This window comes from Photobacterium sp. WH24 (assembly GCF_019204055.1).
GTDB classification, from domain to species: domain Bacteria; phylum Pseudomonadota; class Gammaproteobacteria; order Enterobacterales; family Vibrionaceae; genus Photobacterium; species Photobacterium arenosum.
The window spans coordinates 57,672-115,342 of sequence record NZ_JAGSOZ010000013.1; the positions used below are offsets into that span (position 1 = coordinate 57,672).

Sequence of the window (57,671 nt, forward strand, 5' to 3'; positions counted from 1 at the left end):
TACCGGCGGGCAATCAGGTAGCGAAAGCCCTACCATCAATGCATATCAGAATAAAAGACCACAAGTTTTACAGAGCCAAATTGTACGTTAGTACACATGCTCTGGCCTCATTTATAGAAATGATATTCACGTAAATGAAATCACATACTTATATCTCTGCATCACACATCAAAGTCAAAAAATAGTCGTATTAATAAGTCAACAAACATCACAACGAACATATTATTAATTCTTAAAATGCGATGAGCAACTCAATTTAAGTCAGATGAGTAGTGAATTTTGCAAGAAAAGTTCACAGAAAGGAAGCTAAGTCCATTGTTTTCAATATGCATCTATGAGAATAATTATTTCTCGAAATCGTTCGAGATCAGCCAAAGGAATCATTATGAAAAAGTTAGATGCAAAGAAAGTTTTTTCACTAAAAAAGAAAAGTACACCATGCTTAAAAAACGTAAGTAACTGAATCAATTATGCCGCACTGTGTACGGCTTTTGGCTCATGACATTCAATTATAGAAATCAGTATCTAAATGAATATAGTCAATTTTTTATTATCAAGTGCAATGAGCTTGCTTGCCTTCAGGAGTTTTAGCATTATATTTGTCTGGTCAATCGCTACGATGGAAGGTGAAAACAACAGCATTGCTTTAGGTAGTATAATTGCATTAATGTGGATAATAAATTTAGTTACCCTCCCACTATCCGGAGATCTCCTTGACAGAAACAAAAAGAAGAAGATACTCATTATAAGCGCCATGTTCTCTGTTATTTTCATTAATGTTTACTATATATTTTTCTACCACTTACAAGTGTCTTATCTCTATCTAGCCCTCACGGCATCTATCCTCGCCACAACAAATTCAATTGTTACAAGCAGTATCAATAGCACAATCCCATTCTTAACTAACAAAGAACACTACACAAAGTATATAGGGATTGCGACTTCATTAAATTCAGTGCAAGCGATTGTAGGTGCAATCCTGGGTGGCGGTGGTGTTGCTTTCTTAGGCTCACAGTTGTCTATCATCGTTGTGTCTGTTTTTTATACCATATCACTGACTCTTCTGCTATTTGTGAGAATAAGAGATGAAAAACCAGACAGCTCTCTTCATCAAAACTTTGTTAAACGGGCAAGCGTTGGATTTAAAATACTATTTCAATTGAAAAATGAAAAAATAACTTGTTATATTGCCATGGTCACTAACCTTATATTAACCCCTATGATGGTAGTCATTCTACCTCTATATGTGGCTAATAATTATAATAACATTGCTCCTTTAGCTTATTTTGAAGTTTCATTTGCTATCGGCATGGGACTTGGCGCCCTCATTCTTTCAAAAATTGATTTTAATACTTATACCAGACTTAAACCTGCGATAGCAGGGAATATGATGATTGGTCTTGGAATAATATTATTCTCAATCTTTGAGATCATTCACTTAAAGTTATTATCAATGATGCTATCAGGCTTTGGTCTATCGTTAATTGTTATCGCAACCAATAGTGTAAGGTCATTTGCCGTACCTGACCACTTTAGAGCACGATTAGAAAGTGCTATTTTCTTCCTGTGCGTCATTACCATTCCAATAGGAAGTCAAACTTTTGGATATTTGATACAAACATTCGGTAATGACATTATTAATCCACTACTACTAATTATGGGTATAATAGTATCTTTCAGTTCGTTAGCATTTTTCCTATCTAGCCACACTAAAAAGATGCTTCTTAAATCTAATACTCAACTAGACCAAATTTACATAAAAGAATACCCGAAAGCATTTGAAGGATAGAGCATGAACATTTCCGATTTAAACTGGGCAATACCAAATTCAAACCAAAGCAATACACTTAAGTTTATAAACCTTAAAGAGTTACTAGAAAGCTTTAACCATATTATTGACATCTGTGATTATGAATAAAATATAGGAAGCCATCCAAAAAAACACAAAACTTGGCCAGAAGTTATTAAGTGACTGTGTCCAGCTTGTCGATAATTGTAAATCAACAATTTAATCGCCCATAAATCGCTAATTGCACTCGCTTTCGTTAAAATCCCGATCCCATGTTGAAGTAAAAAGCGCTTTCTTCGTCGCTGAAGGCAATGTCAATGCCGGTATGCAGACCGTACCGGCGGGCAATCAGGTAGCGAAAGCCTGTGCCATAAGCGGTTTCACTGTGTTCATATAAATCGTGGCTTTCGCTGGCAGCTGAGCCAGTGCCGATAAAGCCTGAAAGCGTCCAGCGGGGATCGATACGCCACATCAGCTGTGTCTGAACCGCACTGACATAATCATCCTGATATCGATAGGCCGAAATACCACGCAATTTTACATATGGTTTCACCAATGGCGGCAGACTTTGATCATCAGAACGCATTGACTGGTAATCACCGGCAAAAGCCAAAATCAATTGTTTGGATAGTGGGAAGAAAACCTGGCCATCTAAAGCAAACGTATCGTAATCGTAATCACTGCCAATGCCATCACGAAAGAACATATACTCGGCAGTCACCTGATAGCCATCTGTCGGGAAGAAAAAGTTGTCTCGGGTGTCATACTCAGCAACGAATCCCACACCGGATGAGGTCGTACTCTTTCCTAATGCACGCTGAAAAATCTTATCCACCACCTGATTGGACGCACTCACCTCCGTACGCGTCCAGAACTGAGAAAACCCCAGCAATAGTGGTGTATCCTGAACACGGAACTGGAGTTTCTGAATCACCCCGTAACCTTCCGTCTGCGTTTCAAAACCCAGCGCCTGACTGGCGGGAAGCCGGCCACCGAAATCGTCGTAAATATCCATCACGACATCCCCATAGCCAATCCCGCCCAGATAACGAATATGGTCTTTATTCCAGGTTCTGCGATGCCCTAAGGCAGCAAACCAGGTGCCATTTTCCGTCGCTGCGCCACCTGCTACAGTGATCGCAGGAGGGATAAGCCTTGCGCCACCATCGAGTGATTCCAGAGCCAGCTTACGGCGTGCTTCTTTTTCAGCGTCAGTTTCATGCAGAAACAAGCCAAATATACCACCGCCACCACCTAATGCCGGCTCGGTAATAATCACAGGAACCGGAAGAAAGCCGTAAGCGTTTTCAGCCAGATATTCCCCCATGTCAAACATGCCGTCGATAGGATCTGTCATGGATATCCCATAAGACGCTGAAGAAAATATTGCCATTGAACCCAGAACGCTAGCTCTTAGAATGCGATGCATTGAGGTCATCTTCCTTAATTAATGCTCTGACATATTCTTATTACCCGCTGAAATTAAATCACACTAATTTGTGTGACCAAATCTCACGGCGGTAGATATCTGTCCCGCGCAAGCTGCCATCCTTACCAACACGCTGCCAGCCCCAGCGGCGGTAGTACCGTAACGCCCTTTCGTTAGTGCGACTGACGGTTAAAAGCATAGCCTGACAGCCTGCCTGATGTAGCATGTCTGCCATGAACTGCTGTGCGGCATCAGCCACCCCGGAGCCACGGTATTCAGGAATAACATAAATCAGGTGGATATAGCCTGTTTCGGCTTGATCGGAAAAACACTTAAATTCTAACTGACCAATAATCTGGTTATTATGCCAGATATGAATGTAATACCATCTGGGATCCACCAGCCGGGCACGCATTCTTTCTTCATAACCGTGAATAAACGGCCCAAAGCCGCTGTCTGACTGAAACGTACACACAAAAGCATCGCGCCGGAAGGCCATGCAAACGGCAAAGTGTTCATCAACATTGACAGGACGAAATTCAGGTTTCACGTGACCTCTCAGGCGGTGCAATTGCGTCAGTTCAGGAGCCGGCTAGCCACACTATAGCGAATAATCCGCGCAAACGGTGATTCAGAAGACTTAAAACCGGCAATTTATGCCTGACCTGACAAGCCGAATACGTTACTTGTTCATACTCTTTAAGATGCTCAGTCAAATAATATCTGAAGCGATCGACTGTCAAAATGATCATTCGCATTTTTACTCATACACCGAAGTGGCACTAGCCAGTCAAGGTCATATAACCGGGCATGTTCAAACATCATGCAAGCCTGATAATTCACGAAATAATCTTCAATATTTGCTTCAGACAGAGTCCCATAACGTTTGATGGAATCTGAAGCACAATAATTCGAAGCAGGTGATATCTCAACGGTGCACACACCTTCAGAAATATTCATACATTTCTGATATATCGGATTAGCACAGATGACTTTTCCACCATTCTTTTCTATTTTCCCTGCGACCAGTTCCAGCCAAGCATCATGGATTACAGGCTCCTCTTGCGGTTCACCCGCACAGCTTGTCAAAATACTCGCCATCAGGCTCACTCGGATGATTTTATTCATTATCTTTAGGCTGTTTTCGCCATTACCTTCACGGCTTTCTTGACTTTCTTCATCGCCATTTGTCGTTTGAGAGGTGACAGATAATCAATGAACAGATTTCCGCGCAGATGGTCAATTTCGTGCTGCATCACAATTGCCAGAAAATCATCACGCTCAATCGTTACTGAATTGCCCTGACGATCAAGCGCTGTAACAACCACAGACTGATAACGTTCAACATCAGCGTAATACTCCGGCACCGACAGGCAGCCTTCCTGCCCCATGGCTTTATCTTCACCGCTCACCACGACCGGATTAATCAGCACTAAGGGTTGATCTCGGGTTTCTGAGATATCAATCACCACCACAGCTTCACGACGACCAACCTGAGTCGCCGCCAGGCCAATGCCATTAGAGGTGGCGTACAGAGTCTCCAGCATGTCATCCACCAGTGTCTGAACAGAAGCAACATCAGTCACAGCAATGGCCTGCTCTTTTAAGCGGGGATCCGGGGCGGTGAGAATGTCTAATCGTGCCATAGTGTTTCAATTACCTTAACGTTAACTTCAATCAGATTCAGCATACTCTGATACTTTGCTGTTCATCCGCGTTATCTTACTGGTTTTATTTAATTTTCATAGGTCACTGGCGCGGTAAAAATATAACCGTTACCCCGCATGGTTTTGATGTATTTAGGATGTTTACCGCTGTCGCCCAGCCGCTGTCTTAACCGACTGAGCTGAACATCTATCCCCCGTTCAAACGGCAGCGCTTCGCGGCCCCGGGTAGCATTGGAAATGGTGTCCCGGTCCAGCACTTCATTAGGACGGGATAAAAATAACATCAGCAAACTGAAATCGCCGCCCGTCAGTTCATAGTCCTGCTCTGTCTGAAGGTCATATAGTCGGTGAGACAACGTCTCCAGACGCCAGTGTCCAAACCGGATAGCGCGCGGTAATGCCGTTGGCTGTACCAACTCCTCCGCGGCCACAGGGCGGGTTCGACGCAGCAGCGCCTTAATGCGTGCCAGCAACTGACGCGGACTGAATGGCTTAGCGATATAGTCATCAGCGCCGATCTCCAGCCCCAGAATCTGATCCATTTCATCGGAAGCGGCTGTCAGCATCATAATCGGTACTTCCGATGATTTCCGTACAAACTGACACAATGTAAAGCCGTCGTCCCCCGGCATCATCACATCCAGCAAGATGACATCGGGCGTATGCGCTTCAAGCTGTTGCTTCATGGCAACGCCATCTTCTGCGGTTATCACCTCATAGCCGGATTTAACCAGATACTCCTGCAATAACTCGCGGATTTCGACATCGTCATCCACAACCAGAATGGTCTTTGTCGACATGGTGGTGTTCTCTTTCTGTTCGTACACGTCATTATCGTTATCATTTATTACTGATAGCTTTCATAAAGCGCTTTGATCATCGCTTCATTTATCCCTGAAAGTACTTCAGCCGCCAGCAGTGTTATTCATTACCGGGATGAAATCACGGTGCAGGCAACAAAAATTTGAGGCAGATAAGGTTTTATCGCCCTGTTACAGGTGAAATTTTGCTGCCAGCTTCCCCTGATACGCCATTCATGCATAATACTTTTAAAGCAGTATGTTAAGAGAAAAAGTTCCTTATGCTAACCATTGATTACGCCACGCTTGATGATCATTCCGCAATTACCGAACTGCATGTTCGCAACTGGCAGGCTGTGTATTGCAACGACTTGTCAGAACAATATCTGATGCACGATATCCATCAAGACAGATATCAGACCTGGTACTCGCGATTGACTCAGCCCATGAGCCAGCGGCACATTCTTGTTGCGAAACAAAACGGGCAAATGTGTGGCTTTATCTGCATAGAGCTGGATGCCCATCCTGAGTTAGGCACGCTGGTCGATAACCTGCACGTTAACCCTGAAATAAAAGGACAGGGCATTGGCAAGCAGCTTCTCGCGACGGCAAAAAAGATTATGGCCGAGCACGCTCAGTCAGACAGCCTGTATCTGGAAGTGCTGGCGTCCAATCTGCCGGCCATAGGTTTTTATCAGCGGATGGGGGGAACAGAGTATTGTGCGCAAACCTGGCAGGCACCGGACGGTACAGTGGTTGATGAATATGTCTACCATTGGCCCGGAAACGATCAAATGAAATTCTGATTGCAGACACTGCCATACAGCACGGCCGTATCCATCGATACAGCCGTGAAAGCGTTTAAAGCTCGACAATCAATTTACCTTTATTCTCACCGGAGAACAGCAGGTTAATCCCTTCAATGGCACTATCCAGACCCTGCAGGGTATGAGCACGATACTGCAGCTTGCCGGCCATCATCAACTCTGCCAGTTTTTGACCGTATTCCGCAAACCGATGGAAATGATCCGGCATAGTAAACCCCTGTATCATCAGTCGTTTACGCACAATATTCATCCAGTTCGGACCCGGCTGTGGTGTCGCGGTGTTGTAATCGGCGATCATGCCGCAGACAGCCACACGACCATGGGCGTTCATGCGTTGATAAATGTGCTGCTGTGCAACGCCGCCGGTATTTTCAAAGAATAAGTCAATGCCGTTGGGGGCGGCGGTTGCCAGCTTGGCAGCAAAATCCTCATCGTGATAGTTGATTGCGGCATCAAAACCCAGTGTCTCTGTCAGCCAGTGGCATTTCTCGTCGCTGCCAGCCACACCGATGACAGTCACGCCTTCCAGCTTCGCTAACTGGCCAACCATAGAGCCCACAGAGCCTGCTGCGCCTGTCACTACCAGTGTCTGTCCCGCCTGCGGTTTCAACACTTCATACAGGCCGTGATAGGCCGTCACGCCCGGCAAGGCCACCACAGAGAGCAAGGCTTCCTGCGGCACACTGGTCGGCACTGGCGACAAACCGCCTTTGGCAACAAAATATTCCGTCCAGCCCATCATACCCATCACACGGGTTCCCACCGGAAAATCCGGGTGGCGGGATTCCACCACATCACCGATGCCGCTTGAGCGCATCACTTCTCCCAGCTCCACAGGCGGAATATAACTTTCACGATCGGCACTCATCCAGCCGCGCATGGCCGGGTCCAGTGACATGTGGGTTTGCTTGACCAGAAACTCACCCTCGGCAATTTCCGGCACTGTCTTCGACACTTTTTCAAAAATATCTGACGTGATGGTGATGTCTGGGCGTTTTTTCAGAAGAATGGCACTGTAATTCATGATCTTGTTCCTGTCGTTGTCTTGAGGCACACTCTAACTCTTGCTGAAAATGAAAATAAGACCGCAAATTAAAGAAACACTTTTGCGTGAAATGGGAAAATAAACATGGATAAACTCAAAGCCATGGAAGTGTTCGTCACCACATTACAGTGTGGCAGCATTTCCAGCGCCGCAAAGCAATTACGTCTTCCCGTTTCCAGCGCCTCGCGGCAGCTGAGCTGGCTTGAAGCGCAGCTCGGCACTGAGCTAATCAAACGCAGTACGCGGACCATCAACCTGACTGAAGTAGGCAAAGCCTACCTGACACAATGTCAGCAGGTCCTTGAGCAAATTCGTCAGGCGGAGGAACTGGTAAACACCTATCAGCAAACCCCGTCAGGTATTTTGACGATCAGTTGTATGAGCCATTACTTTGACAGTCAGGTACTGCCGCATCTGAGTGAATTCGAGACGCTGTATCCTGATATCAAACTTGATATCGATGTGTCAGACCGCCTGACCGATCTGTCGAAAGCCGAAATTGATATCGCTATTCGTGGCGGATATCTGCCGGATGAACGTATTCACGCACGCTGGTTATGCGATAACACGCCACATCTGTGCGCGACACCTCAGTACATTGAGCGATATGGCCTGCCAACTGATCATACTGAACTGCACGCTCACCATCTGGCTTACTACCGGAGTCCAAAGCACATTTTAAAGTGGGGTATCGTCAGAGAAGGGCGATGGCTGCCTCTGGATCTGGAGCCGTATATCGTAACCAATTCCGGTCGCTATATTCGTGAGCTGATGATGGCAGGAAAAGTGATGGCGCTGCTGCCAGACTGGTCAACCTTCGAAGACCGGGGCGAAGGCAAACTCATCAAGGTCGACCTTCCTGCACCGGTCTGCCTGTCTGCCGAGCGCCTGGGGCTATATCTGCTGTATTACACGCCCCGCTATCAGGTGCCGAAAATCAGGGCAGCGGTCGATTTTTTCAGCCAGAAACTGGCGCGCGTCCTGTAACCTTAACCACTAAGCCACAATGTTTCAGCGCGGATGTTCAAGCAGCACCGCGCCATGACCCTCATCTGCCAGCGTATCATCGGGGTTACGAAGCTGACACCGGTTCAGTGACAGACAGCCACAACCGATACAATCGCCCAGCGAATCCCTGAGTTTTTGTAATTTGATTATTCGTTCATCAAGCTGATGCCGCCATAAGTTCGCCATTGCCTGCCATTCTTTCTGTGTCGGTGCGTGATCCAACGGCAGATGAGACAGCGCTTCGCCGATTTCCTCCAGCGACATTCCCAGCTGCTGCGCGGTTTTAATCACCGCAATCCGGCGCAGCACACTGCGATCATATCGGCGCTGATTACCTGCGTTGCGCCAGCTCTGAATCAGTCCTTTCTGCTCGTAAAAATGTAACGCAGACACTTTTACATTGGAGCGTTCAGCGACCTGTCCGACTGTCATTTCCATCGCCAATCCTTACATGCTGATATTTTGTATTTTATTCTTGACCTCAAGCTTACTTGAGGTTTTAAGCTCTGCCCATCACTAACAATAACCAATAACCAATAACCAATAACCAATAACCAAGAAGGAAACACGGATGTCACGCACTGCAACTTATCTCACCGGGCGCTTTTTTGACGGTATTTCATCCGGGATGTTCATGCTGGCACTGCCTTGGATCATGCTGAATCAGGGCGACATGGGGGTCTTCGTGGCGGCTGTCTCGCTCACTTGCACTGCCTTGTCGTTTATCGCCACCCCTTTCACCGCCACGCTGATTGACAGACATTCTCGCAAAGCCATTCTGATAGTCATCCAGGTTATTCAGTCGCTGACCGCACTGTCTGTACTGATCGCCTTCCGGTTTCAGGCCGATTCCATCTGGTTGCTGGCACTGGCGCAACTGATTTTCTGGCTGACCAACGATGTCGCCTGGAGCACCAATAATGCCTTCACTCAGGAAAACTATGACAAGGCAGACTACGCCAGAGTGACGGGTCAGCAGGAAGTCGTCATACAACTGACCACACTGAGTGCCGGGGCGGCGGGCATAGTGCTGCTGACATCCTGGTCGATGAGCGAGTTCGCCTTGCTGGCAACGCTGGCCTCTGGCATTGCCGCGCTGAGCTACTGGCTGACACCGTATCGCCGCCGGCTGTCATCCAGTCAACCTCAGGCGTTTTTCAGACAGTTGGCAGAGAGCAGAACCATCTTTACCCGCCAGCCCGCTTTCTACCTGTTTCTGGCGTTATCCTGCCTGACCTACCCTATGCTCACCTATCTGGCGAAACTGGTACCTGTGTATTTCTCTGAGCACAACATCAGTGGCAGTTGGTTTGCGTCCTGGTCGCTGAGCTATGGCATCGGCGCCTTGCTTACCGGCCTGCTGGTAACGCGTTTGCTGGCACGCATCAGCCATGAAAAAGCCATGATGTACTCCGTGATAATCATGGGGAGCCTGCTGATTATCATGGCCGTCTGGTTAACGCCGGTTGTACTGGTCTCTCTCACCGTGATCCTGGGCTTTTTCAACGCCTTAAACCGTATCGCCCGCACCAATAAGCTCAACCACGAAGTTAATGTGCATGAGCGCGGGCGGATAGAAGGCGGTCTGAAATTATTCTCGACCCTGAGCCAGAGCCTGAGTTATGTCTTGATTGCGGCATTAAGCTACCTGCAGATCACCGAAATGGGTTTTGTCATTATGGGCGTTATAGTGCTGGCCGCAGGCCTGCTGATGCAGATGCTCTACCGGCAAGGTTGCCATGTGCAGGTTTCTGTTGCCTGAGGACAAGACAATCACTGTGGCGACTTCCCTGAAGCGTACGCTAGGGAAGTCTTTTCATTTTTCCATCCAGTCCATCAGAAACTGCGAAAAGGCGTTAACTTGCCTTGGCTGAAATTTCCGACCGGGATAAACAAGCTGTAACGCCACTGAATCGGTATCACTGAGACTCAATCCTCTGACCTGATCATCAAACAGCACCTGTAGCCGGCCGTCCAGCACATCCTGCCGAACATCCCACCAGGACTTCATCGTGATACCATAGCCTTCCACAGCCCATTGACGTACCAAGGCTCCATCGGTACAAATCATCGCCGGTTCAACTTCCACCGTTATGGGGCCATTATCAGTGACAAAGTGCCACTCATTCATAATCTGTCCGGCCCACTCCATCACTAAACATCTGTGATGAAGCAGATCATTGGGGTGCTCCGGGTGCCCCGCTTTCGCCAGGTAAGCCGGCGATGCACACACCACACGGCGATTTTGTACTAACGACTTTGCAATCAGGTTGCTGTCAGGCAAGTTGCCCAGCCGGATGGCAATATCTATGCCTTCATCCACCAGTTTTACCATGCCATCGGTCAGATACAGATGCGGCGCAACCTTAGGATGGGCCTCTGAAAACGCCGCCAATGCCGGCGCCACATATTGCCTGCCAAAATCGGATGGCGCAGTAATACGCAAGGAACCTGACAGTTCCGCCTCACATTGCGTTAATACCGCTTCAGCGGCTTCCACTTCTTCCACGACTCTCAGACAAGCCTCGTAAAATCGATAGCCCGCTTCAGTCATTGAAATATGCCGGGTATTTCTGTTCAGCAAACGGGTTTGATATCTGTGTTCCAGCTGATTCATCCTGGCGGTCATACTGGCAGGCGACAACCCCAGCTTACGCCCTGCAGCCGCCAGTCCACCTGATTTCACCACCTGAACAAACAAGGCCATGTCGTCTGTTTTTGCCATATTATTCAGCTTTTATGAAGTATGTTTTCGTATTTACGCTAATTATAAATATTTTCCGAATCAATACACTGTAAATGTCTTATGACTGAACCCAATACTCGTACATCATTCTGATGAATGTACGATGACCCACGGAGATTCATGATGTCAGATTCACTACTGTTCACACCACATCAACTTGGTGCTGCTGTGCTTCCCAACCGGATTGCAATGGCCCCAATGACACGATCCCGCACTACCCAACCCGGTGATATTCCCAATCGTCTGATGGCTGAATACTATGCCCAGCGTGCCAGTGCGGGTTTGATTATCACTGAAGCCACACAAATTTCACCGCAGGGTAAAGGTTATTCTTTCACACCCGGTATCTTTTCCTTTGAACAAATACAGGGCTGGCGCCTTATCACGCAGGCCGTCCATGCTAAAGGCGGTAAAATTTATTCACAGCTCTGGCATGTCGGCCGGATGTCACATCCGTCATTTCACGACGACGGCCAACCTGTTGCACCTTCAGCCATTGCACCTGACGCACAAGTCTGGGTGGTTGATGAAGACGGCGTAGGCAGCATGCAGGACTGCCCTGTTCCCCGAGCGCTGGAGCATCATGAGATCCAGGCTATCATTGAAGACTATCGTCAGGCAGCAATCAATGCCATCGAAGCCGGCTTCGACGGGGTGGAAATTCATGCTGCAAATGGCTATTTAATCGACCAGTTCCTGCGCAGTACATCCAACCATCGAACCGATGAGTATGGCGGTTCAATTGAAAATCGCATCCGTTTTGCTATTGAGATTGTTGAAGCGGTCTGCAAGGCGGTTGGTGCCGAAAATGTCGGGATCCGGCTTGCGCCTTTCATTACTCAGCGGGGCATGAATGATCCTTCAGTAACAGAAGCCATTTTAGAAGCGACCAAACACTTCCAGCGGCTCGGCATTGCCTATATTCACCTGGCCGAAGCAGACTGGGATGACGCGCCTCAGGTGTCACCTCAGTTCCGGACAGCGTTGAGAGAGATGTTTACAGGCAGCATCATGGTGGCAGGTAACTATACTCATGCAACGGCTCACCAGTTACTGCAGGCTGGCCTGGTCGATATGGTTGCTTTCGGCCGCCCGTTCCTGGCCAACCCCGATCTGCCCTACCGCTTGCAGCATCAATTACCGCTGAATGTCATTTCCGATCCCACCACCCTGTTTGGCGGAAATGAAACCGGCTACACCGATTATCCTTATTACAACCAACACGCTTGAGGAACCACCAATGAAAGCTGTCGCACTGACCCATTATTTACCTGTATCAAACCCGGACAGCCTGATGGATGTCGAACTCTCAGCACCGGCTGTATCAGGCAAGGATATTCTGGTGAGGGTGGAAGCCGTCTCGGTCAATCCGGTTGATACCAAAGTAAGAGCCCCCAAAGACAAAATTGAACCACAGCCTCGTGTTCTGGGCTGGGACGCTGCAGGGACGGTCGTCGCTGTCGGTGAAGACGTCACCCTGTTTTCCGTTGGTGACGAGGTATTCTATGCTGGCGATATCACTCGCCCCGGCACCAACAGCGAATACCAGCTTGTTGATGAACGCATTGTCGGAAAAAAACCGCAATCACTGTCGATGGCGGAAGCGGCCGCACTCCCTCTGACCAGTATCACCGCTTGGGAAGGATTATTTGACCGGCTCAATATCAACCCCAAAGGCACACAGGATCAGCAAAGCCTGCTGATCATTGGTGGTGCTGGCGGTGTCGGTTCTGTAGCAATTCAACTGGCCAGCCAGATTTCAGGGCTGACGGTAATCGCAACGGCATCACGGGAAAACACCCAGCACTGGTGCCATAAGATGGGCGCCGATCACACCATCAATCACAGGCAGGATATGGCGGCACAACTGGCTGAACTCGGCTTCCCGGCAGTGGACTACATCTTCTGCCTCAATGACACAGCCGGCCACTGGGCAACCATGACGCAAGTCATCAAACCCCAGGGCATGATTTGCAGTATTGTCGAAAGTGATATGCCATTGGATATGGAACCGTTAAAAAGCAAAAGTGCCGGTTTCGTCTGGGAATTCATGTTTACCCGCTCCATGTATCAAACCCATGATATGGCCGAGCAGGGTAATTTGCTCAATCAGATCAGCAAGCAGATTGATGCCGATACCCTGCAATCCACCATGAAGGAGCACCTGACACCGATCAACGCTGAGAACCTGCGCCAAGCCCATGCCATAGTAGAGCAAGGAACAATGATAGGAAAAATTGTCCTGTCCGGATGGGCATAATTCCCTAGTCCCCGATCATCCCTGCCCCGCATAATGATGACTGTGCGGGGCAGGGAATCACATGACTTTATGCCTCTCTCCGGCTCATTCACTATGCCTGATTTTGACTGGTTGCAGGACGATGATCGCTATCCCAAACAGCGCAATTGCCAGCAACGCCATACTGTATTGCCCGGTGCTATACGCAGCACCAGCAATACCAGACCAGATCGCCACGCCCAAATGCATCATCGTCATAGCCAGTGACATCAGAACGCCGCGATGTACCACTGACAGCTCCGAGATATAGCTTTGCAACGCCGGAGAGCCAACGCCACCAGCCAAAGCCCAAAGCAACAACAACGGAATAAGCGCGATCAGATTTTCCGTTGGCGAAAGATAAAACCAGACACTGACAACCACACAGACACCCAGCGCTATGCGCATTGTCTGACGTCCACTTTCCAGCCGTCCGGTCACATGAGGCATAAGCACATTGCCTATGACACTGATCACACCAAGCACAGCATACACAATGCCGACGCTCCACATGGATAGACCCTGCGTATCGCGCAAATGCTGACCCACCAGATTAAACAATCCAATTCCGCCCCCCAAACCAAAGCACATCGCTAACAAGGCACCTGCGGCGCCGGGGATCGACCAGACATTAACAGAAACGTCTTCGTTCCCCGTCGCCGGTTGCTCAGCCCGGTGTGGCTGTCTGACTGATACAAACGCCAGCGAAACAGCCACAAGCCAGGCACAGACTCCCAACACGACAAACGCGGCCCGCCAAGTCAATGTTTCAGCCAGTACCGCGCCAAGTGCCGGACTGGCAATCATTCCCAGAGTCAGGCCCGACTGTACCCAGGCAATCTTCTTCATGGCATCTTCCCCTCCTGAGTCTGCTGCAAGCGCAAAGGCAATAGGCAACATCCCGGCGCTGGCCAGTCCCGTGACAACACGCGTCACAACTCCAGCTTCAAACGTCTCCACCAGCCCAGTCGCAACAGAAGCCAGACCAAACAGGACAGACGCCGGAATCATCACAGCTAAGCGTCCGCGACGGTCAGAGTATGCACCGAGTAAAGGCGCTATTACGGCTAACGCCACACTATAAGCGGTAATAAATAAAGTGATGCGTTCTGGCGGAACCCCCAGATCATTACCGATAGGGGCCAGTATTGGCCCCAACATCAATTCATCGGCGCCAACCAGAAATGCAATAAAAAACAAAACAAACTTCATCTTACTGTTCTCACCTTAAGCCAGTGCTGCTTTTTCAATTTTACCGGCAGGTTGAATATCAACCACCCGGTCCGGCCATCCAGCGACAAAATCCCGCTCGTGCGACACCATGATGACAGTCCCGCTAAAGTCGATCAGCGCTTGCTTCAGCGCCGCTTTCACCGTGGCATCCAGATGGGTGGTCGGCTCATCCAGCACCAGCAGATTTACCGGCTGCAATGCTAAACGACACAGCTTCACTTTGGTCTGCTCTCCTCCGCTGAGCGAGCCGACAGGCTGCAAGGCCAGCTTGCCGGACAGGCCGAAGCGCGCCAAATGTTGCCTGGCCGCTTTGTCATCCAGTCCGGGACAAACTGACTTCACCAGATTCACGGGCGTGGCATCCTGAAACGGCCAGTGCAATTCCTGCTCAAAGTAGCCCAGCCTGAGCCCTTGTGATAATTCCAACTGACCAGACATCGCTGCCAGGTCGCCCACCAGGGTTTTCAGCAGGGTGGACTTTCCGATGCCATTAAACCCGGCAATCACGACTTTTTCACCGCGCTGCAGGCTCAGATTCATCGGAGGCAGCAAAGAACGGGTATAGCCGATTTCCAGCCCGGTAGCCGCCAGCACAGTCTGGGCACTCAGTGCCGCAGCCCGGAACGAAAACGACACCGCTTTTTCTGACTCCGGCGCTGCCATGCGCTCAATCCGCGCCAGCTGTTTCTTGCGGCCATTGGCAATGCTCGCATTCACCCCAGCGCCGTTTTTGGCAATGAACTGCTCCAGCTTATCAATATGCTTTTTCTGGGCCTGATACTGCTTGGCATGAGCCGCATCGTCGCTGGCTTTCTGCGCCATCGCTTTCTCAACATTACCCTTGTATTTGCGGATTTGTTGTCTGTCGATATCGCAGATGCCGGTCGCAATCCGGTTCAGAAAAGCCTTATCGTGCGACACCACCATGAAGGCGCCTGTAAAGCCAGTCAGATAATCGGCCAGCCAGTCGACATGCACGGTATCAAGGTAGTTGGTCGGTTCATCCAGCAACAGCACATCCGGCGATACCAGCAGCAGGGTTGCCAGCATCACTTTGTGGCGCTGACCACCACTCAAAGCGCCGAGCGGCGTTGTCATGCCGAACAGGGTAATCCCCAGTCCTTCAGCCACCGCCTCTATTTTGTGATCTGTGACATAAAAGGACTGGCTTTCCAGCATCGCCTGAATCGTTGCGGCACGGGTCAGGAAACTGTCGCGGGCACTTTTCTCCGGGCAGGCGTAAATGGCCATCATCTCGGCTTCCAGTGTGTATAAATCGGCAAACGCCGATTGCAGATAACCACGTACCGTCAACTGATGATCCAATTCTGCGTGCTGATCCAGATAGCCGATTTGCACGGTAGGCTGCCAGAGAATGTCACCACTGTCTGGCAGCAACTCGGATTGCAGCAATTTCAGTAAGGTACTTTTCCCCACCCCATTCTTGCCGGTCACCCCGATATGCTCGCCGGGAAACAAAGTGAAATCGGCCTGCTGATACAGGGTTTTATCGCCGATGTGGTAAGTCAGATTTTGAATTGTGAGTAAACTCATTGTATTACATCCATAAAAAACGAGGGGCGGTATAAGGCATACCGGCCCCTCGCTTCAAGCAATCTTGAAACTAGCTGCTGACTGATTCTCGGTCAGAAACTAAAAGGCCGACGATGAAGGTCATCGTCGGCCTGTACTCTGCATTCATCAGATACAGACAACTCCCCTGAAGGATCAGGGAATGACGGCTATATCTGATGAAGATTCAGAAGACATTCAGCTCCGAGCAACACTTCATCGTGTTAATGCGCGGAGCACAGTCGCCTGACAAAATTCTTGAATAGGATGTAAAACATTGCAGAGTGGTCCAAAAACATAATTAGGTCGCAAAATACGCAATTTTCAATCATGAGTCAACCGCATCGACTATCGTATGCAGTCATATCGCACATCGGCAGCAAGGCATCAGTTGACACCCCTCAGCCAAAAATCGCGGCCAATAGCGCAATCACGACAGCCATAACCAGTACGGTTTTCACCAGCAAACCGATATTACCACTGCCGCCATCAGGCGGCTGATTACAACATCCCACTGTTACCTCCAAAGTCACAATCATTGCAGTACACAACAGGCAGACTAAAGCTTCCCCCCAGTGGAAGGTAAAGCGAAACTGTTACCCGCTGCACATTTCCCTTCGCCCGAACCCTAATTGGCGGGAATACTCAACCAATAGCATTTATGTTATGCATATACGTTTTTATATTGTCATTGGAATTTCATATGCCCGTCCGAGCTAGCGCTGCAAGAGTGAGTATCATCACTGCTGGCCTGCTTTTTCTTTCTGCCTGCAGCCAGAATACCAGTAATGATGTTGGTTTGTATGCGCAAGCCAGTAATCTGCTCACCAGCCAGCTGGGCGACATGATGCAGGAAACCAAAACCTTACAGACAAAACGGGCCACCAACACACTGGCGCTGGAACTGGAACGCCCCAGCACTCTGCTGACCTCCGACCGGATGACGCAACAGGCAAAAACCTATGCCGATATTACTCAACAACAGTTCGCGCTATACGCCCTGAACCGTTCCCTGCAAGACTACAGTCAGGCCCTCAGCGAACTGGCAGACGCCAAATACCGCAGCGACATTGACTATGCCGCAGCCAAACTAAGCGGTTCGCTGATCTCAGCAAACAAACAGTATCTTGCCCTGACCAATACCCCCCTGCTGGATGCCAACGATGACACCTTCCACATACTGTCATCTGCCATCGCAGGGATAGGCGCCACGGTAGCAGAATCTCAGCGGCGCAAAGCCCTGAAAGACATCATTATCAAGGCCGACCCGACCATCAGCACTATCTGCGATACCATCAGCCAGCGCCTGTCCTCCGGCAGACTGTACGCCGCCCTGCTGTCGGAACGCCGGGATATGCTCAGTACCGATATCCGTCGCTTCAACATCATGAAAACGCAGGGAAAGCTCAGCCATGAGGCAGTGATCGCGCAAATTGAAAGCCTGACTCAGCGCTCAGTGGATATCGCCTCCACAGCGCTGATCTTCAAGCAACTAGCCAAAGCTACGCAGACACTGAAAGAGAAGCACCACGCGATTGCCGAACTGGTCGCTAACAACGAGTTCAGCGGTAAAGCCTTCATCCGTATTGCAGGCGAGCTCAGCGAAACCGGCCGACATTATTCATCACTGAACACTCTGCTGGGTAGCTGCGAAACCGGCTTTGCGCTCAGAGATGATCAACTTGTTTGCGAGGAGGGATGAGATGATCGACAAGCCATTGGGCAACTACCTGGCTGAAGCTATCAATGAGCTGCGCAAGGTGAAAGAAATCACGCTGGATTATGATCAGGCGCTGCAATTACAGCAAGACATCAACCTGCTGTTGACCCAACTCAGCGAAGCACTGGCATTACCCGATCTGGGCGTTGCGCGTACCCAAAGTGCGGTGACGAACCTTATCACCCTGACGTCGCTGGCCAAAAAGGCCAAACACGATCCCAGCAAGATTGCCGATGTTATTTACACCACCTCTAAAGTGGTGCGTGTGGTTGAAAAAGTGCTGAAAGGCACTGGTGAAGCGCTGCTGTAAAAACGAGTGGCGGAGACAGCTTGTTGCGAGTTGGCACTGGAAAAGGTTTGCTCCTTCCTTGCTATTAATAGCGATAATAATAGGGAAGCAAGGCCGAGTCTGCTAGAATCCCGTGCCCTCAACCTTCATGGCACAGCTTACTCATTCGTGCCGCTCTGGTATTAAATTGAAGCGTTGAGCGAATACCACCCAATCCAACCAGCCCCGGTACGTGAGAAACTCAGGAACGCGTTATGATGACAGATGAAGAAAGAATTGAACTACAAAAAAATAATCCATTGCACGGTCTTAAGTTAGAAACCTTACTGCAAGAGCTGGTCGATTTTTACGGATGGGACATTCTGGATACAGCAATGCGGTTTAACTGTTTTCACGTCAACCCCTCGATTGCCAGCAGTGTGAAATATCTAAATAAAACAGACTGGGCAAGAGAGAAACTGGAAAACTTTTACCTGTACCGCTTTAAGCGTATGCCTCGCGCAACGAGCGAAGAGTATGAATTACCGCCACGCGCCCGCCCTTTCCCACATGGCCTGAAGCCTAAAGAACCAATGGTACTGACGGTTGAATCCATTTTGAAGTCGCAAGCCAAAGCCGCATCAGCCCATAAAGAGCGCTCTTCACGGGGTCGTCACTTCCGCCGTTAACGCACGGCATCTCGGTCAATCAAATAGCAACGTATCAGGCATGGATGCCTGAGTTTGCTTGATGGCATTATTGATGTTATTCGGGCGATGGTTAAGCGCTTATTCTTATTACATGCTTAATTGCCCTGACAAAAACGTCTTGGCACTCAAAGCTCAATGCATCGTTAAACTTATGCCAGAAAAACGCAAAATCATGGCCGCCGTCATCTTGGGTACGGAAAGTCCATGTATCGGGCAAATCACCACATTTACACTGTAAAAGATGCCAAATCTGATGTTGATAACCACTATCCCAAGAGCCTAAATAACGAACACTTTCGACTTTCTCAATACCGGATTCTTCAACTAACTCTCTTAAAGCCGCTGTCCCAAATGAAACATCAAAATCTTCGACAGTTCCTTTAACTAGTTGCACGCCAGCGATGGGATGCTTAAAAAGCAGTAACTCTTTATCTTGGCCACTTCCCCTTGTAATCACGGGACAAACTTTGATATTTCTCATTAATACAGTAAACCTCACTAAATCAGTGATATACCTATATAACTGACAGTCATTCTGATGTGTTTGTCGCGCTTAAAACCCGCTTCCCCTCAACATTTTTCGCTGCGCGCCTGCTTACTCTTCTGCCTGTGGCGCACTGAACGCTTTGCTGTAGAAACCTGACGGGTCAAAGCAACACACTCTCTTCTTCCCCGAAGCAAGCATGTCGCATGCGTCATTAATGCGTTTCACGCGGGTCTTGGCCTGCTTGGCCGAAACTATCCAGTGAATCCAGTCTACACGGGCAATGGTCGTCGTCGCATCCCATGTGGCTCGCGCCTCAGGTGCCGCCTCCAGCAGCGCTTGAGCCAGATCCTCCGGCACATCCGGTTCAGGTTCCTCCCCGGCGAAAATCTCGAAATGTGCCGTGTCACCAATACTGGCACCTGAAGCCGCCAGAAGAGCCCGGTCGATACGCAGCCAATGGCTTTTCTTGCCATCCGGTTCAAGCAAAACAGTGAAACTGTTACCGTTTAAGGTGCCTGAAACAGTGATACGACCACGCCTTGGCAACGTTGCGCTTACCTCCTGAGGCAACACAACAAAAGCCCACTCACTGTCCCCGCCCAAGTCCCTGGGGCGAAGCAATCGCGCGTCGAATTCAACACAGCTGTTTTCTGTTTCCATGATTTGATGACCTCCCTATGAAACTTTCCCTGAACGAACGACATAGTATTTTAGCAGACAGTTATGCTGGGGGGAGTGAGTTTAGCCTCCAGCCCCATTGAATCACTTTGTATGTCGCGCTTAAAACCAGCGCCTTGTCCAACATTCTACGTTGCGCGCCAGACACTCTTTGCTGGCTCAAAGAGTGCCCAGAAAAGCCTTTGATTTTGCTGATGTTGTCCGGGCCGGTTGTAGGCGCTCCTTGCGCCGACAACCTAAAAATACATCCATGTATTTTTCCCTGGGATTGTGGCTGACTATCCTGTTGATGACACTCAGCCTGTCGATACGGCAATTGCATGTGCCAACCAAGCTCAGCATCGTCGGAAAACAAAAGCGATGCATGATAAATACATCAATGCTTGAGGCTGTATTAAGTGCTGGTTTTAGTCAGGTGATGAAAAACTAAGCACTCATGCGGTCGCCCTGGACATGAACCCTCATCAGGCTCTGCCACACTGGGTAAGCCTGATTACGAAATCCCTGTCGCAATCTGTCTATAGCATTGATTAAACAAACATAGCAGCAGTATCCACGGCAAGGATCACCAAGACAGGGGGCTGGCCCACAAAATAGTACACTCAACAGTCTTCGGTCATTTTGCATACAAGTCAACGTTGTCATCCAGATGAAAACGGGTTGTGTCGCGGATCGTAAAGTTCTTGGGCAGACACTTAACGAAAAACAACGTCATCAATTTGTCTTGAACGTGACTGTCCTTGTCATTCCCGACCTTCGCCTGTTTAGCTGAAACTATCCAGCAAATCCAGTTAGTCGCATCCCATGTGGCTCGCGCCTCTGATGCAGCCTCCAGCGCTTGAGCCAGATCACTCGGCACTGCTATTTTCTTTCTCCATGATTCGGTGATCGCCCAGTGAAAACCTCCACTAAATCAGTGGCATATTGTTGTAGCGGGCAATTATTCGGGTTGTTTATTTGTTGTAATTAAATCAGGTGCTTCTGATCGTTTACAGGCGCTCCCGGCGTCAACAACCTAAGCTTACATCCATCTCTACCCCCGATATTTAGTCGCCACCACCGCCACCGCTATCTCCACCAGAAAAACCTCCAGCATCAATACCCCCACCAGAATCTGATGAGGCCGAAGTTATGTCACTGACGCTGAAATCTGAGCTGCCATTAAAGTAGATATCTCCTATCTCACAACGCATCGCATCATAGTCGCAATTTTCGCCGATTTCTTGATGAAACTGATCGAAGTCTTTCCTGTTTGAAAACATAGCAATACCGTAACATGCATACACCACAGATAGGCCGCCTCTCTCGATCGTACTTTTAACCTGTTTTGGGGTATATCTTTTTGATTTCCTGTAATCCCTTTTAAGCATGCTTGGAAGTTTCTTTATATATGATTTGATTGCTCTTCTTTTTTTAAATTTTCGAATTAATTCCATTCTCGATATCCTTAATGGCATTTAACACCGACACGACAAGGATGTCAGTGATGTAATAAAATTCCATTAGTAAAGCCACATACGAACAGTTTTCTGAAGCATGATCACCTAAAGATGCGCCATGAATGCTTGCATCAGAAGTTAAGTTATCGTGCTTAATTACCATTTCATCTGATTTTTCAATAGCCGAAAGCCTACCGATATCTTTGGGAGAAAAGCATTTCCCCATTCTTCAAAAGCGTGATTCCGCCTGATTTTCTGTCATTGTTCTTGTTCGTCATAAAGTCCGTATTTATTAATAACAGTAATAACAATTTACGATCCTGATGTGTAATTCTTCTCCGCACTAAATGTGTTGCTTCATCTCTGAGTTTTCACGCTCAACCCGGCGATTTTATTAATATATCGGCACAGTCTTGTTCAACATCCAGATAACATGTCGGCTACGCAACATATAGCCTTATTTGTCAATTCGAGACTTCTCTTAGCACAGTTGTTAGACGATCAATATTTTGCTCATTTGCTAAACCTGCCCTTTTTTTTACAGCGTGCGCTGTTTCAGCGTTGTCAAAAACTTGCTCCCAAGTTAAGCGCGTACCATCACCTTCTGGAGTCAGGCTAACAGTAAGCTTGAAATTTGGAGGGCAATCATGATGAATCACAATTTTAGTATCAGGCACAAGTTCTTTGAAGAAGCTGTCATTGAGATAATCTGCTCCATCAGGGCTATGCATTACGAATTTCCAGCGCCCCCCTGCAGTAAACTCAAAAACCTCGAATGTATTGGTGAAGCCATCAGGCCCCCACCACAACGCTAATAACTCTGCCGATGCAAATGCGCTATATACTTCCTTGGGTGTGAAAGGCAAGTTTCTTGAGGTTCGCAGCATTCTGTCATCAGTCATGATCATGGCTCCAAAACAAGTGAGATTAGTAATGCAGAATGAATAATATAGACTCCCCTCTTCAGGTTTGCCACACCTTGAAAGTCTGATTACATAATGGATGGAGACTACCAAGGCAAGGTACTAATCCACAAAAAATAGCACTCTCAACAATCCTCGGTCCTTCTGCAGATGTGCCAACGTTATTATCTGGATTGAAGCTGGTTGTCGCTCGCTAAGTAAAGCTCTTGAACAGATACTTGACGAAAAAACAACGTCATCAATTTCGCTTTTAAAGTGATAGTTCTTACGCCAACTGCAACCGGTTAAACACAAGCTTCCTCAGGAATCAGCGCCAAGAGGTCTGTCACACCAATATCTTCAGCGGCCTGAGAAAGCAAAGCAGATACTTGCCCCCGATGATGGGTTTGATGATTAAAGAAGTGAAGAACCAGGCTTGAAAACCGTTTGTTAGCAGAAATGCCTTTGGTATTGTGATAACTAAGTAAGAGATCCAAATCTGTCTCAGTGAGTTCATCTACCCAACAGATAATCTGACAATCCAACCAAGATCTTTGTTCGGATAAAGCAGTGAAATCTTCAAAAAGTATCTGATCCAAGCTACTCGGGTTGGGAAGATTGACGACCTCACGTAAAGAGGACATGCAGGACGGATGCGAGGAAAATCGCTTGAGCCAAATAATATCGCCCACAAGAATGTGATTCAAAGTACCGAAAACAGAGCCAAAAAATGCGCCACGATCCTTGGTCAGCTCTTTTTTATCTAAACGACTCGCAGCCTCGTAAACCTTTGTGTTCATGCTTTGGTTGTAGGCGGCCAGCAATGTAAAGTGTTCTTTAAGGCTCATCTGTATTTCTCCTTGTACATTATGAATCGCATGAACTCCTCTTATCAGGCTTTGCCACACTGTGTCAGCCTGATGACGACATCGCCGAAGGCCACCATGTCAAAATCTGTCTATGGCATTGATTTAGCCAAACACAGTTTCAGTATCCACAGAGAAGATCATCAAGGCAAGGTGTTGATGCACAAAACCATTTTACGACAGTCAGTCGCCGGGTAATCGGGGGCTGCTTTTATGTCGCGCTTAAAGTCAGCGCTTTCTCAGCATTCTGCGTTGCGCGCCAGACTTTTTCCTTAATAATGCCGCTTCGGGCTTGTCCAACACATCGATAAAGTGTCGGCTATGCGCCAGTTATCCTTATGTGTTATACGTAATTTTTCGTACATAGTGTCATAGTAGTTTCTGACACAGCCTCCGCTTCTATGCGGTAGCAATCTGACATTTCCCCAACGGCTTCGAAACCACATTTCAAATACAAATTTTTCGCAGGAAAATTGTTAGAAAGAACATTGAGATCTAACCAATCGATACTTGAACTTTTATTACAAAACTGAATTACGCATTCAATCAGTTTTACACCTAAACCCTGTTTTCTTAAACTTGAATCAACACCCATGCCCAAAAGCACACGATGAAATTTATACTCTTCACTGTAATGACGTAAGTCAATATGACCAACGACTTGTTCATTAGAATCTTTGATTACCCAGAGCTTTCTCCAGCCATGTTCACCAAGACGGTACTCAAAACCATCTCGAAACTTGGCCTTAAATTGCTCTGAAACTAAACAATTTTCTTTAGAAATTGGTTGAAAAAGTGGAGAATCATCATCCGCATTTTCAAGAAGCTGCGCCCCTATATACTCGAAAAAAGTTTCTAGATCTGACCGCTTTGCTTCAACTATTCTCATGTATTCTCCTTCTTACGCATAACCAATGACATGGACTCCCCTCATCAGGCTCTGCCACACTCGGTAAGTCTGACTACGGAATTACCGGAGACCACCATGTCAAAACCTGTCTATGGCATTGATTTGATTTAGCCAAACACAGTTTCAGTATCCACAGAGAAGATCATCAAGGCAAGGTGTTGATGCACAAAACCATTTTACGACAGTCAGTGCCAGGAAGCGGGGCAGTTTGTATATAGCGCTTAAAGCCAGCGCCTTCTCAGCATTATGCTTTGTGCGCCAGACACTCTATGCTGACTCAGAGAGTGCCCAGAAATGCCTGTTAAATTCTTTGGTGCTGTCCGGCCGGTTGTAGGCGCTCCTTGCACCGACACCCTAAAAATACATCCCTGTATTTTTCCCCTAGGATTGTGACTGACTATCCTGTTGATGACGCTCAGCCTGTCGATATGGCAGTTACCTGTGCCAACCAAACCACAGAAAGCAACCGAGCGCTCAACCAGGCTATTTCCTTAATAATGCCACTGCGGGCTTGTCCAACATCCGGATAAGTGTCGCTGCGCGACACTTATCCTTATTTGTTACATACTTAAACTAAAGGAGCAAATATTGAACCTTGTTCTGGAGTAAAGAGTCTTTGGTACAATTTACATGCTTCTGTATCCGTCATAGATGAAATATAGTCAGCAATAACACGGTCAATGTTTGCATCTTCTACTATTTTTTCTTGAACAATTGTTGGTAAAAGTGCATACGGCTTCGATTTGAGAGCAACAAATAAATCGGAAATGACTTTTTGCCCTTTAAACTCGAGTGTTTGAACACTAGGCTGAGATATAACCTGTTCATAAACAAAGTCTTTAAATGAACCAAGAATTTCCTTACGTTCATTATCCATTATGCATTGAAAATCTAATAATGGACTTTCAAACTTATCTTGCTTACTAATGGTCGTTCCACGAACCAACACATTTATAATACTGCTGATAGCAGCCTTAGTATCTTCTAACCTACCTGAAGATAATTTAGCTGAAAGATAGTTTTTGTTCGTTGAACTCCAAGGCTTGGTAACTATTAAAGATAATTCTTCAAGCTCATGACTTAGTTTTTCGCACACCTCATCTCGATGTAACAGGCGCATAACTAAAGCATCCTCAAGGTCGTGAATACCGTAAGCAATATCATCCGCACATTCCATAATACTCGTATCAAATGATTTAAACTGAGATTTAAATTTACCTTTCACTTCAGTTACAGAAGTAAATAGTTCCTTGTCTCGATCAGATAAAGGACTTAAGACCCAATCTAACGCATCTTTTTCCGTGTCATGAATACATTTTGGAGGAGACCATTTGCTAATATCTGCGGCAGATGATAATTCAGGCCTAGGATACTGATGCTTCAACTGGCTATGAAGCACCGGATATTTAATAACACCTAACAACGCCCTGCGCGTAAGATTATAGCCAAATTCGCTAGAATACTCTCCCAACTTACTTAGTATTCTGAAGGTTTGTCCATTTCCCTCGAAACCTCCGTCATTATGTAAAAAATAATTAAGTGTTCGTTCTCCATTATGACCAAAAGCAGGATGACCCAAGTCATGCGCTAAACAAATCGTTTCGATCAATGGAATAGGAGCTACCCAGTCTTTGCTTGAGCAACCTCTTTGATTTGCAATAAAGTTAAGACGATGAGTGATAGAGTTACCTACCTGAGCGACTTCCATTGAATGGGTTAATCGGGTCCTAAAAAAATCGCTTTCTCCGACACCATGTACCTGAGTTTTTGATTGTAGTCGACGGAATGCTACTGAATTAATAATTCGACTTTGATCGATTCTGTATAAATATTCATGCCCAGTGTCTGAACTACGCTTTCTGTCACTTTGACGTTGAACCCATTGTTCCATGCGAACCTCTCATTTATATGCAACTGTAAACCATTAATTATATGATTATGAGCAACACTGCATAGAGATCTAGTTCAAAACTATTACTTGTTATGAAATCAGTATCAAACTAATTAATGGACTGTGAAAGTTCATAATTACCTCAACAAAACCCAGCTTAATCCACTGATTTATATTAACTATTTTTACTTAATTATATAGATCCATCAGTAAGTGATACGACTCACTGCCCTGTATCTTGCGTAAACACCTTATACGACCCAATTGATATTCTGGGTTTTTATCGCGCTTAATGATCTACCCTGAAGTTCAGCGTCGCAGGTGCCGGTGAAAAAGCGGCAGCGGTCACTTAACATTTTCAGGGGCGTTCATGAGCTGGTATTCATTTTGATTGTCAGAAAACCACTCTCTCATGGCCTTTCGCGATAGTTTGATGCCGGTTTGTGGCTGTTGTGGCATGGGGAAGAACGCATCGGGGATTTTGAAGTGAGTGAGTTTATCTGCCAGCCAGAGAGGCAGTTGCAGGGCTGACTGATCGCTGGCGCTGTCGATCAGGGCAACCGGGCGGGCGCCATATTCGGCGCTGTGAACAGGGATCACCAAACTTTGCCTGATGTCGGGATGACGGTTAAGCACGGCTTCAATTTCTTCGCAGTGGATGTTCTCACCGCCGGAAATAAACTGGTTATCGGCACGGCCTGTGATGCGGAGTTCACCGTCGACCCACTGACCGACATCTTTGCTATCAAACCAGCCCTGTTCATCCACCAGCGGGATAAGCAGGCCCTGATAATAGTAACCGCTCGCTAAGGTATCACCGGCGATATAAATCCGCTTGTTTCTCAACTGAACCTGACGGTTTGGCAACACACGCCCGGCGCTTGCGATGCCGTCTGTCGGTTTGGCCGTCACCGTCGACGCCGCTTCTGTCATGCCATAACCCAGCCAGGTTTCAATACCACTGTCTCTGGCCTGCTGACACAGCGGCAAAGGCACATCACTGCCGCCCAGTAACACATGGCTGAGCTGCAGTGGCTGGCGGTGATCCAGCAGTCGCTTGAGCCGCGTGGCTACCAGCGACGCATGGGTCGCCCCCTGAATGTCCTGTTCCAGTTGACCGCTGCCGATTTTCAGGCAGGCACCGACGCTGAGCCAGCGGTACAGAATCGACAGACCGGAAACGTGATATATGGGCAGACTGAGCAGCCAGCAATCGTGCTGCTGAAACGACAAAACCGCCAGCAGACCACGGGCCGAGGCCAGATGCTGCTCCTGCGTATGGGCGACCGCTTTGGGCACGCCGGACGAGCCCGAGGTAAAGACAATTGAGACTATTTTTTCTGTGTCGCGATGTTCTGTATCGCGTTGTTCTGCATCTCGTCGTCCTGCATCGCGGCGGGCAAGGCACGACGCCGAAGAAGCAACCGGTGCTTGCAGGTTCAGTATCTGGCAGTCTGTGAATAAGCGCTGCCTGTCCTGTTCTGAAAAACCGCTGATGGCTGAGTCACTGCTCCACACAAACTGTCGCTGCCCCTCGCCATACAACACACGCAGATTTTCCTGAATTAGCTGGTAGGGTTGCGGCATCGTCAGGGCTGTGATCGCTCCCAGCTGGATGCAAGCCAGATGGAGCATCACCACATCCGGCGAGTTGTTGCTGACCACAGTCACCACAGCACCTTCGCTCACCCCCTGAGCGGCGAGCACTCGTGCCAGCCGGTGAATTCGCTCAACCAGTGCTTGCCAGGTGTACTCACTCTTTGCCGTCACAAGCGCAATAGCTTCAGGCCGGGTGCTGGCCCAGGTGTGCCAGAGGCAAGGCTGACAGAGGTTGTCCGCCTTCATGAGTGCCATACCCGTGTCTGTTGTTGTAATGGCTTAACCGGCAGAGTGCTGCCCGGCCAGGTAAGTTCAAGCTGGCTGCGAAACAGGCTGAGGGTATCTAAGCCCGGTACACTGCCGGGCAGCAGCCAGCAAGACAGGCGGGCAAGCTGGGTTAATCCCAGACTGGATTCCAGACTGGCACTGATCACCGCCTTTGTCCCGGTTTGTTGTGCCTGACGGATCAGGGCGATGCAGCGCTGCACAGAGCCGATCAGGGTGGGCTTGATGACAAGGGTGTTGGCACCGCTCAGGCTATCCAGCCGGAAATCCGTATCCAAAGTGAAGTCAGGTTGCCTGACGGCAGCTTGCAAGGTTTCATCCCACGCCAGCGCGAGGCCGGTTTCTTTGCTGAAAGTCAGGCTGTCGGCCGGTCGCTGACAAGGATCTTCAATAAAGGCAATTCGTGAAACATGAGCAGGCGCAAGATGGCGGGCGAACTCACGCGCCTGCGACAGCGACCAGGCACAGTTGGCGTCCAGCCGCAGCATCAGCGACGGGTGCGCTTTCAGCAAGGCACTGACATTAACGGCATCCTGTTGCGGCGAACCACGGCCCAGTTTAAGTTTGGCAAGTCGACAATCCGCTGGCACGCTGAGGGTTGCGGCAGCGCCTTCCGCCCCGGCGTTCACTGACTCATGGCTCAGCAAGGGCACCGTCTGGTATCTAGCAGTGATCGGTAGTTCGCCTTGCAGTTCCAATGCCGCCATCGACAGTCCGAATGCCACAGACGGCCACCGGGCACAGGCCATGATGTCCTGTCCGGCCACCCAGCGTTTGAGCGCATGGAGGCTCTGTTGTCCGGCCTGATCAGCACATTCCACACTGAAGCCTGGCAAGGGCGCGATTTCCCCGCGCCCGATGCGCGCGCCCTCCCTCAGCTCGGCGATGTAGCCGATACGCTCGGTTAATCGCCTGCCCCGCAGGATCACCCCAGTGTCCATTGGCAACCGGTAACGATACAGACTGGCTGAACGCGTCATCCTGTTCACACCTTGTTCCTATGTACGGTTCTGTGTTGACCGCTCAGTGATGACAAATCACGGGTTGCGCGGGAATTTTTTGAAGTCCGGCTGGCGTTTTTCATTGAACGCATTACGACCTTCCTGACCTTCTTCGGTCATATAAAACAGCATGGTGGCGTTGCCTGCCAGTTCCTGCAATCCTGCCTGTCCGTCACAGTCGGCATTCAGTGCGGCTTTCAGACAACGCAGCGCCATCGGGCTGTGCTGAAGCACTTCACGACACCATCGTACCGTCTCCCTTTCCAGCTCAGCCAGCGGCACAACGGTATTGACCAGCCCCATTTCCTGCGCTTCCTGCGCGTCGTAAAAACGGCACATAAACCAGATTTCGCGGGCCTTTTTCTGACCGACAATCCGTGCCATATAAGCAGCACCCCAGCCGCCGTCAAAAGACCCGACTTTCGGGCCGGTCTGACCAAACCGGGCGTTCTCTGCCGCTATGGTCAGATCGCACATCATGTGCAGCACATGGCCGCCGCCCACCGCCCAGCCGGCCACCGAGGCAATCACAGGTTTCGGACAGGTGCGGATCTGGCGCTGAAAATCCAGCACATTCAAATGATGGGTGCCGGCGTCATCCCGGTAACCGCCATAGTCACCGCGTACTTTCTGATCACCGCCAGAGCAGAAGGCATCCTCGCCCAGCCCGGTGAGAATAATCACACCGACGGACTCATCGTAGCGGGCTTGTGACAGCGCATGGATCATTTCGTTGACAGTTTGCGGACGAAAAGCATTGTGCACCTGCGGACGGGCAATGGTGATTCTGGCGATGCCATCGCTCGATGTATGGTACTGAATATCGTCATACCCGCTGCCGCCGTTTACCCATTCGATCGGCGCATAAAGTGCCTCTTCAGACAAACCCAGGGTCATTGCCATACAATTCTCACTCTCAGATCACTGTGCCATTTCAAGGTGCGGGTTCAGCTGACGCCAGAGCGCCATTGCAAAAAATCTGCGGTTGTTCTTTGCGGGCCTTGTGCCCGGCATGAGCGATACAGCTTGCCGTCGCCGCGTGAATACCGCCAATCAGTACATGAACCATCTGGTGCTGGAACACTACGCATGCCTCAACGAACTGGAACCTCACCTGCCATCATGACCTCTGAGAGACCAGGGGCAGGCAAAACAAACCTCGGGACAGTCTATAGCCAAGCATGATTTTTCACCTGCGCCAGATCAAACTTGATCTGATTTACTGGGGTTGCAGACGATGGAGTGAGAAGAAAGGCGAGCGGGGGTATAGCAACCGGCAAATAAAAAGACTTCAGCAGCGTGTTGTGCTCGAAAAGAGACAAGAAATCAGACGAAACAGGAACAGACATCGCCCGTATGAGGAGTCTGTCCCTGGTTCGGTGGTAAGCCCTTCAGGCCGAAGTGAATAGGGTCACTGAATGCCGTGTAGTTCCTTCCAGTTTCCCGGATGCACAACATAACCAAACAAGGCATGACCACCATAAATCAGCTCAGTCCCTTCGGGTATCCAGAGCATTTGTCCCGGGTAAACATGGTGGGTTTCCCCGTTTGCGGTCAGCTCAAAACACCCTTCAATGACAAAAACAACTTCGTCATACAATACCGTCCAGGCGACTTTTGCACCTTCCCACCTAGCAAAACCCACACCGATATTCGGGGAAACATCAGGGCTCAGTGCACGTGCGACGTAAGCCATGCCTGGCGAGTCACCACGCACCGTAAAATCGAGATCCTTATTATCTATCACTCTGACTCGTTTCATAATTCACTCCGGCTTTGCCATTTGGCTAAATGAATGCGGCTTTTGACCCCCATCCCCAAAAAAGGCTCTGGGGGGTTCAGGCTTGGCATCCCTGTGACCTGGCGTATGTCTTTCAGGGCGGGGGAAGATTCGCCCATGACGAAGTCCGCCAACAGCGTACCGGATATGGTGCCCCACGCCGCACCCACACCGTTATCACAGGCGCTGGCATAGACTCTGTCATCCAGTTGACCAAAGAAGTTGGTGAAGTTACGGGAAATGGCATATACCCCCCCCCAGGTATGAGTAAATGGCACGTCTGCCAGTGCCGGATAGCGCGCTAAGAACACCTGTCTGTGGTCCTCGCGGATCCGTTTCCGCATGGCGTCTGTCACACTGGCCCCGTATTTGGGTACATGCTTATAGGAGTTTCGAACCAGAATTCGTCGATCGGCCGTCATTCGCAATGTAGTGCCGGCATGATCCGCCGGGGTCAACCCCCAATTCAGTTGCCCTCCGTAGCGCTGCATTTCTTCATCGCTGAGCGGGCGTGTCCAGCTGGCAAACGTCATCACTGGTAGCAAACGGTTTTTCAGGTAACCGAACTCGCGGGTGAAAATACTTGTACCCAGTAATAAATCCGGGGTTTTGACCACACCATTGTCGCCTTGTAACCGCCAATAACCGTTCTCTTTACTGATGCCCCGTATCGGAGAGTTTTCAAGAATTTCCACGTTATCCGGCAAACTTTGAGCCAGTCCGCGCACCAGTGCCGCGGGCTGCATCAGATAGCCGCCCGGTGTGAAAATTGCCCGGCTGTAATAGCGAGTTCCTAACACTTTCGACAACTTTTCAGCTCCAACATGTAAGTAAGGTTCACCCAAATCTTTCATCAGGTGTTCAAAGTGGTCGAGATAAGCTTCACCTCGTGGCCCGACGGCCCCCTGAAACTTACCCACAGCAGACCACTGGCAATGAATGTTGTACTTGCTCACCAGTTTCGATAGCTGTTTAATTGCCAAACGATTTAAAGACAGCAGCTTTTGTTTATGTGCCGGATCAGGATGCTCCAGGGCAAACTTGTGCGGTAAATCAATCACGAAGCCCGAGTTACGGCCAGACGCTCCCTGGCCAATTCGCTGCGCGTCAATGAGCAGAATACGGGAATAAGGTGAAAGCTCAGCCAATCGCCTTGCCATGGCGAGTCCGGCAAATCCCGCACCCAGCACAACATAATCAGCGCTCTCTTCTCCTGCTAACGGTGGGTTTACCGCCGTATCGGGCAGTGCGTCATACCAGCCGCAGCTTGTATCGTCATTCGGTAAGTGAATCATACTTGCTCTCCCGTCACGCAGCAGACTGCTTGAGTGACAATTGCCCTAACCATTGCATACGCGTTGACTGAACCTGTTTTCCCAGCAAAGCAAACCCGATCATCTCGCCTTGAGGTGAATAGAAAAACGCCATCAGTTCTTCGGCTACCGATTCGATATGCCACTCACCCGGTGCGCTGGCAGACACAGGGAAGACCGTCAGTGGCATGAGGGGCGTTTTCACAATCACTGGGCTTTCCTTGAGTGTCACGGGTGTTGGTTCACCCAGCAGGCTTTTCACCAAAGATGGAATAGCTTGAGTAATGGGTGCGATATAAGGCTGCCAGCCTTGAGCGGTTTCTGCGCAATCGCCCAGCGAGAAAATATGGCTATCACTGGTTTGGCCGTAGGTGTTCACTTTGATTCCGCGTCCTACCTCTAAACCCGCAGCCTGGGCCAGCTTGACATTGGGAGTCAGCCCCACGGCACTGAGAACCAGATCAGCCTCAATCTGATTACCGCTGTGAAGGTGTATGGTGTAACCCGTTCCGGCTGATGCATCGCCCGGCGATTGCGTATCACAATCGATTGGTTCTATTGCGCGGATGCTGTCTTGTAACGACCACTTGACACCACGTTCACTGAACACAGCCTGTAATCTTTCCCCAAGCTGCTGAGGGATCAGTCGCGCCATTGGCCATTGCCCCAGACCAATCACAGTTACCTCTGCGCCACTTTCGATCAGATCGTTTGCAAATTCGCAACCGATTAAGCCGTCACCCAAAATGGCAATCCGTTTTTTCCCTTCAAGCCGCTGTCTGAAGTCTCTGTAGTCCATCAGATCATTGACACTCAGCACGGCAGAGCAATCTCCGGCAATGGGAATCTCAATCGGTGATGCGCCTGTAGCCAGTACAAGGCGACTGTAGGCGTAAGGGCCAATGCCGGTGTGCAGAATACGCTTCTCGCGATCAATCTGCTCAACCCGTGTATTGGGGTAAATTCGAATGTTCAGGCGACGTTCCCAGTCCAGCGCACTTTCAGTCTGCAGACTGTCACCGTCTTTACCCAGCGACAATGCATTCGACAAGGCCGGCTTACTGTACAACGCACCATCATCCGCCGTAAAAACGGTGATAGGAACGTGGGCAGACTGAGCCCGAAGTGCTGCTGCCAGCTGATAACCGCTGTGACCACTCCCGATAATGACGATAGGCTCATCGGCACAAACAGGGGAAGCCACCTCAGGTGAAGGTGATTGATCCGCTGCGGGATCCCCCGTTGAATCATCAGGAACTGCGACTGCAGCAACCTTATCCTGCAGTGCGCCTGCCGTGTCATCCGAGCTGATTTCAATCATCTCGAAATCAGCTTTACTGACCAGACAATCAGGACAAAGCCAATCATCAGGCACGTCTTCCCAGGCTGTCCCAGGAGCAATGCCATCCGCGGGCCAGCCCTCTGCTTCATCGTAAATTAAGCCGCAAATGATACAGAGCCACTTTTTCATCACTTTTACTCCAACTACCTTGTTCTGCATTGCCCTGCCATGAAGCCAGTCAGGTATTGCTGTTACCCTATGCCTGCCAGCAGTATCCGGTTCATCCCCTTTCACCCGTACCGGGCCGCCGGACTCACTCCGCCAACCAGATCACGCTGATAGGGAGAAAGGGGACGGATTCTGTTACGTCATTTCAGTCGTGCTGTAACCGAATCGCGATATTACGTGTATGGACATAGCTATAGATCGCTTCCTGTCCTTTTTCCCGGCCAAAGCCAGACAGCCCAACGCCACCAAACGGGGTTTCAATACCGCCAGCAAACCATTCGTTAATGAAAACCTGGCCGCCACGCAGTTGCTGAGCCACCCGTAATGTCTGATTCAGGCTCTCACCAAACACCCCTGCCACCAAACCAAACACGGTTCCGTTAGCAATATCTATCGCTTGCTGCTCTGTCTCAAAAGGCGTGATGACCAGAACAGGACCAAAGACTTCTTCCTGTGCTATCTGCATGTCAGGGGTTGCTTCAATCACAGTTGGTGCAACAAAGTAACCAGATAACTCAGGTGCATAACCCCCGGTCAGGATCTTGGCTCCTTCCTGTCTGGCTTGATCAATCATCGCCAGCACCCGTGTTTGCTGCTCTTTGGAGATCAGCGGTGTCATATCAGGCTGACTTTCACCCTGACCGATGACCAGCCCTTCCGCCATAGCCACAACCGCCGCCTTCACTTCCTCATAGCGGGTTTTGTGCACCAGCAGTCTCGACATCGCAGAGCACACCTGACCTGCGTTGAAAAAGATCCCGGCCTGAACGCTTTTCAGCAGGGTTTGCAGATCAGCATCTCTGAGGACAATCGCCGCCGATTTTCCGCCCAGTTCCATCACAGACGGAGTTGCTCTGTGCGCAGCATCTTGCAAGATACGCTGGCCGGTGGGCACCGAGCCGGTAAAGACGATCTGATCCACTTCCGGATGCTGCACTAAATGGCTGCCAATTTCCGTCCCCTTTCCACAAAGTAAGTGAATGGCACCTTGCGGGAAGCCTGCTTTTTCAATTGCTTTTATCAGCAGCGTCATGGCCAATGGCGATATTTCCGGGGACTTAATCACCACAGCATTGCCTGCAGCCAACGCGGGGGCCAGCGAGCGAGCACAAATTGAAACGGGGAAATTCCACGGCACAATCTGCACAGAAACACCAAACGGCACATATTGCGTAAAATCGATATAATTTTTTCCTAGTGGAATGGAGGTTCCTTCCAGCTTATCGGCCATACCCGCGTAATATTCGAAGTAGCGTGCTGACTCTAAAAATTCATCTTTTGCATCTTGCAGCGATTTGCCGTTTTCACGGCAAGCAATCAGTCCGCCTTCATCAACCAGCTCGCGAATCGCTGCGGCGGCTTTCAGCATCCATTGTGATCGGATCGCGGGGCGCACATCCGACAACAGCCCTTCATTTACGCAACGGCGTGCGGCAGCCATCGCGCGGTCTGCATCAGCAATACTAGCCTGCGCTATCGTCGCATACACTTCCGCTGTACTCGGATTCATGACTGTCAGCGAACGGTCTGCATCACACCACTGACCATCGATATAATTCAGAAAATGCGTCATGATCAGCCCTCCATCGCCGACTTTACTTGCTTCGCCAGCCATGTCTGGAAGAAATGCGTCGGTATATCCATCTCCGGCGAGAACACCCCACCGCCAAAGCCCGGTGAATAACGGCCTTGCTGCATGCCTTCTACCGCGCCAATGTCTTCACCAAACACCACACGCCATGATTCAACCGTTGCGGTGCGGCATGCTGCGAATTCATCCTGGGTTGCTTCATCCCCGACATAAAAAATACGTAAATGCTCAATGCTTTTATCTGCACTGATAGGCTCAATCATCATGGCGAAGGCATGATCAGCCTGAATGCCCAGCAGCACATTCGGAAACAGCGACACGTATTCAGCATGACGAAGCTTGTCCGCAGGCCAGCCCGGAAACTTCGGCAGATGCGTCCCAGCGGTATCAGACAGGTTGTAGGCCAGACTGCCTTGGCCCGCAAAACGCTCAGCAAACATAATGTTGTAATGATCTTCGAGCCGGGAGTAGCTGTTCAGGCTCGGGTGTACCCAAGGCAGGTGGTAAGCCTCGCAGTAGTTTTCGACGGCCAGCTTCCAGTTACAGTTCACTTCGATTTCCAGATTGCCGCCCATGTTCACGCGGCGCAGCAAACCCAGCCCATCGTCCCCGACAAAGCCATGCCAGCGCTGCTCCAGAGGAGCAATATGCTCTTCAAAGCTCGGCGCATCACCAGACAAATTGACAAAAACCATGTCCATCCAAATAGCAGAGCGCAATGGTTTCAGGCCGTGTTTTTCGCATTTGAATCTGTCGTCTTTATGCTTGGCGATCCCACCGATATGTGGTGTGCCTTTCAGGTTGCCATCAAGATCATAAGTCCAGGAATGATAAGGACAGCGAATCATTCCCTGAACTTCACCCGCTTCATGCACCAGTTTCATACCGCGGTGACTGCAGACGTTGTGAAAAACCTGCACTTCCCCCTGACGGTTCTTCATCAGCAATAGGGGCAAATTCATAAACGTAATCGGCTTCACATAGCCATTCTTCACCAGATCTGAAGCAAAGCCGATGCAGACCCAGGTCTGTCCGAAGACATGGTCACGCTCAAAGGTGAAATACTCGGCGTGGGTATAGGCCTCGTTCGGCATACCTGTTGCCTCGCTGATCGGATTCAATACGCGATCGACCAGCTCAATCGGGATGATGGTTTGATTGACATTGCTCATGTTCTTTTCTCCGCAAGTGAAATTGCATTCCGTGATCACAACATGGTGATGTGTTAATGATGCTGATTCTGGTTAACAACATCGCAACAAACAAACGACTTTTTTGGAGGGTGTTAATGAGAAATTGTCATACTTCTATCCGCCGGACTGATAATGCCAGACCCTGTTATTGATAAAATTAATGTTCCATGATCTGAGCTCATTCATGGATGACAAATAATCAGTTGAAACGTCTTTCCGCACTCTCTACTCTTCAAAAAATTAACAAGAACGTAACAACACTGAGCAGCACGCACTGAGAGGGATGTTTATGAGAGCAACATCAGGGATACTGAAAGGGCTAAACCCTACTGTTACGATCGCGTCAAAAGTTGTCGTGATAGGGTTTGTGCTTTTCTGCGCTATCCTCGCCAACCAGGCAGGGCAATATTTCGAAACCATTTCCAGCATTTTATTGCAGAATATGAAGTGGTTTTATATTGGTCTGGTGTCCTTGGTTGTCGGGTTTCTTATTTATTTAATGATCAGCCGATACGGCCATATCCGGCTCGGAAAAGACAATGAAAAGCCGGAGTTTAGCTATTTGTCCTGGGTGTCCATGCTGTTTTCTGGCGGCATGGGAATCGGACTGATTTTCTGGTCAGTCGCCGAACCAATGTGGCACTATGCTGACAATCCTTTTACTGAAGGACTGACCAATCAATCTGCCGCCACCTCAATGCAACTGACCTTCTTTCACTGGGGTTTACACCCATGGTCAGTGTTTATCATTGTGGCTTTAGCACTGGCCTATTTTTCATACCGTAAAGATCTCCCCTTCACACTCCGTTCTATTCTGTACCCTTTAATCGGCAATCGAATTTACGGCCCCATCGGCCACACTGTCGACATTTTAACGGTTGCGGTTACGGCATTTGGTATTTCCCAAACACTGGGTATGGGAGTGATCCAGATTAACTCTGGGTTGAATCAGGCATTTGGCATCGACATCAGTCTGGGGACCCAGCTGGTGATTATTGTCACTCTGTGTACCTGCGCGGTGGCATCCGTTCTGTCCGGCATTGGCAAAGGCATCCGGCGTCTTTCAGAATGGAATATGTTGCTTTCGCTGCTACTGGTAGTGATCGTTCTCTATATTGGCCCAACGCGTTACATTCTGAACACCTTGCTGGAAAGTACTGGCGCTTATGCGCAGAATATTATCGGCATGAGCCTGTGGAGCGATGCGCAAAATGACTCTGGCTGGCAAAACTGGTGGACAGCCTATTACTGGCCGTGGTGGATGACCTGGGCACCGTTTGTTGGCATGTTTGTCGCTCGGATTTCAAAAGGACGCACTATCCGCGAGCTGATAGGCGGGGCATTAATCGTACCTACCCTGATCACCTTCCTGTGGATCTCGGTTTTCGGCGGCGCAGCACTAAAAGTTGAGCAGGACGCTCGCATAGCCCATCAGGAGCAAACTGTCGTTGCAGCCGCACAGCAGACCAATCAAACACCATCCACCGCTTTCACGGGCGGACCGATTCTGGATGCAACCAAAGCAGATACCACTCGAGCCTTATTTACCCTGTTCGATAACCTGGATACGGGTTTATTTGGCAAGCTGTTGAGCGTTCTAGCCTGTGTACTGCTTGGCACCTATTTTATCACCTCAGCGGATTCAGGCACGCTGGTGTTGTGTACCCTTGATGCAGCCGGTGACAGTGAGCCACCGACTTTGATCAGAATACTCTGGGGAATAATGATTGCAGTCATCGCCGCTGTCTTGCTCTATGCTGGTGGACTGAAGGCCATGCAAACGGCATCAATCATCGCTGGCTTCCCGATTGCCATTTTCATCGCCGTCATGAGTATGACTCTGTTTCACTGTCTGCGTCGTGAACCCAAACCCTGGGCAATGCTTCCGGAGCATGTTCACCCTGAACAGGAAAAGCTGGACGGCCCGGTCGAACCACTCGTTGAACCAAAATCCCCCCTGAAAACAGACACAACACCAGCGGCGCAATCAGAAGGGGCAACCCACCAAAAACCCTTATTGTCTTAAAGCACCAGCGAAGCTAATCCATTCAAAAGCTGGAACCTGAGTTCCAGCTTTTTTTGTTCAACTGAGCGTGGATAAAATCCTTTTAGATCAAACCCTTCTCACCGACTTCATCCGGGAGTTGATGCAATAACCACTCGCGAAAGCGCTTCACGCTCGCTGGCATCACCCCCCTGCCAATGGGCTCCAGCATCGAGAAATTTGATTCAGTCGACAACACTTGCTCCACTGGCCTGACTAAGGCACCACTTTGTAAGTAATCATCCACCAATGAACCCCATGCCAGTGCGATACCCTGCCCATTAATAGCCGCCTGCAACAACATTGGATAATTGTTAATATTCATCCGGTTTTTAGGTGTGATATTTGGCAGCCCCACGGCATGAAACCACTCCTCCCAATTCACCCAGTCTCTTTGTGACTCCTCCAGCAAGAGCAAGGTTTTGCTGAACACATCTTCAGGCTCGGTCGGATGACCGATTTTCTCAAGGTATGCCGGGCTGCAGACCGGAAAAACCTCTTCAGCAAACAAGGTGGTGACGTGCATGTCGGCTGGTGGTGTGCGGCAATAGAAAAGCGCTATATCACAATCGAGCCGCCGTAGGTCCTGAATGTTATCAGATGCTAAAATCCGCAAATCTATGTCATCATGCGCATTCTGAAATTCAGCGACTTTAGGAAGCAGCCACAGTGCCGCCATCGCATTGGTTGTCGCCACCGTGATTTTATGGTCGCCCTGCCACTTCTTCACTTCGCCAGTGACTTGGGCAATATCCAGCAACGAATGGCTGATCGACTGATAATACTGAAGTCCTGTCGGTGTCAGGTAAATACTCCTGCTTGCGCGTGTAAACATCGCTGTGCCAAGGTATTCCTCCAGCTGGCGAATTTGTCGGCTAATTGCACCTTGAGTCACATTCAGTTCGTCAGCTGCCAGGGTAAAACTCAGGTGCCGGGCCGAAGCTTCGAAGGCAACTAAGCTGTTTAGTGGGGGAAGCGGTTTGATTCTCATTCTTTTTCCAGTCAGACTTGTTCTGAAATTCTTATAATGCTCACATAATTCATCCGTTAATATTTCAATATTAAGGATAGAACGACGTGAGGAACGCTTGTCTATTCTGGGCAAAAATCAGTAAACAACAATTAAAATAATCAAAGACAGAGACTTAAATCATAGATAATTAAATCCAGAATAAGAACACTCTGTCCATTTCACAATGGAAAGGAAAAGCAAGCTGTGCGGTACTGAATATCGTCATCCTCACTCTCAGATCACAATATCATTTCAAGGGACTGATTCAGCTGACGCCTGAGCGCCATCGCAAAAGCCTGCGGTTGTTCTTTATGGGCGTTGTGTCCGGCATCGGCGATACAGCTTGCCGGCACCCGGCTGTCATTCGCCATTCGTGAAAATTTGCTGTCGTGTCCGCCGTAAAAGTAATGCAGTGGCACGTGCTGCGACTTGAGCGCATCCGCCAGGTAAGCTTGCCGGGCCAATGACGTCGCGAGCAGCATGGCGGCAACACCGGCCCCGAGGTTATCACTGCGGCAATTAAGCATACTTTGTTTTTGCACATGATTAAGCGAAGCAAAAACAGGTTGCTGATACCAGTCGGCCAACACCGTACCGACAGGCTCACGGCGGAACCGGCGGGCCCAGCGACAGTCCTGTCGCCACCGCACCATTTGTTCCTGTTTGGAAGTCAGACCAAAGTGACCGCCTTCCACCGCCAGCAGCCGGATATTCAGCGGTGCAAACAGGCCGTTGGCCACTCCGTGCATGGCGATACGGGCGCCCAGTGAGTAGCCCGCCAGCACCAGAGGACGGGCCGCCAGCTGATGCTGGTTCAGAGTATCGCGAACCTGTCCCGCGGCCTCATCCAGAGAGTGACAGACAACAGCGCGGCTGCCGCCATGACCGGGCAAATCCAGCCCGATACAGGGATAGGCTTGCAGCCACTGAGCGCAGTCAAGCCAGTCTGCTCCGCTGCCCAGCAGGCCATGGAGAAACACCAGTACCGGACGATCCGGCTGATCGCTCCGGGTTAGAAACCGGCTACAGAGCATGCAAATCTCTGATGAACTGACTGAGCTGCTCGCAGGCTTCTCCCGGCGGCGTCTGAATCTCCACCAGTAGCGCGCCTATCCCGGCAAGCAAATGCTCATTCACAACCGTTTGATAAGCAGACAGTGTCGCGGTTTTACAATACGCCAACCCAAACTGACGGGCAGCATGTTCGAACTGATAGCCATGCGGCATCTGGTACAGATGCTGTTTACTGTCCGGCGGGACAGGTAGCAGATCAAAAATGGCACCGCCGTCGTTGTTCGTGACGACGATGACCACAGGTGTTTTACTGTGGGTCAATAACGCCAGCGAGTTCAGATCATGCAGCAGCGAGGTATCGCCCAGCAGCAAGATTAAAGGACTGCCGCTGGCACGCTGCACCCCTGCCGCAGTGGCAACCAGCCCGTCAATACCCGAAGCGCCCCGGTTAGTGTAAACAGTACGCCCGTTAACTACGGTAAACATGTCGACCAGCCGGGCAATCAGGCTGTTACCCAGAAAGAGGCTCGCCTGCTGACCTCTGAGGCTCAGATCCATCGCCAGTGCCAGCTCCGACATTGCACCACAGGCCGCTAAATAGCTGCCGACTCTGGCATGAACCTGCAGCGCCGTCTGCCGCAGTGCCTGTCGCCACTGCGGATCATGTCCCTTGTGCTGCTGAAGCTGTTGTGACTGCTGATGCATCTGTCCGGGCAGCGGATCATCAGCGGCGGTATTTGCTAACGCTGCCAGGGCCATGTTTGCCCAGTCAGCAATACTCGCGACAAAATGGCGTTGCGGCAGGTGGTCCGGATTGTGGCGCGCCCTGTCGGCCGATACATACCAGTAATCGCCCTGCCTTTCACTGGCCTGCCGGGCAATCCACTGAGTCAGGCGCTTAGAAATCAGGCGCGAGCCAAACTGGAGGATCAGATTGCACTCATTCAGCGGCGCGGCCAGCTCGTCAACCTGCAGCCAGAGATCGTAATGCGCCCAGTCACTGCCGATCCCCGACTGCGGATCACACAGCAGCGGACATTCCAGCGCTGCCGCCAGTGCGGCCACCGCCTGCGCGTCTGAAACAGACATGCCACCGGCGATAATGACCGTCTTTTTGCTGCGCAGCGCCTGAATATCATCAGGCACAGTGACCCGTGCAGGCTGAACAGACACACAGGTATAAGGCTGTTCCGTACTTCGCCAGTGAGCGAGCAATCCTGTGTAATAGCACGATTCATCCGGCGGGTCAGGCGAATACAAAGGCTCCGGAAACGGGCAGTTTATGTGCACCGCGCCACCCTGCTGGTGCTGGCGAAATAACAGCTCATCTAACGATGTCAGCAGCCAGCTTAACGGGACAGACACAGAAGGGCTGGGCAAATCCAGGCTGGCGGTCACATGAGAAGAGAAGATTCCCGGCTGGCAGATCGCCTGATTGGCGCCGCAGCCGATCAATTCGGCAGGCCGGTCGGCGGTCAGCAGCACCAGCTTTTCACCGGTCAGCCCCGCTTCAACCACAGCCGGTAACAGATTGGCCACGGCGGTGCCGGAGGTTACGATAACCGCCACAGGCTGGTCGCTGGCTTTGGCCATACCGAGCGCAAGAAAGCCCAGGCCGCGCTCATCAAAATGGGTATGCAGATTCAGTACCGGATGCGCGGCGGCTTCCAGCGCCAGTGGTGTCGAGCGTGAACCGGGGGCGAGACAGATCTCAGTCCCCCCCAGGCGGGACAGTTCTTCGAGCAGGGTTCGCGCCCAGATCCGGTTCAGGTGAGCCTGTTCTCCAATCATCAGGCCTCCTCAGACACTTGCGTGACGGCGGAGAAAACTTCGATTAATGCCAGCAAGCCCGACACGTCAGACAGAGCCGCCAGCGGCTGTCTCAGCCGGGCAAAACCTTCCGGTGCCGTGTGAACACGTTTAATAAGCACACTGACCGTCTGACAAAAATGCAACACCTTGACCTCGCAGAGCAAAATAGGACATCAGCCGAACTCAGCCCGCATTCTACTGCTCAGTCAGCTGCCCTGAGATGCACCAGATCAATATTGTTCTCATTTTTTATCGTGAACCATAAAGAACCTGAGTACAGAGACTTGAAGTTCGCTTTTTCGCCCTTATATCAATAGCCAAAGAGCCATTAGCCTTACTTTCAGTGCGTTTATTTTTTTGAGGGATGACAGGAAAACTCCTGCCTGTAAATTGAGGTGAGCATGCTGACGCAACTACCCAGACTGCATCTGGAATTAACAGAGTGCAGCCCAAGATCCAATAATACCAACCATCAGACATTGGCGCCGCCACACTGGCCGATGAGTCAGGCCTTTCCGGCAATGCCGGTGACAGACAGCACGTTTCGGTTACCCACAGTGAAGTTTGTGATCCTGGTATCTGCTGAGTATGTACTTGAACAATTGAGAAAAGCCATTTCCCAGCCCGTTCTTCACTGATGCGCAGCCTTGTCTTGTGTGATCATACGATTAAGAGCAGACAAAAAAACCGGCGATCAATACGCCGGTTTCTGTTACAGATGGGCAATTCCACATTGTGATCAGTTAATGGCAAACATCGCCATAAACTCATTCACCGGGGTGGCTTCCAGCTTGGCCTGATCACTGCAGAGCTCAACAATCTTATCGCTCATGCCCTGCGGGAAGCGGGTCAGCAGGTTGCGTCTGAACTTACGCTCCAGCACAGGAATGCCTTCTTCACGGCGACGACGGTGACCAATCGGGTACTCGACCGAGACCTTCTCGGTGCTGGTGCCATCATTGAAGAAAATCTGAATAGCATTGGCAATCGAGCGTTTGTCTGATTCCAGATATTCGGCGCTGTAACGCTTATCTTCAATGATTTCCATTTTGCTGCGCAGCACATCAATGCGGCTGTCGCCACGGTGGAAGTCATCTTCATAGTGCTCTGCAATCAGATCGCCGTGAATCAGAGGCACAGCAATCATGTACTGCAGGCAGTGATCGCGGTCGGCAGGGTTGGCCAGATCGCCGGATTTGGAAATAATGCGAATGGCAGATTCGTGCGTGGTCACTTCGATACGTTCGATGTCATCCAGACGGTTCTTTACCTGATCATGCAGTGTCACCGCACATTCTACCGCTGTCTGGGCGTGGAACTCTGCCGGGAAAGAGATCTTAAACAGCACATTTTCCATCACATAGCTGCCAAAATCCTGATTCAGCCTGAACGGCTGGCCGTTGAACAGCACATCGTAATAACCCCATTTAGGTGCGGTCAGCACAGACGGCAGACCCATTTCGCCTTTCATGGTGATCATCGCCAGACGAACGGCACGGGAGGTGGCATCACCCGCGGCCCAGGATTTACGGGAGCCGGCATTCGGCGCATGACGATAGGTGCGCAGCGCACAGCCATCGACCCAGGCCTGAGACACGGCATCTATAATCTGATCGCGGTTTCCGCCCAGCATCTTAGTCACCACAGCCGTTGATGCCACACGCACCAGCAACACATGATCCAGACCTACGCGGTTATAGCTGTTTTCCAGCGCCAGTACGCCCTGAATTTCATGGGCTTTGATCATGGCGGTCAGCACGTCGCGCACGGTCAGCGGCGCTTTGCCTTCCGAAACAGCAACACGGCTCAGGTAGTCAGCCGTGGCCAGAATACCGCCCAGGTTGTCGGACGGATGGCCCCATTCTGCGGCCAGCCAGGTGTCATTGAAATCCAGCCAGCGAATGATGCAGCCGATGTTAAACGCAGCGGTGATCGGGTCCAGCTCATGGGAGGTTCCCGGTACACGCGCGCCGTTCAGTACTGTCGTACCCGGCACTGTCGGGCCCAGGTGCTTGGTGCATTCAGGGAAGCGCAGTGCCAGCAGGCCACAGCCCAGGGTATCCATCAGGCAGTTACGGGCGGTGTTATAGGCCTCGGCTGAGGTAACTTCGCTATTGGCCACATAATCGGCAATTTTTACCAGCAGTTCATCCGGCTGCGGGCGTTCATTCAGTTCAACGTTGAGGCTCATTCATCTTTCCTTTTACTTCTGAGTCGTTATTAGTCTGTGTGGTTAGTCCTCCCCTGTTGGCGGGGAGGTAAATAAGTTAACAGCTAGACGCGTTGGTCTATCGGCAGCCAGTCCTGATGATCCTGGCCGATATAATCTGCACTCGGCCGAATGATGCGGTTATTCTCACGCTGCTCATACACATGCGCGGCCCAGCCGGTGACGCGGCTCATGACAAAGATTGGTGTAAACAACTTGGTGGGAATGCCCATAAAATGGTACGCCGAGGCATGGAAAAAGTCCGCGTTGGCAAACAGGCCTTTTTCGCGTTTCATCACCGCTTCCACCCGCTCAGATACCGCGTATAAATGGGCGTCACCGGCATCGGCCGACAACTTACGTGCCCACTCTTTGATGAGCGCGTTACGTGGATCTGAGTCGCGATAAATTGCATGACCAAAGCCCATGATTTTGTCTTTGTTCGCCAGCATAGTGAGGATATTGCTTTCCGCTTCGTCCGGGGTTTTCCAGTGTTCGATCATCGCCATCGCCGCTTCATTCGCTCCGCCGTGCAGCGGGCCGCGCAGGCTGCCGATCGCCGCCGTAATGCACGAATGCAGATCAGACAGCGTGGAAGCGCAGACACGAGCGGTGAAGGTCGAGGCATTGAACTCATGCTCGGCATAAAGGATCAGCGAGCAATGCATAACCTGCTTATGCAGTTCCGACGGCGTCTTACCGGTCAGCATTTCCAGAAAATATCCGCCGGTACAATCCTGCTCAGAACTGGCGGTATCGATGCGCACACCGTCGTGGCTGTAGCGGTACCAGTAGCAAATGATGGCAGGCAGCATAGCCAGTAAAGTGTCGGTTTTGTCTGCCTGCTGGCTGAAATCCGTTTCCTGAGCCAGGTTACCCAGCATGGAGCAGCCGGTACGCATAACGTCCATCGGGTGCGCCTGTGCCGGAATCGCTTCCAGTACGGTTTTCAATGCATCGGGCAAGCCGCGTTTAGCTTTCAGTGTCGCTTTGTACTGATCCAGCTCAGCCTGGGTCGGCAGTTTGCCTTTCAGCAGCAGATAAGCCACTTCTTCGAACTGGGCATTGTGCGCCAGATCCGTGATGTCATAGCCACGGTATGTCAGGCCGGTACCGGTTTTGCCCACGGTACACAGTGCGGTGCTGCCGGCACTCTGACCGCGCAGACCTGCCCCGCCCAGTGGCTTGTTGAGTGAACTGTCCTTGTTTGCCGTGTTTTCTTTGTCCGCTGTCACTGATTGTGTCGCAGTCATTACAGGCTCCTTTTGTTACTGGTCGTCACGTTATTGGATTGAGACGCTGACTTCGTACGCCTTCTTCTTCTGTTGCATGAATTCTTTCTGTCCCTCCCCCTTTTCAAGGGGGAGGGAATATCCGCGTATGATGTCACTGTTCGCTGAATAGTTTGTCCAGCTTTTGCTCATATTCATGGTAGCCAAGATAATCATAAAGCTCTTCACGGGTTTGCATCTGCTCAACCACGTTGCGCTGGTGGCCGTCTGTCATCAGATGCTGATAGACATTCAGTGCCGCTTTGTTCATGGCACGAAATGCTGACAATGGATAAAGCACCATGTCGACACCCTGCGCGGCAAGCTCTTCGCAGGAAAACAACGGCGTTGCACCAAACTCTGTGATGTTTGCCAGCACGGGCACTTTTACCGCATCAACAAACTGGCGATACTGCTCGAGCGAAATCATGGCTTCCGGGAAAATCATGTCGGCACCGGCTTCAACACAGGCAATGGCCCGCTCGATCGCAGCATCCATCCCTTCAACGGCCAGCGCATCGGTACGGGCCATGATGACAAAGCTGTCATCCTGACGGGCATCGACTGCCGCTTTAATGCGATCCACCATTTCAGCCTGACTGACAATGGCTTTATTCGGACGGTGTCCGCAGCGTTTCTGCGCCACCTGATCTTCCATATGGACCGCGGCGGCACCGGCACGCTCCATTTCGCGAATGGTGCGGGCAATATTGAATGCACCGCCAAAACCGGTATCAATATCCACCAGCATCGGCAGGTCACAGGCGGCGGTGATCCGGCGCACGTCTTCCGTCACATCATTCAGAGTAGTGATCCCCAGATCCGGCAGGCCATAAGAGGCGTTGGCGATCCCGCCACCAGACAGGTAAATAGCCTGATGACCCACCTGCTTTGCCATCATGGCGCAGTATGGATTGATCGTACCCACCACCTGCAGCGGGTGGTTATCTGCAACAGCCTGACGGAAACGCTGTCCTGGCTTCATAACTTGCTCCTTGTTGTTGTAAGAATTATCCGGCAGAACGCATTCTGCTGAGTATCAGTCCTTTTTTAACTGACTTTCGATCAGTGTTCTGCTGCGCATTATGTGGCGACGCATCAGCATTTCAGCCAGTTCGCCGTCGCGCTCCTTTATCGCTGCCAGAATCTGTGTGTGCTCGTTCAGTGCCCGCTCCGGACGTGAATGCGAACGCGGTGATTGATAGCGGTACATACGCAGCAAGTGATAAAGCTCATCGCACAACAAGCTGATTAACTTGCTGTTTCGACTGGCTTTGATGATCCGGTAGTGGAAATCGAAATCACCGTGCTGATGAAAATAGGAGGCGCCATCGACCTGCTCAATATGGGTCTGATGGGTTTGCAATAAGACTTCCAGCCCGGCAATTTCTTCATCAGTGATTTTTTCACAGGCCTGACGCGCCGCCATACCTTCCAACGCTTCCCGCACCGCATAGATTTCAGCCAGTTTCTGCGGGCTGAGTGCAACGACCCGGGCGCCGACATGGGGAATGCGCTCGACCAAACCCAAGGCTTCAACCCGCATCATGGCTTCACGCAGCGGGCCGCGGCTAACGGCAAACTGGCGGGCCAGTTCAGGTTCAGATATCTTGCTGCCGGCAGGAAAAACCCCGGTGACGATGCGCTCTACCAGCACTTCCAGCAAACTGTTGGATTTGGTCGGCTCTTTTACAGCGTCAGCTTTACCGCTCACAGTCAGCGTGGGATCTTGCACATTGTCTACAATATCAATACTCACAGTTCTCTCCAACCTCCCAATCAACCAACATTGTCAACAATACTTAATCAACAAGGAAAAAATAGACCTATAAAAGATAAAAAACAAGCCAATTGTTAACACAAAGTAAATCTGGATGAATAGAATTGTCGACAATGTGAGGGAGATCGACGAGAGAAAATAGAGAAAGGAAAAATGGGCATGGTAAACCCTGAACGGCTAACCCAGCTGTGTTAACAATAGTGCATTTTCGCAAACAGGCCGCAAAATAACCGGGAAAAGCGCGACCGATAAAAAATCATCTCCAATCCGGGCAGTTAAACAGACGGAGCACCTCCGCTCTTAATCACATTCTAAGGCTTGAAAAGTCAGAGGTTGATAGGTCTGGCACGCTGTTCAATATGCTTTTCCAGCGATAAAAACCACTCCGGCAGAAAAAGCACCTCGGCCAGGACGAACAAGGAAATACTAACAAAGCGCGTGTGTACACTGCGCTTTGAGGCAACAAAAAACAGCCAGTCTGAGGCTGGCTGTTTGATCTGTAGTGTATGCAGATAAGAAGAGGAAAGTTTACCGGGTCGAGTCCGTCGCCACTTTTCGCTTACTCAGTGATTTCAAGGTGGACAGCTTCACTTCATGGATCAGAATCGCACCCAAAATGCAGCCTCCGCCCAGCATCTGCATCGGCGAGACTAACTGACCTAAGAAAATAAAACCCAGCATCAAAGCAAAAATAGGCTCCGAAAGCTCAACCAGCTGAACCGTCTGGCTTTTTAATATCGTCAGGGACTTAGTCGTGCACCAGAAGCCGCCTATGGTGGGCAGCAGCGCCAGCAATAAGAGGGTTAACCAGACATCGCTTTCAACACCAACAAAGCCCGACATGGAAAAGGGAACAAACAGATACACCACACCAAACAGCAGCAGGCCGCCAACCGGAACTAACCCGCCGCCAATGTTCAGTTTCTTATTCAGCACCAAAAACAGCCCGTAACCCACACCCGCCAGTACCGCAAACACAAAACCGGTATTATCCGAACTGGCGATGTTCTCATTTTCCATGAAGATCAGGTACAAACCCAGTACCGCGAACAGTACCGACATCCATTCCTGCGCCACCAGGTTTCGCCTTTCAAACAGCGCATTGGCAAAAAATGTTACCAGCGTAGAGACACCAAACAGCAGGAAGACCACCACAGCAACGTTCAGTGTTTCGTAGGACGCCGTTTCAAAAAAATACAGCATGAAAAAGCCAAAGAAACTGCACACCGACAAGGCTTTCCATTTGGTTTTTACATAAGTAAGCAAGGTAGCGATTTGTCCGGTGGCAGCCAGTAACACCACAATGATCAACAAAGCAACGACGCATTTATAAAATGCCACGGCTTCCGGTGAGAGGCCCGACTGAAACAGGTTAGCACTCAGTATGCCAACCATGCCGTTAAAAAAAGCGGCAAGCAGTGCCAGAATGACACCAAAGGTATGTTTTCTATCCATGAAGTTTCTCTGTGTGTAGGGAAGAGAGAATGCCAATTCGCCATTGAGCCAACTGACGTCAATGTTGCATGCTGGTATCAGGCTACTATCAATGATGTTACGCATCAATATGAATATTAAACAAAAACGCCATCAAACAAAAACGCCATCAACTGGCTGCCAGCTTTATTGCGTTGATTATTTTTGCATTTACAGTTTGAACAATATGCAATAGTGTTAAATCCAACGTTTAGCAGGTTGCGAATAACAAGGAATGTTTAATGCGTAAATTACATGGCGGCTGTCTGTGCGGAACAGTCACCTTTTCACTGGATGACGATTTTTCTCATTTTTATTTGTGCCACTGCGATCAGTGCAAAAAACTGACGGGTTCAGCCCATGCTTCCAACCTTTTTACCCAGCCGAACAATATCCGGTGGGAGCAGGGTGAACAAGCCATAGTGAGGTACAACCACCCGACACGCACCTTCTCCAATGCCTTTTGCGGCCAATGCGGCGCGAACCTGCCCTATTTGTCACAGAGCGGGAAAGCCCTGATTGTGCCGGCAGGTTCACTGAACGAGCAGTCTTCTAAATCACCTGACTGCCAGATTTTCTGCGATGAGCAGGCATCCTGGCACAAAGCCGGTATGCTAACTCAACACCTGCCGGGGTTTCCGGAATAACTACTTTTCTTTGAGAATATATCCATGAATCTCTTCGCTGTTATTTTTGCCGTGGCTGTCTATCGATTGATTGAAGAATTAACCGGATTTGATCTTGACGTGTTTGCTGATCCCTCCGACTGGAAACAGCTTACCTTGAAGTTACTCATATATATGTCGTTGTATGCCGCTTTTGATCAGATTTGGCGCTGGTACAAACAATCTTTTGTCACACCGCAACAAGGCTGACTGTCATAAAAAGGAGAGCCTCAATCATGAGGCTCTCCGAGTTTATCTCATCGAACTTAACTGAAAAATCTTGCCAGTTTCGACACCCGTGCAAATAGCAACTTATCCGCTATTAGCACAGTCACAATCACTATCCCTGCCAGCGGGAAACACACTCCAAGAATGGCAATCACAACCGTTGCTCCTTTCCACAGCGTCATGTTCTTCGGTGCTGGCGGGGCAGAAAGCATACGCTTGCCTTTCGGTCGGCGCAGCCACCACATCGCGATACCGCTCAGGCTGATCACAATGAATGCCAGGCAGAGCACAGTGTTTGCTGCTTTGTTCCACCCGCCAAAGTCGCCCTCGTGCAGCGCAATGCCCCACGCCATCACTTTCGCCATCGGGGAATATTGTTCGTACCTGATATCTGCCAGTACCTTGCCTGTGTACTGGTCGATGTGCAGGGTGCGATCCTGCGTCGCATCGTTAATATCGTTACTCATGGTACTTTGCAGCACGCTGTATGCGCCCTGCTCACCTTTAGGCAGATTGACACGAAACGACGTAAAACCCAGCTGTTTGACAAACAAAACAACCGACTCCAGATCCACCTTGCCCACCATACCCTGATGACCGGCATGTGAGCCGGACACAGGCATGGGCGTTTGCTCCAGGTTCCACGGCACTTCTTCCAGTTCGCCGTGGTTCATGTCGGCATGCTTAGCATCCGAGAGCGGCACATCACCAAATACCCCCGCGGGAAAACTGTTCCATGCCTGCACCATCTTGCTGCCCCAAACCCCCGACCAGGACAGACCTGACAGCAGAAAAAGCAGTAAAAACACAGACGTTAAGACCCCAAGATTCGCGTGAAGATCACGCCAGAACGTACGCTTGCCGCAGGTCAAACGCACGCGCAGCGCACCGGCTCTGCTGGCGTTGTCACGCGGCCACCACATGTAAGCGCCGCTCACAATCAGGATCACAGCAAAACTCGCCGCCAGCTCAATCAGGCGATCGCCAATATCGCCGATAAGCAGCGTGCCGTGTATTTCATTGGCCAGCGTGTACAGGTTGTTATCGCGATCAAGCGAGCCCAGCACTTCAGCTGTGTAAGGGTTCACTGTCACGAACAAGCCGTGTCCATCTGCTGTCACTACCGCAAAACGCGCCACATCTTCAGGCTGCTTTGGGGTTAAATATTGATTAATTGTGGCTTGGGGATAGGCTTGCTGAACAGCATTGAGCTGCTGACTGACAGGCAGACTTTGAGCGGCCGGCTCGACAAAAAGGAGGTCTTTGAAACGGAGATTATCGATCGTTCCCGCGTAGAGCATCATCAGGCCAGTCACCGCCAGCATCAGCAAAAAAGGCACCACATACAAACCGGCATAAAAATGCCAGCGCCAGGCCGTCAGGTAGCCGTTACGTTGTGGTGATGGCAGCTTTTCCTGCTGCGCCAGAGTCTCGTTATTATTTGTCATTGAGTTACCTTCCAGTGCGAAAAATACGCACAGTTACACTGTTTCTGTCTGTCAGGCAGAAACAACCAGCATAGAGAAATGTTTGGGAAATATGTAAGCCGGGGAGAAGACGGATCTATCCCGGTTAAACCGCTGGCGGTGCTCTGGAAGGCGAAAGAAAATAGTGCCACTGGCGAGGCGTGAACTGATAGGTGTTGGCTGGTTGTGCGAGGCCTGGCTCACCCAGCCCCAGCCATCTTTCATCAATATGAGCCAGGCTGAAAACACCGATGGGACAGTGCCCCTGAGTATCATGCTTGAGCTGATCTTTACCATCAGCCAGTTTAACGAGTTTAAAACCGCCCAGTGTGCACAAGCTGGCCCAGGTTCCCGCAGGCTGGTGATGGGCATTGACCACAGGCATAGCAATGAGCAATAGCCAGCTCAAAAAGCTGGCAACAATCATCATTCTGTGTAGTGGTTTTCCTTGCCGCATTGATACTCTCGTCCTGATAGCGATTGAATAGTAGATGTTGATAAAAGAATCTACAAGATGAAAAAAAATTCGTGACTGATGAGCCGGAGAACCTTGGTGGAAATCGACGCGTTTCATCAAATTCGGACAGTTCATCTCCTTATTCAAGGGAGGGAATATTCGTGCAGAAACCAAATTCTAAACCAATCTGTAAATCATATGATGATGATTTACAGAATTCTTATCCCAAAATCACACATCATAAACATGCTGTTGTTTTTCGGATATTCATTAACTAACTTCATGCTGACTGCTTAGAACAATCGCTAGTAAGTGGTAATGAGTCGTCAGCGATAATTCTAGGTTTCTTAAACTTAATTGTATTTTAAGGAGCTTACATGGCTTACGCACAATGGGTCAGCTATACCGTCATCGCAGATAACTGCAACCTGCAAGTGAAAAATGCGCAACACAGCTGGGGTAAATTTTATCAGTACGACAATAAAGATCATGAACTGTCGCCTGAAGAAGTGAATGGGCAAGTCGTCGAAATTGGGCAGGAAGGTTTTAACATCGTAAGCTCCTGTGGTCGCTCTGATTCAGCTTCCGGTACCCAAGGTTCGTTTGATCTGTACGACGGTTCAACAAAAGTCGTGACTCTGGTTTGGGATTGTCCCTGGGGCAGTAAGTCAAACAGCTGGTCTCAAACTGGCCAGAACCGCAATTATGTTGTGTCTGTGACAGGCGGCTCCATGAACTCTGGCGCCATCGGTGTCCTGACTGTGGAAGTGATCAAGAAACACGTCAGCTAATATAGAAGGCAGTGCGGGATACATCATCCCCACTGCCTTTCTCTTTTTCACCGCATAACGACACATATTCGCAATCACGCTTTGCTGCGACAGACACTCTTTGCTCGCCCAAAGAGTACCTGGCGCGCATAAGAAAATGCCGAGGACTACGCCAAATCTGAAGCGCGACATGCATATTTCCCCAAATGGCGGTCATAAAAAAGCAGCGTTTCCGCTGCCTTTCTGAATGCTATCTTTGGCTGATTCGCTGTTATGCCGTCACCAGTTTGCTCCGGCGGGCTTTCAGCCTCAGTTGGGCGACGGCCACTCCGCAAAGCACCATACCGCCGCCGATCAAATGCACCGCTTCCAGCTGTTCATTCAGTACAACACTGGCAATGATAGCGGTGATCACTGGCATCAGGTTCATGAACATGGCTGTTTTGTCTGCGCCCAGCATTTTGATCCCTTTCATCCAGCACCAGGGCGCAATCACAGAAGCAGGAATCGCGGCAAACAACACCAGAGGTAATGCATCGCCGGTAATCGCTACCCGCTGACTGGTAAACAGCATAGGCAGGAGGAACAGGACGGCAAACATGCCCTGAACATACACAGACTGCCAGTTACTCAGGGGCATATCCCAGCGTTTGAGTAATACACAGTAAAGCGCATACACGAACGCAGCCAGCAGGAGTAAGCCATCACCCTGATTAATGCCCTGTGCGAGCAACTGAGACGGATCGCCGTGGCTCAGCATCAATACCAGCCCGCCAAGCGACAGTACAGCACCCACCATTGCCAGTGGCGATAGCTTTTGTTTCAGAATAGGTACACTCAGAAACATACTCATCAGAGGAACCAGTGACATAATCAGCGCCATATTGGTGGCTGTGGTGGTCGGTGCGGCAAAATACCCCAGCGACTGGTTCAGTACCATGCCCAGAAACGCCAGCAATGCCAGCTTCGACAAATGCGGCTTGATGTTTGACCACTGACGAATAACAGAGGTAATAACAAAAGGTGTCAGTGCCAGCATGGCAAAAAACCAGCGGTAAAAGGCGATCGCTCCCGGATCGATTACGCTGTAGGAAAGTTTGTTAACAATGGCATTCCCTGCCCAAATTGAAACCGTCAATAAGGGAAATAAGTAGATCATGCGCTGCCTTCGCTGAGATGGTAGAAAAATACGCTGTACGTATGTATTCATTGTCTCAGGTCAGCTTAGAAATACATATCTCTAATCGGACACTCTACCCTTACATTCAGACATATCAGTAATTATCGGCATTAACTGATATCGTAATACGGTTTCGCCACTCTCTGCATCGGTATAAGATCCCAAATACCGGCCGCCATTGCGCTCTATGACACCTCGCGAGGCGGTATTTTGAGCGCTGCAAGTAATAATGAGGGGCTGAGAGCAACAATGCCGGCATACCCAGTTCAGCATGAAACTGGCGACACCTTGCCGTCTGGCAGTCGGGCGTGTCTCGTAGCCGACATGTCCGATAACATTTTCGACATAAGCGTTGCTGCCAGTTCGGACCCGAATCGCACCAGCAATCTCACCGTGACTGATGCAAAAAAACGTAGTCGAAGGTAGCCAGCCCTCTGGCAAACCCAAACCCTCGGCATGCGCTATCCTGCTTTTCAGGTACGTTTCAGGATGACTGACTGCTGCCTGATATTGTTTAATACCATTGGCGGCACACTCGTTAACATAAGAAATATATTTCACCAGATGCCGTTCAGCGGCCTTTTCCATTTCCATATCTCGACCTTACATTGAATAAAATCATAGTGTTATTTCACAAGACTACCATACTCCTTCAATTGCACTAGTCACTCTGTCTGGCTGGGTGGTACATTGTTTCCTGAATACACCTTCAATGGACTGAATGGCAATGAAGCATGCCAACCCCAAGCATACCCCGATTGATATCTACTTCCTGCTGACCCCTGACGTGCATTTACTCGATCTGGCTGGCCCCTGCCAGGCTTTTCACGAAGCCATCAGCTATGGCATGGATCTGAATCTGCATTTCATCAGTGATCAAAATTCCCTGAGCAGTCATCAGGGGCTAACTCTCGGTGGCATGCAACCTTTGCCATCTTCTCTGCCTGATAATGCCATAGTGGTTGTGTGTGCATCGAAATACCATGAAGGGATATACCGGAATCAGGCCAGCGAGCGGTGCATTGAATGGCTCAGGCATACCCCGAAAGCCGATACCCGGATTCTCGGTATTTGCACCGGGGCTTTTTTACTGGGGTTAGCTGGCTGGCTGGATAATCGTCAGTCGACAACGCACCACAAGCTCACAGAGGCGCTGTCGCAACAATTCCCTGCTGCAGACGTGTTGCCAGAACGGATTTTTGTACAGGATGGTCAGGTCTACACCACAGCAGGTGTAACAGCCGGTATTGACCTGGCCCTTCAGCTCATCGAAGATATCAGTGGCAGCCGGTTTGCTATGGAAGTGGCACGGGATCTGGTGGTCTATCGTCGCCGTATGGCAAACGATCCACAGATATCCAAACAGCTCAGCTTTCGCAGCCACATTTCACCGCTGGTACATTCCATTCAGGATTACCTGCAGACAAAACTGCATGAAAAACTGGCACTGGCCGATATAGCCGACGCCTTTCGGGTCTCTTCCCGCCATATGCAGCGAGAATTTAAAAACGCTACCGGCCTGACCATTAGGGAATATCTGGTCGAACTGAGGCTGGAAGAAGCCAAGTGCTACATTGAAAATGGTGACACCATTGAAGTGGCAGCGTTTAAGTCCGGTTTCCCCCAGGCTAGTTCATTGCGGGCCGCCTGGAAGAAAAAGTATAAAACCCTGCCAAAAGAATCCGCCGCTAAAGTGGACGCGGCGGCCGAAAGTACAGGGAGATACCTGCTTAATCGCTCAACTGGGTAACAAAAAACTGTGACGCCAGTTTGAGAGCATGTTTGGTGGCCTCCGGGTTATAACGGATAGGGACATTCCCTCCCTTGCCCCGGAAAGCATAAGGATCAAAAAAGGTACTTTCTGCTCTGGGCAGCTCAAAGGCATGGGTGGCACCGGGCAATGTCACCAGTTTCACCAAGGACTGGTTAGACTGTGGCAACTGGCTGACCAGCGTCTTGCAATCATCCGGACCATCATATTTGTCCTCTTCGCCAGACAAGATCATCAAGTGGCGGTCTGCAGCAATGCCGGTAAAGGGATACCCTGACACCTTGTTATAGGCCCAGCACACCGGATAGTTGGCAACCAAGGCTTTCAGTGATCCTGATTCCTGCTCGCCCGCCATCAGCATGGCAACCACACCGCCCCAGGAAAAGCCAATAAGGCCCAGTTCGCCGGCATTAATATCCTGGCGGGATTTCAGATAATCAATTGCCGCATACACATCCGGTAGCGTCTCTTTAACATGTTTCGGACGAGACAACCCGCCTTCCAACCCTCGGGCAGCCCACATGTCGATTTCTAATGTAGCAAAGCCCTGCCTGTTCAATACCTGGCTGTAGAGTGCGCCGCGTTCGTCCACACCACCAGAACCGTGCACTATGATAACCGCAGGCAGTGGTGCCTCAATACCGTCAGGTTTGGTGAAACGTGCAGCCACAGTCACCGGATTATCAGCTGATTGGCCGGACTGAAAAGCCACATAATTGTGTTTATACAAAGTGTTTGGCGTGTGGTTCTGCGCCGCATTGGCTGTGCTGGTTACCAGCACAGAGGCAAACAAAAGCGCAGCATTACGAAATGTGTTCATCATGACAGCTATACAACTTCCCTGAGTGAATGTGTTACCTGAGAGGCAGCCAGTGCCTGCCCGAGATCCTGAATGATATCCTGACTGGCTTCCAGCCCGACACACAACCTGACCAGGCCGTCTGAAATACCGTACTGCTGCTTCTCTTCCTGAGAATACCGACAGTGGGTCGTCGAGGCCGGGTGGGTCACCATAGATTTGGTATCACCAATATTGGTACAGCGGGCCACCAGATTGAGCGCATCAATACACCGCCAGGCCGCTTTCTGACCGCCTTCAACAACAAAACTGATCACCGGGCTATGGCCGGTTTGCTGTTTGGCAATCACCTCGGCCTGCGGATGCGAATGACTGAAGGTGGAAAAGACCTGCTTCACACAAGACTGCTGACGCAGCCAGGCTTCGACCGTTCTGGCGTTCTGTTCATGCATGGTCATTCTGGCCGTCAGCGTGTCCAGGCCGTGACTCAGCACCCAAGCCGTAAAGGCATTCATGCAAGTTCCGGAACTGCGCAAATAGTTTTTCAATGGCTGGATCACGTCTTTACGTCCGGCGATGACACCACCAACCGTTCTGCCCTGCCCGTCCATGAATTTACCGGTTGAATGCAACACCAGATCGGCACCATGGTTTAACGGTCGCTGGTTGACCGGAGACAGCAAAGTGTTATCCACCACCAACAGGGCATTATTACGTTTTGCCAGCCCGGATAACCAGGTTAAATCCGCCACTTTCAGCAGTGGGTTGGTGGGAGACTCAACCAAAATCATGCGGGTACGATCACACATAGCGGCTTGCCATGCATGCTGATCATCAAGATCCACACAAGTCGCCGTGATACCAAACTGGCCGAAATACTGACGAAATAGGTGGGTAGTGGTTCCGAAAATACCGCTGGCCAGCACAACATGGTCGCCCTGTTTTAGAAACGTCATTGCCAGCGCCAGATAAGCGGCCATACCAGAAGCAAAGGCCACAGCGGATTCCGCGTTTTCCAGCGAGGCCAGCTTTCGTTCAAAATGTTCGACCGATGGATTGGTAAAACGGCTGTAAATATTCCCTTCTGTCACCCCGTTGAACCTGTCACTGGCTTCCTGCGCCGACGTAAAATCATAGGCCGATGTCATGGCAATGGCCGCGGCATGAGAGTCATCCAATGAAG

General features: G+C 50.1%; 56 protein-coding genes and 1 pseudogene (1 of these 57 only partly in view). 16 read left to right on the forward strand and 41 right to left on the reverse strand.

Going from position 1 to position 57,671, the window contains the following annotated elements; genetic code table 11:
- Positions 1-529 precede the first annotated feature (529 nt).
- On the forward strand, positions 530-1,789 hold the full coding sequence (locus KCG43_RS15660) for an MFS transporter (RefSeq protein ID WP_218386118.1): 1,260 nt from the start codon (positions 530-532) through the stop codon (positions 1,787-1,789).
- Between the two features lie 256 nt (positions 1,790-2,045).
- Here the strand turns inward: KCG43_RS15660 and KCG43_RS15665 are convergent, their stop codons facing one another.
- From KCG43_RS15665 to KCG43_RS15685, 5 genes are all read right to left on the reverse strand, one after another.
- Entirely contained in the window at positions 2,046-3,146 is a 1,101-nt protein-coding gene (locus KCG43_RS15665; RefSeq protein ID WP_255558063.1) for a BamA/TamA family outer membrane protein, read from the reverse strand.
- Positions 3,147-3,276: 130 nt separating this feature from the next.
- Positions 3,277-3,768 carry a GNAT family N-acetyltransferase gene (locus KCG43_RS15670; RefSeq protein WP_218386120.1) on the reverse strand — a complete coding sequence of 164 codons (492 nt, stop codon included), beginning with the start codon at positions 3,766-3,768 and terminating at the stop codon, positions 3,277-3,279.
- A 158-nt stretch (positions 3,769-3,926) separates the two neighbouring features.
- Positions 3,927-4,346 (reverse strand): hypothetical protein, encoded by a 420-nt coding sequence (locus tag KCG43_RS15675; RefSeq protein ID WP_218386122.1) that lies wholly within the window; start codon positions 4,344-4,346, stop codon positions 3,927-3,929.
- Positions 4,347-4,351: 5 nt separating this feature from the next.
- Positions 4,352-4,864 carry a peptide deformylase gene (gene def, locus KCG43_RS15680; RefSeq protein ID WP_218386124.1) on the reverse strand — a complete coding sequence of 171 codons (513 nt, stop codon included), beginning with the start codon at positions 4,862-4,864 and terminating at the stop codon, positions 4,352-4,354.
- 89 nt (positions 4,865-4,953) lie between these two features.
- A complete protein-coding gene (locus KCG43_RS15685; RefSeq protein ID WP_192016286.1) occupies positions 4,954-5,685 on the reverse strand; it encodes a response regulator in 732 nt (243 codons plus the stop codon).
- A 281-nt stretch (positions 5,686-5,966) separates the two neighbouring features.
- On the opposite strand from KCG43_RS15685, the gene KCG43_RS15690 reads away from it, so the two are divergent.
- Positions 5,967-6,491: a GNAT family N-acetyltransferase gene (locus tag KCG43_RS15690; protein ID WP_192016285.1), complete on the forward strand. Its 525-nt coding sequence runs from the start codon at positions 5,967-5,969 to the stop codon at positions 6,489-6,491.
- Positions 6,492-6,546: 55 nt separating this feature from the next.
- On the opposite strand, the gene KCG43_RS15695 is transcribed toward KCG43_RS15690, so the two are convergent.
- Positions 6,547-7,536, reverse strand: a complete 990-nt coding sequence (locus KCG43_RS15695) for an NADP-dependent oxidoreductase (protein ID WP_192016284.1) — start codon at positions 7,534-7,536, stop codon at positions 6,547-6,549.
- Between the two features lie 105 nt (positions 7,537-7,641).
- Here KCG43_RS15695 and KCG43_RS15700 point away from each other — a divergent pair, with 105 nt between their 5' ends.
- Positions 7,642-8,544 carry a LysR family transcriptional regulator gene (locus KCG43_RS15700; protein WP_218386126.1) on the forward strand — a complete coding sequence of 301 codons (903 nt, stop codon included), beginning with the start codon at positions 7,642-7,644 and terminating at the stop codon, positions 8,542-8,544.
- A gap of 24 nt (positions 8,545-8,568) precedes the next feature.
- On the opposite strand, the gene soxR is transcribed toward KCG43_RS15700, so the two are convergent.
- The gene (gene soxR, locus KCG43_RS15705; RefSeq protein WP_218386127.1) at positions 8,569-9,003 is read right to left on the reverse strand and encodes a redox-sensitive transcriptional activator SoxR; all 435 of its coding nucleotides are present in this window, start codon (positions 9,001-9,003) and stop codon (positions 8,569-8,571) included.
- A 133-nt stretch (positions 9,004-9,136) separates the two neighbouring features.
- Here soxR and KCG43_RS15710 point away from each other — a divergent pair, with 133 nt between their 5' ends.
- On the forward strand, positions 9,137-10,327 hold the full coding sequence (locus tag KCG43_RS15710) for an MFS transporter (RefSeq protein WP_218386128.1): 1,191 nt from the start codon (positions 9,137-9,139) through the stop codon (positions 10,325-10,327).
- Between the two features lie 54 nt (positions 10,328-10,381).
- Here the strand turns inward: KCG43_RS15710 and KCG43_RS15715 are convergent, their stop codons facing one another.
- Complete coding sequence (locus KCG43_RS15715) at positions 10,382-11,290, reverse strand: LysR family transcriptional regulator (protein WP_218386129.1); 909 nt, start codon at positions 11,288-11,290, stop codon at positions 10,382-10,384.
- 141 nt (positions 11,291-11,431) lie between these two features.
- Here KCG43_RS15715 and KCG43_RS15720 point away from each other — a divergent pair, with 141 nt between their 5' ends.
- Both KCG43_RS15720 and KCG43_RS15725 read left to right on the forward strand, forming a co-directional pair.
- The gene (locus KCG43_RS15720; RefSeq protein WP_272872729.1) at positions 11,432-12,541 is read left to right on the forward strand and encodes an alkene reductase; all 1,110 of its coding nucleotides are present in this window, start codon (positions 11,432-11,434) and stop codon (positions 12,539-12,541) included.
- A 10-nt stretch (positions 12,542-12,551) separates the two neighbouring features.
- Complete coding sequence (locus KCG43_RS15725) at positions 12,552-13,571, forward strand: zinc-binding alcohol dehydrogenase family protein (RefSeq protein WP_218386130.1); 1,020 nt, start codon at positions 12,552-12,554, stop codon at positions 13,569-13,571.
- An 84-nt stretch (positions 13,572-13,655) separates the two neighbouring features.
- Here KCG43_RS15725 and KCG43_RS15730 read toward each other — a convergent pair whose 3' ends face one another.
- On the reverse strand, positions 13,656-14,801 hold the full coding sequence (locus KCG43_RS15730; protein WP_218386131.1) for an MFS transporter: 1,146 nt from the start codon (positions 14,799-14,801) through the stop codon (positions 13,656-13,658).
- Positions 14,802-14,816: 15 nt separating this feature from the next.
- Positions 14,817-16,376, reverse strand: a complete 1,560-nt coding sequence (locus tag KCG43_RS15735; RefSeq protein WP_218386132.1) for an ABC-F family ATP-binding cassette domain-containing protein — start codon at positions 16,374-16,376, stop codon at positions 14,817-14,819.
- Positions 16,377-17,097: 721 nt separating this feature from the next.
- On the opposite strand from KCG43_RS15735, the gene KCG43_RS15740 reads away from it, so the two are divergent.
- The 3 genes from KCG43_RS15740 (at position 17,098) to KCG43_RS15750 (ending at position 19,071) form a co-directional block, all read left to right on the forward strand.
- On the forward strand, positions 17,098-18,096 hold the full coding sequence (locus KCG43_RS15740; protein WP_218386134.1) for a hypothetical protein: 999 nt from the start codon (positions 17,098-17,100) through the stop codon (positions 18,094-18,096).
- 1 nt (position 18,097) lies between these two features.
- Positions 18,098-18,424 carry a hypothetical protein gene (locus KCG43_RS15745; RefSeq protein WP_218386137.1) on the forward strand — a complete coding sequence of 109 codons (327 nt, stop codon included), beginning with the start codon at positions 18,098-18,100 and terminating at the stop codon, positions 18,422-18,424.
- Positions 18,425-18,657: 233 nt separating this feature from the next.
- Positions 18,658-19,071, forward strand: coding sequence for a VF530 family DNA-binding protein (locus tag KCG43_RS15750; RefSeq protein WP_218386139.1), 414 nt, complete (start codon positions 18,658-18,660; stop codon positions 19,069-19,071).
- Between the two features lie 91 nt (positions 19,072-19,162).
- On the opposite strand, the gene KCG43_RS15755 is transcribed toward KCG43_RS15750, so the two are convergent.
- The 5 genes from KCG43_RS15755 to KCG43_RS15775 all read right to left on the reverse strand — a co-directional run bounded on the left by KCG43_RS15755 (position 19,163) and on the right by KCG43_RS15775 (position 23,446).
- Entirely contained in the window at positions 19,163-19,573 is a 411-nt protein-coding gene (locus KCG43_RS15755; RefSeq protein WP_218386141.1) for an NUDIX domain-containing protein, read from the reverse strand.
- Between the two features lie 114 nt (positions 19,574-19,687).
- Entirely contained in the window at positions 19,688-20,239 is a 552-nt protein-coding gene (locus KCG43_RS15760; RefSeq protein ID WP_218386143.1) for a YdeI family protein, read from the reverse strand.
- Positions 20,240-21,303: 1,064 nt separating this feature from the next.
- Positions 21,304-21,693, reverse strand: a complete 390-nt coding sequence (locus tag KCG43_RS15765) for a DUF6559 family protein (protein WP_218386146.1) — start codon at positions 21,691-21,693, stop codon at positions 21,304-21,306.
- A 467-nt stretch (positions 21,694-22,160) separates the two neighbouring features.
- Complete coding sequence (locus KCG43_RS15770) at positions 22,161-22,598, reverse strand: SRPBCC domain-containing protein (protein WP_192016271.1); 438 nt, start codon at positions 22,596-22,598, stop codon at positions 22,161-22,163.
- A 305-nt stretch (positions 22,599-22,903) separates the two neighbouring features.
- Entirely contained in the window at positions 22,904-23,446 is a 543-nt protein-coding gene (locus KCG43_RS15775; protein WP_218386148.1) for a DinB family protein, read from the reverse strand.
- Between the two features lie 30 nt (positions 23,447-23,476).
- Here KCG43_RS15775 and KCG43_RS15780 point away from each other — a divergent pair, with 30 nt between their 5' ends.
- Positions 23,477-23,662, forward strand: a complete 186-nt coding sequence (locus KCG43_RS15780; RefSeq protein WP_218386151.1) for a hypothetical protein — start codon at positions 23,477-23,479, stop codon at positions 23,660-23,662.
- Positions 23,663-23,807: 145 nt separating this feature from the next.
- On the opposite strand, the gene KCG43_RS15785 is transcribed toward KCG43_RS15780, so the two are convergent.
- The 11 genes and pseudogenes from KCG43_RS15785 to KCG43_RS15830 form a co-directional block, all read right to left on the reverse strand.
- On the reverse strand, positions 23,808-24,353 hold the full coding sequence (locus KCG43_RS15785) for a GNAT family N-acetyltransferase (protein WP_218386153.1): 546 nt from the start codon (positions 24,351-24,353) through the stop codon (positions 23,808-23,810).
- A gap of 589 nt (positions 24,354-24,942) precedes the next feature.
- On the reverse strand, positions 24,943-26,265 hold the full coding sequence (locus tag KCG43_RS15790) for an anti-phage deoxyguanosine triphosphatase (protein ID WP_218386154.1): 1,323 nt from the start codon (positions 26,263-26,265) through the stop codon (positions 24,943-24,945).
- A gap of 345 nt (positions 26,266-26,610) precedes the next feature.
- Complete coding sequence (gene menE, locus KCG43_RS15795; RefSeq protein ID WP_370630701.1) at positions 26,611-28,119, reverse strand: o-succinylbenzoate--CoA ligase; 1,509 nt, start codon at positions 28,117-28,119, stop codon at positions 26,611-26,613.
- Entirely contained in the window at positions 28,107-29,129 is a 1,023-nt protein-coding gene (gene menC, locus KCG43_RS15800) for an o-succinylbenzoate synthase (protein WP_218386228.1), read from the reverse strand. The genes menE and menC overlap by 13 nt, the downstream gene beginning before the upstream one ends.
- Positions 29,130-29,186: 57 nt before the next feature.
- Positions 29,187-30,053: a 1,4-dihydroxy-2-naphthoyl-CoA synthase gene (gene menB / locus KCG43_RS15805; RefSeq protein ID WP_218386155.1), complete on the reverse strand. Its 867-nt coding sequence runs from the start codon at positions 30,051-30,053 to the stop codon at positions 29,187-29,189.
- Between the two features lie 508 nt (positions 30,054-30,561).
- The gene (locus tag KCG43_RS15810; RefSeq protein ID WP_192016263.1) at positions 30,562-30,912 is read right to left on the reverse strand and encodes a cupin domain-containing protein; all 351 of its coding nucleotides are present in this window, start codon (positions 30,910-30,912) and stop codon (positions 30,562-30,564) included.
- Positions 30,909-32,225: an FAD-binding oxidoreductase gene (locus KCG43_RS15815; RefSeq protein ID WP_192016262.1), complete on the reverse strand. Its 1,317-nt coding sequence runs from the start codon at positions 32,223-32,225 to the stop codon at positions 30,909-30,911. The genes KCG43_RS15810 and KCG43_RS15815 overlap by 4 nt, the downstream gene beginning before the upstream one ends.
- Before the next feature lie 13 nt (positions 32,226-32,238).
- Entirely contained in the window at positions 32,239-33,564 is a 1,326-nt protein-coding gene (locus KCG43_RS15820; RefSeq protein ID WP_255558065.1) for an FAD-dependent oxidoreductase, read from the reverse strand.
- A pseudogene (locus KCG43_RS21450) lies at positions 33,550-33,714 on the reverse strand (rubredoxin); the annotation flags it as partial. The gene KCG43_RS15820 and the pseudogene KCG43_RS21450, both read right to left, overlap by 15 nt.
- 184 nt (positions 33,715-33,898) lie before the next feature.
- Complete coding sequence (locus KCG43_RS15825; RefSeq protein ID WP_218386157.1) at positions 33,899-35,326, reverse strand: aldehyde dehydrogenase family protein; 1,428 nt, start codon at positions 35,324-35,326, stop codon at positions 33,899-33,901.
- Between the two features lie 2 nt (positions 35,327-35,328).
- On the reverse strand, positions 35,329-36,516 hold the full coding sequence (locus KCG43_RS15830; protein WP_192016259.1) for an aromatic ring-hydroxylating dioxygenase subunit alpha: 1,188 nt from the start codon (positions 36,514-36,516) through the stop codon (positions 35,329-35,331).
- A gap of 310 nt (positions 36,517-36,826) precedes the next feature.
- Between KCG43_RS15830 and KCG43_RS15835 the strand changes: the two genes are divergently transcribed.
- Positions 36,827-38,563: a BCCT family transporter gene (locus KCG43_RS15835; RefSeq protein ID WP_218386160.1), complete on the forward strand. Its 1,737-nt coding sequence runs from the start codon at positions 36,827-36,829 to the stop codon at positions 38,561-38,563.
- Positions 38,564-38,645: 82 nt separating this feature from the next.
- On the opposite strand, the gene gcvA is transcribed toward KCG43_RS15835, so the two are convergent.
- The 4 genes from gcvA to KCG43_RS15855 form a co-directional block, all read right to left on the reverse strand.
- Positions 38,646-39,572, reverse strand: a complete 927-nt coding sequence (gene gcvA, locus KCG43_RS15840) for a transcriptional regulator GcvA (protein WP_192016257.1) — start codon at positions 39,570-39,572, stop codon at positions 38,646-38,648.
- A gap of 260 nt (positions 39,573-39,832) precedes the next feature.
- Complete coding sequence (gene menH / locus KCG43_RS15845) at positions 39,833-40,627, reverse strand: 2-succinyl-6-hydroxy-2,4-cyclohexadiene-1-carboxylate synthase (protein WP_218386162.1); 795 nt, start codon at positions 40,625-40,627, stop codon at positions 39,833-39,835.
- Positions 40,617-42,398: a 2-succinyl-5-enolpyruvyl-6-hydroxy-3-cyclohexene-1-carboxylic-acid synthase gene (gene menD, locus KCG43_RS15850; RefSeq protein WP_218386164.1), complete on the reverse strand. Its 1,782-nt coding sequence runs from the start codon at positions 42,396-42,398 to the stop codon at positions 40,617-40,619. Before menD ends, menH begins: the two co-directional genes overlap by 11 nt.
- Positions 42,398-42,538, reverse strand: a complete 141-nt coding sequence (locus KCG43_RS15855) for a hypothetical protein (protein WP_218386166.1) — start codon at positions 42,536-42,538, stop codon at positions 42,398-42,400. The genes menD and KCG43_RS15855 overlap by 1 nt, the downstream gene beginning before the upstream one ends.
- Before the next feature lie 282 nt (positions 42,539-42,820).
- On the opposite strand from KCG43_RS15855, the gene KCG43_RS15860 reads away from it, so the two are divergent.
- A complete protein-coding gene (locus tag KCG43_RS15860; RefSeq protein WP_192016253.1) occupies positions 42,821-43,057 on the forward strand; it encodes a hypothetical protein in 237 nt (78 codons plus the stop codon).
- Between the two features lie 101 nt (positions 43,058-43,158).
- Here KCG43_RS15860 and KCG43_RS15865 read toward each other — a convergent pair whose 3' ends face one another.
- The 5 genes from KCG43_RS15865 to KCG43_RS15885 form a co-directional block, all read right to left on the reverse strand.
- The gene (locus tag KCG43_RS15865; protein WP_218386169.1) at positions 43,159-44,610 is read right to left on the reverse strand and encodes a bifunctional 2-methylcitrate dehydratase/aconitate hydratase; all 1,452 of its coding nucleotides are present in this window, start codon (positions 44,608-44,610) and stop codon (positions 43,159-43,161) included.
- A gap of 83 nt (positions 44,611-44,693) precedes the next feature.
- Positions 44,694-45,881 (reverse strand): 2-methylcitrate synthase, encoded by a 1,188-nt coding sequence (prpC, locus tag KCG43_RS15870; RefSeq protein ID WP_218386171.1) that lies wholly within the window; start codon positions 45,879-45,881, stop codon positions 44,694-44,696.
- Positions 45,882-46,014: 133 nt separating this feature from the next.
- Positions 46,015-46,884, reverse strand: coding sequence for a methylisocitrate lyase (prpB, locus tag KCG43_RS15875; protein WP_218386172.1), 870 nt, complete (start codon positions 46,882-46,884; stop codon positions 46,015-46,017).
- A 54-nt stretch (positions 46,885-46,938) separates the two neighbouring features.
- Entirely contained in the window at positions 46,939-47,619 is a 681-nt protein-coding gene (locus tag KCG43_RS15880) for a GntR family transcriptional regulator (RefSeq protein WP_255558066.1), read from the reverse strand.
- A gap of 588 nt (positions 47,620-48,207) precedes the next feature.
- The gene (locus tag KCG43_RS15885; protein ID WP_218386173.1) at positions 48,208-49,134 is read right to left on the reverse strand and encodes a DMT family transporter; all 927 of its coding nucleotides are present in this window, start codon (positions 49,132-49,134) and stop codon (positions 48,208-48,210) included.
- 260 nt (positions 49,135-49,394) lie between these two features.
- On the opposite strand from KCG43_RS15885, the gene KCG43_RS15890 reads away from it, so the two are divergent.
- Together KCG43_RS15890 and KCG43_RS15895 are read left to right on the forward strand one after the other, a co-directional pair.
- Entirely contained in the window at positions 49,395-49,799 is a 405-nt protein-coding gene (locus KCG43_RS15890) for a GFA family protein (protein ID WP_192016248.1), read from the forward strand.
- 24 nt (positions 49,800-49,823) lie between these two features.
- Positions 49,824-50,027 (forward strand): hypothetical protein, encoded by a 204-nt coding sequence (locus tag KCG43_RS15895; RefSeq protein WP_218386174.1) that lies wholly within the window; start codon positions 49,824-49,826, stop codon positions 50,025-50,027.
- Positions 50,028-50,083: 56 nt separating this feature from the next.
- On the opposite strand, the gene KCG43_RS15900 is transcribed toward KCG43_RS15895, so the two are convergent.
- Together KCG43_RS15900 and KCG43_RS15905 are read right to left on the reverse strand one after the other, a co-directional pair.
- Positions 50,084-51,493 carry a PepSY domain-containing protein gene (locus tag KCG43_RS15900; protein ID WP_218386175.1) on the reverse strand — a complete coding sequence of 470 codons (1,410 nt, stop codon included), beginning with the start codon at positions 51,491-51,493 and terminating at the stop codon, positions 50,084-50,086.
- A 124-nt stretch (positions 51,494-51,617) separates the two neighbouring features.
- The gene (locus tag KCG43_RS15905) at positions 51,618-51,968 is read right to left on the reverse strand and encodes a hypothetical protein (RefSeq protein ID WP_218386176.1); all 351 of its coding nucleotides are present in this window, start codon (positions 51,966-51,968) and stop codon (positions 51,618-51,620) included.
- A 377-nt stretch (positions 51,969-52,345) separates the two neighbouring features.
- Between KCG43_RS15905 and KCG43_RS15910 the strand changes: the two genes are divergently transcribed.
- Positions 52,346-52,759, forward strand: a complete 414-nt coding sequence (locus KCG43_RS15910; RefSeq protein WP_218386178.1) for an aegerolysin family protein — start codon at positions 52,346-52,348, stop codon at positions 52,757-52,759.
- A 250-nt stretch (positions 52,760-53,009) separates the two neighbouring features.
- Here the strand turns inward: KCG43_RS15910 and KCG43_RS15915 are convergent, their stop codons facing one another.
- Both KCG43_RS15915 and KCG43_RS15920 read right to left on the reverse strand, forming a co-directional pair.
- Positions 53,010-53,897 (reverse strand): DMT family transporter, encoded by an 888-nt coding sequence (locus tag KCG43_RS15915; protein ID WP_218386181.1) that lies wholly within the window; start codon positions 53,895-53,897, stop codon positions 53,010-53,012.
- Between the two features lie 81 nt (positions 53,898-53,978).
- Positions 53,979-54,512: a GNAT family N-acetyltransferase gene (locus KCG43_RS15920; RefSeq protein ID WP_218386183.1), complete on the reverse strand. Its 534-nt coding sequence runs from the start codon at positions 54,510-54,512 to the stop codon at positions 53,979-53,981.
- A 127-nt stretch (positions 54,513-54,639) separates the two neighbouring features.
- On the opposite strand from KCG43_RS15920, the gene KCG43_RS15925 reads away from it, so the two are divergent.
- Entirely contained in the window at positions 54,640-55,668 is a 1,029-nt protein-coding gene (locus KCG43_RS15925) for a GlxA family transcriptional regulator (protein WP_218386185.1), read from the forward strand.
- Here KCG43_RS15925 and KCG43_RS15930 read toward each other — a convergent pair.
- Positions 55,649-56,512 (reverse strand): dienelactone hydrolase family protein, encoded by an 864-nt coding sequence (locus tag KCG43_RS15930; RefSeq protein WP_218386187.1) that lies wholly within the window; start codon positions 56,510-56,512, stop codon positions 55,649-55,651. The two genes, KCG43_RS15925 and KCG43_RS15930, sit on opposite strands and share 20 nt — an antisense overlap.
- Positions 56,513-56,517: 5 nt before the next feature.
- A protein-coding gene (locus tag KCG43_RS15935; RefSeq protein ID WP_192016225.1) for a PLP-dependent aspartate aminotransferase family protein crosses the window boundary here: on the reverse strand, positions 56,518-57,671 show its 3' portion. Its footprint extends 37 nt past the window's final position; only the last 1,154 of its 1,191 coding nucleotides appear in the window; the start codon falls outside the window, past its right edge — the gene reads right to left on this strand; the stop codon is at positions 56,518-56,520.

Coding starts and splice junctions, on each gene's coding strand:
- KCG43_RS15665 (WP_255558063.1), bottom strand. CDS start 3,146: ATGACAGATCCTATCGACGGCATGTTTGACATGGGGGAATATCTGGCT.
- KCG43_RS15755 (WP_218386141.1), bottom strand. CDS start 19,573: ATGAGAAATATCAAAGTTTGTCCCGTGATTACAAGGGGAAGTGGCCAA.
- KCG43_RS15815 (WP_192016262.1), bottom strand. CDS start 32,225: ATGATTCACTTACCGAATGACGATACAAGCTGCGGCTGGTATGACGCA.
- KCG43_RS15810 (WP_192016263.1), bottom strand. CDS start 30,912: ATGAAACGAGTCAGAGTGATAGATAATAAGGATCTCGATTTTACGGTG.
- KCG43_RS15775 (WP_218386148.1), bottom strand. CDS start 23,446: ATGAGCCTTAAAGAACACTTTACATTGCTGGCCGCCTACAACCAAAGC.
- KCG43_RS15860 (WP_192016253.1), top strand. CDS start 42,821: ATGCTGACGCAACTACCCAGACTGCATCTGGAATTAACAGAGTGCAGC.
- KCG43_RS15835 (WP_218386160.1), top strand. CDS start 36,827: ATGAGAGCAACATCAGGGATACTGAAAGGGCTAAACCCTACTGTTACG.
- prpC (WP_218386171.1), bottom strand. CDS start 45,881: ATGACTGCGACACAATCAGTGACAGCGGACAAAGAAAACACGGCAAAC.
- KCG43_RS15700 (WP_218386126.1), top strand. CDS start 7,642: ATGGATAAACTCAAAGCCATGGAAGTGTTCGTCACCACATTACAGTGT.
- KCG43_RS15905 (WP_218386176.1), bottom strand. CDS start 51,968: ATGCGGCAAGGAAAACCACTACACAGAATGATGATTGTTGCCAGCTTT.
- menC (WP_218386228.1), bottom strand. CDS start 29,129: ATGACGCGTTCAGCCAGTCTGTATCGTTACCGGTTGCCAATGGACACT.
- KCG43_RS15660 (WP_218386118.1), top strand. CDS start 530: ATGAATATAGTCAATTTTTTATTATCAAGTGCAATGAGCTTGCTTGCC.
- KCG43_RS15690 (WP_192016285.1), top strand. CDS start 5,967: ATGCTAACCATTGATTACGCCACGCTTGATGATCATTCCGCAATTACC.
- KCG43_RS15720 (WP_272872729.1), top strand. CDS start 11,432: ATGATGTCAGATTCACTACTGTTCACACCACATCAACTTGGTGCTGCT.
- soxR (WP_218386127.1), bottom strand. CDS start 9,003: ATGGAAATGACAGTCGGACAGGTCGCTGAACGCTCCAATGTAAAAGTG.
- KCG43_RS15885 (WP_218386173.1), bottom strand. CDS start 49,134: ATGGATAGAAAACATACCTTTGGTGTCATTCTGGCACTGCTTGCCGCT.
- KCG43_RS15740 (WP_218386134.1), top strand. CDS start 17,098: ATGCCCGTCCGAGCTAGCGCTGCAAGAGTGAGTATCATCACTGCTGGC.
- KCG43_RS15695 (WP_192016284.1), bottom strand. CDS start 7,536: ATGAATTACAGTGCCATTCTTCTGAAAAAACGCCCAGACATCACCATC.
- menD (WP_218386164.1), bottom strand. CDS start 42,398: ATGATTGGAGAACAGGCTCACCTGAACCGGATCTGGGCGCGAACCCTG.
- KCG43_RS15925 (WP_218386185.1), top strand. CDS start 54,640: ATGGCAATGAAGCATGCCAACCCCAAGCATACCCCGATTGATATCTAC.
- KCG43_RS15780 (WP_218386151.1), top strand. CDS start 23,477: ATGAACTCCTCTTATCAGGCTTTGCCACACTGTGTCAGCCTGATGACG.
- KCG43_RS15735 (WP_218386132.1), bottom strand. CDS start 16,376: ATGAGTTTACTCACAATTCAAAATCTGACTTACCACATCGGCGATAAA.
- KCG43_RS15785 (WP_218386153.1), bottom strand. CDS start 24,353: ATGAGAATAGTTGAAGCAAAGCGGTCAGATCTAGAAACTTTTTTCGAG.
- KCG43_RS15765 (WP_218386146.1), bottom strand. CDS start 21,693: ATGGAATTAATTCGAAAATTTAAAAAAAGAAGAGCAATCAAATCATAT.
- KCG43_RS15685 (WP_192016286.1), bottom strand. CDS start 5,685: ATGTCGACAAAGACCATTCTGGTTGTGGATGACGATGTCGAAATCCGC.
- KCG43_RS15770 (WP_192016271.1), bottom strand. CDS start 22,598: ATGACTGATGACAGAATGCTGCGAACCTCAAGAAACTTGCCTTTCACA.
- KCG43_RS15675 (WP_218386122.1), bottom strand. CDS start 4,346: ATGAATAAAATCATCCGAGTGAGCCTGATGGCGAGTATTTTGACAAGC.
- KCG43_RS15920 (WP_218386183.1), bottom strand. CDS start 54,512: ATGGAAATGGAAAAGGCCGCTGAACGGCATCTGGTGAAATATATTTCT.
- KCG43_RS15930 (WP_218386187.1), bottom strand. CDS start 56,512: ATGATGAACACATTTCGTAATGCTGCGCTTTTGTTTGCCTCTGTGCTG.
- def (WP_218386124.1), bottom strand. CDS start 4,864: ATGGCACGATTAGACATTCTCACCGCCCCGGATCCCCGCTTAAAAGAG.
- KCG43_RS15750 (WP_218386139.1), top strand. CDS start 18,658: ATGATGACAGATGAAGAAAGAATTGAACTACAAAAAAATAATCCATTG.
- KCG43_RS15715 (WP_218386129.1), bottom strand. CDS start 11,290: ATGGCAAAAACAGACGACATGGCCTTGTTTGTTCAGGTGGTGAAATCA.
- KCG43_RS15825 (WP_218386157.1), bottom strand. CDS start 35,326: ATGACGCATTTTCTGAATTATATCGATGGTCAGTGGTGTGATGCAGAC.
- KCG43_RS15710 (WP_218386128.1), top strand. CDS start 9,137: ATGTCACGCACTGCAACTTATCTCACCGGGCGCTTTTTTGACGGTATT.
- KCG43_RS15865 (WP_218386169.1), bottom strand. CDS start 44,610: ATGAGCCTCAACGTTGAACTGAATGAACGCCCGCAGCCGGATGAACTG.
- KCG43_RS15820 (WP_255558065.1), bottom strand. CDS start 33,564: ATGATTGAAATCAGCTCGGATGACACGGCAGGCGCACTGCAGGATAAG.
- KCG43_RS15725 (WP_218386130.1), top strand. CDS start 12,552: ATGAAAGCTGTCGCACTGACCCATTATTTACCTGTATCAAACCCGGAC.
- KCG43_RS15830 (WP_192016259.1), bottom strand. CDS start 36,516: ATGAGCAATGTCAATCAAACCATCATCCCGATTGAGCTGGTCGATCGC.
- KCG43_RS15915 (WP_218386181.1), bottom strand. CDS start 53,897: ATGATCTACTTATTTCCCTTATTGACGGTTTCAATTTGGGCAGGGAAT.
- KCG43_RS15790 (WP_218386154.1), bottom strand. CDS start 26,265: ATGGAACAATGGGTTCAACGTCAAAGTGACAGAAAGCGTAGTTCAGAC.
- KCG43_RS15900 (WP_218386175.1), bottom strand. CDS start 51,493: ATGACAAATAATAACGAGACTCTGGCGCAGCAGGAAAAGCTGCCATCA.
- prpB (WP_218386172.1), bottom strand. CDS start 46,884: ATGAAGCCAGGACAGCGTTTCCGTCAGGCTGTTGCAGATAACCACCCG.
- menE (WP_370630701.1), bottom strand. CDS start 28,119: ATGGCACTCATGAAGGCGGACAACCTCTGTCAGCCTTGCCTCTGGCAC.
- KCG43_RS15730 (WP_218386131.1), bottom strand. CDS start 14,801: ATGAAGTTTGTTTTGTTTTTTATTGCATTTCTGGTTGGCGCCGATGAA.
- gcvA (WP_192016257.1), bottom strand. CDS start 39,572: ATGAGAATCAAACCGCTTCCCCCACTAAACAGCTTAGTTGCCTTCGAA.
- KCG43_RS15760 (WP_218386143.1), bottom strand. CDS start 20,239: ATGGAAACAGAAAACAGCTGTGTTGAATTCGACGCGCGATTGCTTCGC.
- menB (WP_218386155.1), bottom strand. CDS start 30,053: ATGGCAATGACCCTGGGTTTGTCTGAAGAGGCACTTTATGCGCCGATC.
- menH (WP_218386162.1), bottom strand. CDS start 40,627: ATGCTCTGTAGCCGGTTTCTAACCCGGAGCGATCAGCCGGATCGTCCG.
- KCG43_RS15745 (WP_218386137.1), top strand. CDS start 18,098: ATGATCGACAAGCCATTGGGCAACTACCTGGCTGAAGCTATCAATGAG.
- KCG43_RS15895 (WP_218386174.1), top strand. CDS start 49,824: ATGAATCTCTTCGCTGTTATTTTTGCCGTGGCTGTCTATCGATTGATT.
- KCG43_RS15890 (WP_192016248.1), top strand. CDS start 49,395: ATGCGTAAATTACATGGCGGCTGTCTGTGCGGAACAGTCACCTTTTCA.
- KCG43_RS15910 (WP_218386178.1), top strand. CDS start 52,346: ATGGCTTACGCACAATGGGTCAGCTATACCGTCATCGCAGATAACTGC.